Annotated in this window: 54 protein-coding genes (2 of these 54 only partly in view); 25 read left to right on the top strand and 29 right to left on the bottom strand. The window is 61.6% G+C overall.

What is annotated here, in order from left to right:
• On the top strand, positions 1–145 hold the 3' portion of the coding sequence (locus AC07OO_RS22755; protein WP_495084433.1) for a hypothetical protein. The gene continues 146 nt to the left of window position 1, outside the view; only the last 145 of its 291 coding nucleotides appear in the window; the start codon falls outside the window, past its left edge; it ends in the stop codon at positions 143–145.
• On the opposite strand, the gene pgeF is transcribed toward AC07OO_RS22755, so the two are convergent.
• Positions 77–874 (bottom strand): peptidoglycan editing factor PgeF, encoded by a 798-nt coding sequence (gene pgeF, locus AC07OO_RS22750; RefSeq protein ID WP_495084432.1) that lies wholly within the window; start codon positions 872–874, stop codon positions 77–79. The genes AC07OO_RS22755 and pgeF overlap by 69 nt on opposite strands.
• 30 nt (positions 875–904) lie before the next feature.
• Positions 905–2,221: a hypothetical protein gene (locus tag AC07OO_RS22745; protein WP_495084431.1), complete on the bottom strand. Its 1,317-nt coding sequence runs from the start codon at positions 2,219–2,221 to the stop codon at positions 905–907.
• Positions 2,222–2,406: 185 nt separating this feature from the next.
• On the opposite strand from AC07OO_RS22745, the gene AC07OO_RS22740 reads away from it, so the two are divergent.
• From AC07OO_RS22740 to AC07OO_RS22710, 7 genes are all read left to right on the top strand, one after another.
• The gene (locus AC07OO_RS22740; RefSeq protein ID WP_495084430.1) at positions 2,407–2,709 is read left to right on the top strand and encodes an antibiotic biosynthesis monooxygenase family protein; all 303 of its coding nucleotides are present in this window, start codon (positions 2,407–2,409) and stop codon (positions 2,707–2,709) included.
• A 76-nt stretch (positions 2,710–2,785) separates the two neighbouring features.
• Complete coding sequence (locus tag AC07OO_RS22735; protein WP_495084429.1) at positions 2,786–3,481, top strand: fumarylacetoacetate hydrolase family protein; 696 nt, start codon at positions 2,786–2,788, stop codon at positions 3,479–3,481.
• A gap of 5 nt (positions 3,482–3,486) precedes the next feature.
• Positions 3,487–4,311, top strand: a complete 825-nt coding sequence (locus AC07OO_RS22730; RefSeq protein WP_495084428.1) for a thioesterase family protein — start codon at positions 3,487–3,489, stop codon at positions 4,309–4,311.
• A gap of 69 nt (positions 4,312–4,380) precedes the next feature.
• Positions 4,381–4,899, top strand: coding sequence for a superoxide dismutase family protein (locus AC07OO_RS22725; RefSeq protein ID WP_495084427.1), 519 nt, complete (start codon positions 4,381–4,383; stop codon positions 4,897–4,899).
• 18 nt (positions 4,900–4,917) lie between these two features.
• On the top strand, positions 4,918–5,463 hold the full coding sequence (locus tag AC07OO_RS22720; RefSeq protein ID WP_495084426.1) for an NUDIX hydrolase: 546 nt from the start codon (positions 4,918–4,920) through the stop codon (positions 5,461–5,463).
• 3 nt (positions 5,464–5,466) lie between these two features.
• Positions 5,467–6,153, top strand: a complete 687-nt coding sequence (locus AC07OO_RS22715) for an EcsC family protein (RefSeq protein ID WP_495084425.1) — start codon at positions 5,467–5,469, stop codon at positions 6,151–6,153.
• Between the two features lie 231 nt (positions 6,154–6,384).
• On the top strand, positions 6,385–6,951 hold the full coding sequence (locus AC07OO_RS22710) for a thymidine kinase (RefSeq protein ID WP_495084424.1): 567 nt from the start codon (positions 6,385–6,387) through the stop codon (positions 6,949–6,951).
• Between the two features lie 120 nt (positions 6,952–7,071).
• Here AC07OO_RS22710 and AC07OO_RS22705 read toward each other — a convergent pair whose 3' ends face one another.
• The 3 genes from AC07OO_RS22705 to AC07OO_RS22695 form a co-directional block, all read right to left on the bottom strand.
• Positions 7,072–8,964: a propionate--CoA ligase gene (locus AC07OO_RS22705; protein ID WP_495084423.1), complete on the bottom strand. Its 1,893-nt coding sequence runs from the start codon at positions 8,962–8,964 to the stop codon at positions 7,072–7,074.
• 89 nt (positions 8,965–9,053) lie between these two features.
• Positions 9,054–9,668 carry an isochorismatase family protein gene (locus AC07OO_RS22700; protein ID WP_495084422.1) on the bottom strand — a complete coding sequence of 205 codons (615 nt, stop codon included), beginning with the start codon at positions 9,666–9,668 and terminating at the stop codon, positions 9,054–9,056.
• A gap of 60 nt (positions 9,669–9,728) precedes the next feature.
• Positions 9,729–9,980: a hypothetical protein gene (locus tag AC07OO_RS22695; protein WP_495084421.1), complete on the bottom strand. Its 252-nt coding sequence runs from the start codon at positions 9,978–9,980 to the stop codon at positions 9,729–9,731.
• Positions 9,981–10,039: 59 nt separating this feature from the next.
• Between AC07OO_RS22695 and AC07OO_RS22690 the strand changes: the two genes are divergently transcribed.
• A complete protein-coding gene (locus AC07OO_RS22690) occupies positions 10,040–10,585 on the top strand; it encodes a C40 family peptidase (protein ID WP_495084420.1) in 546 nt (181 codons plus the stop codon).
• 11 nt (positions 10,586–10,596) lie between these two features.
• Entirely contained in the window at positions 10,597–12,846 is a 2,250-nt protein-coding gene (locus AC07OO_RS22685; protein ID WP_495084419.1) for a TonB-dependent receptor plug domain-containing protein, read from the top strand.
• Between the two features lie 36 nt (positions 12,847–12,882).
• On the opposite strand, the gene AC07OO_RS22680 is transcribed toward AC07OO_RS22685, so the two are convergent.
• Positions 12,883–14,490: a thioredoxin family protein gene (locus AC07OO_RS22680; RefSeq protein ID WP_495084418.1), complete on the bottom strand. Its 1,608-nt coding sequence runs from the start codon at positions 14,488–14,490 to the stop codon at positions 12,883–12,885.
• A gap of 166 nt (positions 14,491–14,656) precedes the next feature.
• Here AC07OO_RS22680 and AC07OO_RS22675 point away from each other — a divergent pair, with 166 nt between their 5' ends.
• Positions 14,657–16,165 carry a Do family serine endopeptidase gene (locus AC07OO_RS22675; protein WP_495084417.1) on the top strand — a complete coding sequence of 503 codons (1,509 nt, stop codon included), beginning with the start codon at positions 14,657–14,659 and terminating at the stop codon, positions 16,163–16,165.
• Here AC07OO_RS22675 and metE read toward each other — a convergent pair.
• On the bottom strand, positions 16,162–18,462 hold the full coding sequence (metE, locus tag AC07OO_RS22670; protein WP_495084416.1) for a 5-methyltetrahydropteroyltriglutamate--homocysteine S-methyltransferase: 2,301 nt from the start codon (positions 18,460–18,462) through the stop codon (positions 16,162–16,164). The two genes, AC07OO_RS22675 and metE, sit on opposite strands and share 4 nt — an antisense overlap.
• Before the next feature lie 113 nt (positions 18,463–18,575).
• Between metE and AC07OO_RS22665 the strand changes: the two genes are divergently transcribed.
• The 4 genes from AC07OO_RS22665 (at position 18,576) to AC07OO_RS22650 (ending at position 22,932) form a co-directional block, all read left to right on the top strand.
• Positions 18,576–19,457 carry a LysR family transcriptional regulator gene (locus tag AC07OO_RS22665; RefSeq protein WP_495084415.1) on the top strand — a complete coding sequence of 294 codons (882 nt, stop codon included), beginning with the start codon at positions 18,576–18,578 and terminating at the stop codon, positions 19,455–19,457.
• 142 nt (positions 19,458–19,599) lie between these two features.
• Positions 19,600–21,813, top strand: a complete 2,214-nt coding sequence (locus tag AC07OO_RS22660; RefSeq protein ID WP_495084414.1) for a DNA/RNA non-specific endonuclease — start codon at positions 19,600–19,602, stop codon at positions 21,811–21,813.
• A gap of 87 nt (positions 21,814–21,900) precedes the next feature.
• Positions 21,901–22,383, top strand: a complete 483-nt coding sequence (locus tag AC07OO_RS22655; protein WP_495084413.1) for a VOC family protein — start codon at positions 21,901–21,903, stop codon at positions 22,381–22,383.
• Positions 22,384–22,386: 3 nt separating this feature from the next.
• Entirely contained in the window at positions 22,387–22,932 is a 546-nt protein-coding gene (locus AC07OO_RS22650) for a GNAT family N-acetyltransferase (protein WP_495084412.1), read from the top strand.
• An 85-nt stretch (positions 22,933–23,017) separates the two neighbouring features.
• On the opposite strand, the gene AC07OO_RS22645 is transcribed toward AC07OO_RS22650, so the two are convergent.
• The 3 genes from AC07OO_RS22645 to AC07OO_RS22635 form a co-directional block, all read right to left on the bottom strand.
• Complete coding sequence (locus AC07OO_RS22645; protein WP_495084411.1) at positions 23,018–23,248, bottom strand: hypothetical protein; 231 nt, start codon at positions 23,246–23,248, stop codon at positions 23,018–23,020.
• Between the two features lie 20 nt (positions 23,249–23,268).
• Positions 23,269–23,700: a VOC family protein gene (locus tag AC07OO_RS22640; protein ID WP_495084410.1), complete on the bottom strand. Its 432-nt coding sequence runs from the start codon at positions 23,698–23,700 to the stop codon at positions 23,269–23,271.
• A gap of 86 nt (positions 23,701–23,786) precedes the next feature.
• The gene (locus AC07OO_RS22635) at positions 23,787–24,002 is read right to left on the bottom strand and encodes a hypothetical protein (RefSeq protein WP_495084409.1); all 216 of its coding nucleotides are present in this window, start codon (positions 24,000–24,002) and stop codon (positions 23,787–23,789) included.
• A gap of 134 nt (positions 24,003–24,136) precedes the next feature.
• Here AC07OO_RS22635 and AC07OO_RS22630 point away from each other — a divergent pair, with 134 nt between their 5' ends.
• Positions 24,137–24,382, top strand: a complete 246-nt coding sequence (locus tag AC07OO_RS22630; protein ID WP_495084408.1) for a hypothetical protein — start codon at positions 24,137–24,139, stop codon at positions 24,380–24,382.
• A 24-nt stretch (positions 24,383–24,406) separates the two neighbouring features.
• On the opposite strand, the gene AC07OO_RS22625 is transcribed toward AC07OO_RS22630, so the two are convergent.
• The 3 genes from AC07OO_RS22625 to AC07OO_RS22615 are packed head-to-tail and all read right to left on the bottom strand — an operon-like array spanning position 24,407 to position 27,075.
• Complete coding sequence (locus tag AC07OO_RS22625) at positions 24,407–24,886, bottom strand: helix-turn-helix transcriptional regulator (RefSeq protein ID WP_495084407.1); 480 nt, start codon at positions 24,884–24,886, stop codon at positions 24,407–24,409.
• A gap of 51 nt (positions 24,887–24,937) precedes the next feature.
• The gene (locus AC07OO_RS22620) at positions 24,938–26,377 is read right to left on the bottom strand and encodes an NAD(P)-binding protein (protein WP_495084406.1); all 1,440 of its coding nucleotides are present in this window, start codon (positions 26,375–26,377) and stop codon (positions 24,938–24,940) included.
• A gap of 41 nt (positions 26,378–26,418) precedes the next feature.
• A complete protein-coding gene (locus tag AC07OO_RS22615) occupies positions 26,419–27,075 on the bottom strand; it encodes a TetR/AcrR family transcriptional regulator (RefSeq protein ID WP_495084405.1) in 657 nt (218 codons plus the stop codon).
• 86 nt (positions 27,076–27,161) lie between these two features.
• Between AC07OO_RS22615 and AC07OO_RS22610 the strand changes: the two genes are divergently transcribed.
• The 4 genes from AC07OO_RS22610 (at position 27,162) to AC07OO_RS22595 (ending at position 30,948) form a co-directional block, all read left to right on the top strand.
• A complete protein-coding gene (locus tag AC07OO_RS22610) occupies positions 27,162–28,250 on the top strand; it encodes a DUF2855 family protein (RefSeq protein ID WP_495084404.1) in 1,089 nt (362 codons plus the stop codon).
• Between the two features lie 153 nt (positions 28,251–28,403).
• Entirely contained in the window at positions 28,404–29,009 is a 606-nt protein-coding gene (locus AC07OO_RS22605) for a TetR/AcrR family transcriptional regulator (protein WP_495084403.1), read from the top strand.
• Between the two features lie 95 nt (positions 29,010–29,104).
• The gene (locus AC07OO_RS22600; RefSeq protein WP_495084402.1) at positions 29,105–29,950 is read left to right on the top strand and encodes an oxidoreductase; all 846 of its coding nucleotides are present in this window, start codon (positions 29,105–29,107) and stop codon (positions 29,948–29,950) included.
• Entirely contained in the window at positions 29,947–30,948 is a 1,002-nt protein-coding gene (locus AC07OO_RS22595; RefSeq protein ID WP_495084401.1) for an NADP-dependent oxidoreductase, read from the top strand. The genes AC07OO_RS22600 and AC07OO_RS22595 overlap by 4 nt, the downstream gene beginning before the upstream one ends.
• 49 nt (positions 30,949–30,997) lie before the next feature.
• Here AC07OO_RS22595 and AC07OO_RS22590 read toward each other — a convergent pair whose 3' ends face one another.
• The 3 genes from AC07OO_RS22590 to AC07OO_RS22580 form a co-directional block, all read right to left on the bottom strand.
• Positions 30,998–32,263, bottom strand: coding sequence for a type II toxin-antitoxin system HipA family toxin (locus tag AC07OO_RS22590; RefSeq protein ID WP_495084400.1), 1,266 nt, complete (start codon positions 32,261–32,263; stop codon positions 30,998–31,000).
• Between the two features lie 4 nt (positions 32,264–32,267).
• Entirely contained in the window at positions 32,268–32,489 is a 222-nt protein-coding gene (locus AC07OO_RS22585; RefSeq protein WP_495084399.1) for a helix-turn-helix transcriptional regulator, read from the bottom strand.
• A 92-nt stretch (positions 32,490–32,581) separates the two neighbouring features.
• A complete protein-coding gene (locus tag AC07OO_RS22580) occupies positions 32,582–33,205 on the bottom strand; it encodes a DUF2306 domain-containing protein (protein WP_495084398.1) in 624 nt (207 codons plus the stop codon).
• A gap of 96 nt (positions 33,206–33,301) precedes the next feature.
• Here AC07OO_RS22580 and AC07OO_RS22575 point away from each other — a divergent pair, with 96 nt between their 5' ends.
• The 3 genes from AC07OO_RS22575 (at position 33,302) to AC07OO_RS22565 (ending at position 38,561) form a co-directional block, all read left to right on the top strand.
• A complete protein-coding gene (locus AC07OO_RS22575) occupies positions 33,302–34,195 on the top strand; it encodes a LysR family transcriptional regulator (protein WP_495084397.1) in 894 nt (297 codons plus the stop codon).
• 218 nt (positions 34,196–34,413) lie between these two features.
• Complete coding sequence (locus AC07OO_RS22570; RefSeq protein ID WP_495084396.1) at positions 34,414–35,229, top strand: DUF6602 domain-containing protein; 816 nt, start codon at positions 34,414–34,416, stop codon at positions 35,227–35,229.
• Between the two features lie 17 nt (positions 35,230–35,246).
• Positions 35,247–38,561, top strand: a complete 3,315-nt coding sequence (locus AC07OO_RS22565; protein ID WP_495084395.1) for a P-loop NTPase — start codon at positions 35,247–35,249, stop codon at positions 38,559–38,561.
• A gap of 178 nt (positions 38,562–38,739) precedes the next feature.
• On the opposite strand, the gene mmsB is transcribed toward AC07OO_RS22565, so the two are convergent.
• From mmsB to AC07OO_RS22510, 11 genes are all read right to left on the bottom strand, one after another.
• Positions 38,740–39,651, bottom strand: coding sequence for a 3-hydroxyisobutyrate dehydrogenase (gene mmsB / locus AC07OO_RS22560; protein ID WP_495084394.1), 912 nt, complete (start codon positions 39,649–39,651; stop codon positions 38,740–38,742).
• A 32-nt stretch (positions 39,652–39,683) separates the two neighbouring features.
• Positions 39,684–40,796, bottom strand: coding sequence for an enoyl-CoA hydratase/isomerase family protein (locus AC07OO_RS22555; protein WP_495084393.1), 1,113 nt, complete (start codon positions 40,794–40,796; stop codon positions 39,684–39,686).
• A 10-nt stretch (positions 40,797–40,806) separates the two neighbouring features.
• On the bottom strand, positions 40,807–41,598 hold the full coding sequence (locus AC07OO_RS22550) for an enoyl-CoA hydratase (protein ID WP_495084392.1): 792 nt from the start codon (positions 41,596–41,598) through the stop codon (positions 40,807–40,809).
• Complete coding sequence (locus AC07OO_RS22545; RefSeq protein WP_495084391.1) at positions 41,595–42,755, bottom strand: acyl-CoA dehydrogenase family protein; 1,161 nt, start codon at positions 42,753–42,755, stop codon at positions 41,595–41,597. Before AC07OO_RS22545 ends, AC07OO_RS22550 begins: the two co-directional genes overlap by 4 nt.
• An 11-nt stretch (positions 42,756–42,766) precedes the next feature.
• Positions 42,767–44,293 (bottom strand): CoA-acylating methylmalonate-semialdehyde dehydrogenase, encoded by a 1,527-nt coding sequence (locus AC07OO_RS22540; RefSeq protein ID WP_495084390.1) that lies wholly within the window; start codon positions 44,291–44,293, stop codon positions 42,767–42,769.
• 84 nt (positions 44,294–44,377) lie between these two features.
• Entirely contained in the window at positions 44,378–45,247 is an 870-nt protein-coding gene (locus tag AC07OO_RS22535; protein WP_495084389.1) for an isocitrate lyase/PEP mutase family protein, read from the bottom strand.
• A gap of 27 nt (positions 45,248–45,274) precedes the next feature.
• Positions 45,275–46,489: a 2-methylaconitate cis-trans isomerase PrpF gene (gene prpF / locus AC07OO_RS22530; RefSeq protein WP_495084388.1), complete on the bottom strand. Its 1,215-nt coding sequence runs from the start codon at positions 46,487–46,489 to the stop codon at positions 45,275–45,277.
• Positions 46,490–46,511: 22 nt separating this feature from the next.
• On the bottom strand, positions 46,512–47,069 hold the full coding sequence (locus AC07OO_RS22525; protein ID WP_495084387.1) for a 2'-5' RNA ligase family protein: 558 nt from the start codon (positions 47,067–47,069) through the stop codon (positions 46,512–46,514).
• Between the two features lie 24 nt (positions 47,070–47,093).
• The gene (gene acnD / locus AC07OO_RS22520; protein WP_495084386.1) at positions 47,094–49,691 is read right to left on the bottom strand and encodes a Fe/S-dependent 2-methylisocitrate dehydratase AcnD; all 2,598 of its coding nucleotides are present in this window, start codon (positions 49,689–49,691) and stop codon (positions 47,094–47,096) included.
• A gap of 16 nt (positions 49,692–49,707) precedes the next feature.
• Entirely contained in the window at positions 49,708–50,877 is a 1,170-nt protein-coding gene (prpC, locus tag AC07OO_RS22515; RefSeq protein ID WP_495084385.1) for a bifunctional 2-methylcitrate synthase/citrate synthase, read from the bottom strand.
• Complete coding sequence (locus AC07OO_RS22510; RefSeq protein WP_495084384.1) at positions 50,874–51,272, bottom strand: acyl-CoA thioesterase; 399 nt, start codon at positions 51,270–51,272, stop codon at positions 50,874–50,876. Before AC07OO_RS22510 ends, prpC begins: the two co-directional genes overlap by 4 nt.
• 258 nt (positions 51,273–51,530) lie before the next feature.
• On the opposite strand from AC07OO_RS22510, the gene AC07OO_RS22505 reads away from it, so the two are divergent.
• Together AC07OO_RS22505 and AC07OO_RS22500 are read left to right on the top strand one after the other, a co-directional pair.
• Positions 51,531–52,961 (top strand): short-chain fatty acyl-CoA regulator family protein, encoded by a 1,431-nt coding sequence (locus tag AC07OO_RS22505; RefSeq protein WP_495084383.1) that lies wholly within the window; start codon positions 51,531–51,533, stop codon positions 52,959–52,961.
• Between the two features lie 30 nt (positions 52,962–52,991).
• Entirely contained in the window at positions 52,992–54,032 is a 1,041-nt protein-coding gene (locus AC07OO_RS22500) for a zinc-dependent alcohol dehydrogenase family protein (RefSeq protein WP_495084382.1), read from the top strand.
• Between the two features lie 36 nt (positions 54,033–54,068).
• Here AC07OO_RS22500 and AC07OO_RS22495 read toward each other — a convergent pair whose 3' ends face one another.
• The gene (locus AC07OO_RS22495) at positions 54,069–54,788 is read right to left on the bottom strand and encodes a hypothetical protein (RefSeq protein ID WP_495084381.1); all 720 of its coding nucleotides are present in this window, start codon (positions 54,786–54,788) and stop codon (positions 54,069–54,071) included.
• Between the two features lie 214 nt (positions 54,789–55,002).
• Positions 55,003–56,021, bottom strand: partial view of an acyltransferase family protein gene (locus AC07OO_RS22490; protein WP_495084380.1) — the 3' portion only. Its footprint extends 16 nt past the window's final position; only the last 1,019 of its 1,035 coding nucleotides appear in the window; the start codon falls outside the window, past its right edge; the stop codon is at positions 55,003–55,005.

Raw genomic sequence — 56,021 nt, 5'->3', positions numbered from 1 at the left:
GGGTGCGCCCGGTCGCAAACGCAAGATCCGGGCCCAGGAGGCGGCGGAATTGCAGGCTGCCAACCTCCATCAAACCTCACTCCAGCCAGATGCAGGCGGCCAGGCGACCGCTGACCCGGTCCCGCCGATGGGAAAAGAACCATGAAGGGTTGCTGACCGTACACCAGGGGGCACTGCCGTCGTTGCCAAACACCTGCGTCACGCCTTGGGCCGCCAATCGCTGACGGGCCAAAGCCGGCAGGTCCGCCAGCCATTTACCGCCGCCCCGCGGGTTGAAGCAAGCCATGGCTTGTGGGTCATTGGTGGTAAAGGCCTCTACCACGTCGGGGCCCACCTCAAAGGCGGTCGGGCCAATGCAAGGCCCCAGCCATGCTATCAACTCAGGAGCGCCTCGCTTAGATTCCACGGGGGCTAGCGGCCTAAATTGCTTAAGCACTTGCTCCAAAACACCCTCTCCAGCCTCGCCCGCCAGCCCACGCCAACCGGCATGCACGGCCGCCACCTGGGTCCCCTGCGCATCGCACAACAGCACGGGCAAGCAGTCCGCTACCATGATGGTGCAGGCCAGGCCACGCTGGCTGGTGTAGGCACCGTCAGCCGAAGCGCCGTCTGGCGTATCCCGATGCAGCGCAAGCATCTGCGTGCCATGCACCTGGTTCAGGAACACCGGTTTGACGCCAAGGGCATCCTGCAAGCGTTGGCGGTTGTGTGCAACCTTGTTGGCGTCGTCCCCCACATGCGTACCCAGGTTCAGACTGTCATAGGGCGGCGCAGATACTCCTCCATTGCGCGTGGTGCAAACGGCCCGAACATGGGCCGGTGTGGGCCAGTCGGGCTGCAGCCAGTCGGTGGCATTCAGGGATGAACGTGTCATGAGGACAAAAATAAAGCTGGATGGTTGGGGTTAGTTTTCCACCAGCATGTCATACCTTCGCCGTTCGATAGTCGCACGGTCCGCCAGACCAACCGCTTCACACAGATCAGGCAGATAGATGCGGCAGGGCTCGCGCTTGGCCAGCGCTGCATCCAACTGTTGCAGCAACGCCGCCGGACTCAAATCCGGCGGCGCGGCAATACGCCCTTTGACCACATACTGGGTTTCCTTCTCGGTGCCATGGCTATGGTCCAGGCGTTCATCGCGCCAGCAGGCGGCACACAGCACCTTGAAGTTTTCGGAATGGGAATACACCATGGCTTCCACGTGCAGGTCTTCCGTGGCGCTGGCCAGTTTTCCCTCGTCGTCCTGCGTTCCGGCAAAGTCGTAAAAATGGTAGTTGTTGCGCACGAGTGTCGCCAGATGCGGGAACACGGGGACCTGTCGCTCCCCATAGGTGTGGTAGGTGATCGGCGCACCATCAAACAGGACCACGTCGCCATAGTCCACTCCCAGATCCTGGACCAAGACGCTGCGAATGATCCCATGGCAAGGGCTCAGGCGCTCAATCCAGATCGTTTCTTCCAACCCAGGGTCATCGTTGTCTTTGTTGCGCTGGGACAGTGGGCGCTCGGCCAAACGGACTTTGCATTGCGCATATCGGCCGTCCGGTAAATCAAAACGGCCTATCTCTATCTTGTTGCCCATCTGCTTCCAGATACCCAAGGCTACATCCGCGACACCGGCGCCGGTTGCACAGATACCCGCGTTCCAGTGCATGGCCTCGGTAGGTTCTTCAGCAAACTTCTGAGCCAACTGGTTCTCAGCCATCCCTTCGGCAAAGCGGCCCCGGGTCTTCAAGAACAGGCCGTAGCTATAGTGGGCAAAGCTGCTGTCGGGTTGCAAGGCGACCAGTTGCCGCCCTGCACGGTCGGCCACGCCATCGTGCTGGCGCGCCATGACGCGCGCACATGTGAAAAGACCGGACCATAGCTGGTACTCCACTTCCGCATCCTCGTGGCTGTTCTCCACGGCCTGCAGCAGCGCGGCCAATACCGCATCGAAAAGCGGCTCTTCGGATGGCGCCAGATTCAGGAAATCGATATCACGGGCACGCTCGGTGGCGTCGCCCACCAGCCCCAAGAGCAACGGGTCTTGGGCATGGGCCGCGAATATTGCCCCAAGAATCTCAACGACCTGTTCAATCGAAAAGGCGTCTTCGTCAATCAAGCCCAACAGGCCCAGCGCCACTTCGCGCTGGTGCACCTGGGCCTCCAGCAAGGACTTCGCGATCTTCCACGCCTCCTCTTGGCGGCCTGCCTCGACCTGCGCGCGAAGACTGTTCAACGTCTTCTCCAATTGCTGCTTGGAGAATAGCCCTGCAAGAATTTTCTTCATCCAACCAAGTGTACTGAGGTGAGACCTGCCGCAACACCATCCCAATAGGCCAATTGTCACGCTCGGATAAACCAAGCCCGTTACTATTGACCCTCTGTACTGTGCAACCACTATCCGTAGCAAGGCCCACACCCATGATTCTCGAAATCGCCGACATCCGCATCCACCCCGGCCAGAACGCCGCATTTGAAGAAGCCATCCAGCGCGGACTCTCCACCGTGTTTGACAAGGTCAAGGGGGTGCAGGGCTTCTCGGTGAACCGCGGCATGGAGAGCCCCGAGCGCTACATATTGCAGATCCGTTGGGACACCTTGGAAGACCACACGGTGGGCTTTCGCCAGTCCGACGCCTTCACGCAATGGCGTGCCATTGTGGGACCGTTTTTTGCTGGCCCACCCAACGTGGAGCACTATGAATTGGTGACGCAATCGGCCTGAGCACCGACCATGGCATTACGCCTTTTCACCTAGCATTATTTTTTATTGTTACCACTTGCAACAGCAGCCAGCCACCATGTCCTACGTCTTCCCCCCACCCGCCACCGTCAGCCTGCCCGTGGTGGGTAGCAGCGACGCCTTCCCCGTACACCGCATCTACTGCGTGGGCCGCAACTATGTGGAGCACGCCCAGGAGATGGGCCACAGTGGGCGCGAGGCGCCGTTCTTCTTCATGAAGCCGGCCGACGCCGTATTGCTGGCTACACCCGGCAATACGGTGGCCATGCCCTACCCCAGCTTGACCGCCAACCTGCACCACGAGATCGAACTGGTGGTGGCCATTGGCGTGGGCGGCGCCAACATCAAGGCCGCCGATGCGGCCAAGCACATCTACGGCTATGCCGTGGGGCTGGACATGACGCGGCGCGACCTGCAAAACGACATGAAGAAGCAGGGCCGCCCCTGGTGCATTGGCAAGGGCTTTGACCACTCGGCGCCCATTGGCCCCATCACGCCCGCAGCCCAAGTGCCCAACATTGGCAACGCGGCCATCCACCTGCAGGTCAACGGCCAGGACCGCCAGCGTAGCAATATCGCCAAGCTGATCTGGAACATTGCCGAGACCATTGAACAACTGTCCGCCGCGTGGACGCTGCAGCCCGGCGACCTGATTTTTACCGGCACGCCCGAAGGCGTGGGCGCCGTGGTGCGCGGCGACACGCTGGTGGGCAGCATTGACGGCCTGCAAGGCATTGCGGTACGTATGGAGTAGGCCCCTTGTCTACGACGACAACAGTAGCCACTGCCCTGCCCGCCTTTGCCTACTCCCCGCTGGCTGAAGAGGGGCGCTACCAATCCACCGAGCTGACCCGCGGCCCCTGGCACCCCGACCACCAGCACGCAGGCCCGCCGATCGCGCTGGTCTGCGGCGCCTTTGAGGCGGCGGCCCAGGCGCACGGCCTGACGCACATCGCCCGCCTCACCGCCAACCTGATACGCCCCGTGCCGATTGGCGAGCTACAGGTGCAGGTTTCACCGGTCTATGTGGGGCGCAATGCCGGGCATTTCTCGGCACAACTGTTGGCCGATGGCAAAGAGGTGGGCATGTTCACCGCCCTGGCCCAGCGCGAAAACCCCATGGAACTGCCCAGCGCCATGCCCGGTCACCCACTTCCCCAAGCGCCCAAGCCACCAGAAACATCACCCGTGGTCCACTTTCCCTTCGCGGGGCGCCGCGTGGGCTATTCCGATCTGGTCGAGAACCGCGCGGCCCAGGGCGGCATGTTCAACGGCCCCTGCGCCATCTGGTTCCGCCTGCGCCACCCGCTGGAAGATGGCCGCGCACCCAGCCCCTACCAGCGCGTGGCCGTGGCGGCCGATTCGGGCAATGGCATCAGCGCCGTGCTGGACTATCAGCGCTACAGCTTCGTCAACTCCGATCTCAATATCAACCTGCTGCGCGCGCCCATTGGCGAGTGGGTTTGCCTGGACGCCCGCACCTGGTGGGGTAACAATGGCTGCGGATTGGCCGAATCAGCGTTGTACGATGAAGCAGGTTTGATTGGCCGCGCCACGCAGAGCTTGGCGGTCAAGCCGCGGTGAGGCCCCAACCTCGGCAGCTGTAGCATCCACATCTTCTAGACATACCAGTGACCCATAGGAATTTTTGACATGATCAAACTCAGCATCACCGTATTGGCCGCCCTTTTGGCTACAGCCTGCGCCACCACCGCGCCCAGCGGCCCCACCGCCACAGCCGCATTGACCCCCACCACCGGCAACACCGTCAGCGGCTCCGTGACCTTCACGCAGAAGGGCGACGCCGTGCTGGTGGCCGGCGAGGTGCGCGGCCTGGCGCCCAATACCGTGCATGGCTTTCACATCCATGAAAAAGGCGACTGCTCCAGTGGCGATGGCATGAGCACCGGCGGCCACTTCAACCCCACTGCACAGGCCCACGGCGCGCACGACCACAGCGCCCACCACGCCGGTGACCTGGCCAGCCTGAAGGCAGACGCCAATGGCGTAGCCAAGTTCAGCTACACATCCGCCACGATCACCGTGGGTGCAGGCGCAACCGATGTCATTGGCCATGGCCTGATCGTGCACCGCGACGCCGACGACTTCACGACCCAGCCCACCGGCAACTCCGGCCCGCGCGTGGCCTGCGCCGTCATCACCAAAGGCTGAATCTCGTTTCACATCGCCATGTTGCGCAGCCCCATCAAACATTGCAAACAATGCGGCACGGCCGTGGTCTACCGCCTGCCCGACGACGGTGACACGAAGGAGCGCGCCGTCTGCCCCGCCTGCAGCACCGTGCACTACGAGAACCCGCTGAACGTGGTGGGCACCGTGCCCCACTGGGGCGACAAGGTGCTGCTGTGCAAGCGCAATATCGAGCCGCGCTGGGGCAAGTGGACGCTGCCGGCCGGTTTCATGGAACTGAACGAAACCACGGCCGAGGGGGCCGCCCGCGAGACCGACGAAGAGGCCGGCGCCCAGATCGAGATGCAAGACCTGTTCACGCTGCTCAATGTGGTGCGTGTCGGCCAGGTCCACTTCTTCTACCGGGCTCGGCTGCTCAGCGAGGTGTTCAACCCCGGCACCGAGACGATTGAAGCCCGGCTCTTCACGGAAGACGAAATTCCTTGGGAGGAAATTGCCTTTCGCACCGTCAAGGAAACGCTGGAGCGCTACTTCGCCGACCGCAAGGCCGGGCACTACGGCATCCACCAAGTGGACATTGTGTAGGCCATGGCAAGCACCGGCGCCCCCAAGGACAAGGCATTGGCCGACGCTGTGCTGGAGCTGGTGTTGCATGTGCCCGCCAGCGCCGAGCCGGCGCAGGCCCACCCGGCCGAGCGGTCGCACGCCATTGCGCGCAAGGCGGCGCGCACGGCCAGCGTGGTATCGGGCTCTCTGTCCTTGCCGCCCGGCTTCATGGGATGGCTCACCGTCATCCCCGAGCTGATGGGCGTGTGGCGGCTACAGGCGCAAATGGTGTCCGACATTGCCGCGGTCTATGGCAAAACCCAGACACTGAGCCGCGAGCAGATGCTGTACTGCCTATTCCGCCACATGTCGGCCCAGGTGTTTCGCGATGTGGTGGTGCGCGTCGGCGAACGCTTTGTCGTCAAGCAGGCCTCGCTAAAGCTCTTGCAAAGCCTGGCCCAGCAGTTGGGCGTGCAAGTGTCCAAAGCCGTCATTGGCAAGAGCGCCTCGCGTTTTGTGCCGCTATTGGGTGCGGTCGGCGTGGGCGCTTATGCCTATTACGACACCTTGCAGGTGGCCAAGACCGCGGTTGAGCTGTTTGAGCGCGAGACCGTCGTCGACGCCGAGGACGAAGTCTGGGTCGACGTGGACGCCATCGACACCGAAGACCTGCAAGAAAGAAAGCCACCCCCTTCCGCCAAGAGCAGCAAGAGAAAAAAGACCAGCTAGCCGGCCATTGGCTACTGGATAGCGGGCTGGCTGATCGCCGCCACCTGGAGCCTGCAGGGGGGCCAGCGCCATCTGCACTTCGCGGCACAACCCGCCTTGGGGCGCAAACTGTTGGCGGGCCTGCTGGGCGGTGTTTTTGTGTCGCTGCTGATGCCCATGCTCTTTGTGCGGCTGCGTTTGGTATTACCATCGCCTGCCCCAATATCCGCGACCGCCTCCTGACGCCCTGCTATGGCCAAACTGTTTTTCCGCTACTCAGCCATGAACGCCGGTAAATCCACCGCGCTGCTGCAAATCGCCTACAACTACGAGGAGCAGGGCCAGCGCGTGCACCTGTTCACCGCTGGCATTGACGACCGCAGCGGCACCGGCTGCATTGCGTCCCGCCTGGGTCTGCAGCGCCAAGCTGATGTGTTTGACGAGCACACCGATTTCTTCGCCCTGCTGTCCGCCGAGGACAAGCTGGCTTGCGTACTGATTGATGAGTCGCAGTTCCTGTCGCCCGACCAGGTGCGCCAGTTGCACCGCCTGGCCAACATCAGCAATGTACCGGTCATTTGCTTTGGCCTGCGTTCGGACTTTCTGGGCAATGCCTTCCCCGGCTCGGCCCAGCTGCTGACCTTGGCCGACGACATCGAAGAAATCAAAACCATCTGCGCCTGCGGCCGCAAGGCGACGATGAACATCCGCATGGACGACAAGGGCCAGCGTGTGCACGCGGGGGCGCAGGTGGAAATTGGCGGGAATGAGCGTTACCAGCAGGTGTGCGCGCGGTGCTTTTATAAGGGCGAAGCCTGAAAGACGGCCCGTGATCTTAGTGCGTGCGCGGCTGGGCGCCGGTGCGCTCTGCTCCGTGTCCCCCGCCCGCTACGCGGGCTCCTCCTTTTACCTGCGCAGAACGCACCGGCGCCCAGCCGCTTAGGCTAACGCGTCACGTATCTGCTGCAGCGCTGCCGGGTCTTCCATCGTCGTCAGATCACCAGGGTCGCGCCCCTCGCATACCGCCTGGATCGCGCGGCGTAGCAGCTTGCCGCTGCGGGTCTTGGGCAATACGGTCACAAAGCGCACACGGGCCGGGCGCCCTACCGCTCCAATACTGTTGTCCACGACCTTCATGACCTCCGCCTCCAGCTTGGCGCGCGCGGCATCGTCTATCAGGGCGCTGGCGTCCTTGGCCACGGCAAAGGCCATGGCCACCTGGCCCTTGAGGCTGTCGGCGACACCCACCACGGCCACTTCGGACACATTGGGATGGCTGGAGATGCATTCCTCGATCTCGCGGGTGCCCAGACGGTGGCCGGCCACGTTGATGACGTCATCGGTGCGGCCCAGGATGAAGAAGTAACCATCCTTGTCGCGCACACCCCAGTCAAAGGTGTTGTAGACCATCTTGCTGGGAATGCTGCTCCAGTAGGTTTTGACAAAGCGGGCGTCGTCACGCCACACGGTCTGCATGCAACCGGGGGGCAGCGGGCCTTCGATGGCAACCACGCCCTTCTGGTCGGCACCGTTCAGTTCTTCACCGGTGTTCTCGTCCAGCAGCTTGACGTTGTAGCCATACATGGCTACGCCGGGGCTGCCAAACTTGCTGGGCGCCTTCTCCACGCCATTGGCGATGCTGAGGATGGGCCAGCCGGTCTCGGTCTGCCAGTAGTTGTCGATGATCGGCTTGCCCAAGCCTTGGCTGATCCACTGGGCGGTCGGCTCGTCCAGCGGCTCGCCGGCCAGGAACAGCGCGCGCAGGCTGGACAGGTCGTACTTCGTCAGCAGCGCCGGGTCTTGCTTCTTCAGCACGCGCACGGCCGTGGGGGCGCTGAACATGACCGTCACCCTGTACTTCTCGACCAGACTCCACCAGATGCCACCGTCGGGGCGTATCGGCAGGCCCTCATACATGATGGTCGCCATGCCTGCGATCAGCGGACCGTAGATGATGTAACTATGGCCCACGACCCAGCCGATGTCGCTGGTGGAGAAATAGGTCTCGCCCGCCTTGCCACAGAAGATGTGCTCCATGCTGGCCGCCAGTGCCACGGCATAACCACCGGTGTCGCGCTGCACACCCTTGGGTTTGCCGGTGGTGCCGCTGGTGTACAGCGTGTAGCTGGGGTGGGTGGCGTCCAGCCACACGCAGGGGACGACGGCATCCAAGTGTTTCTGCCGCATAGCCCTCCAGGAATGGTCACGTCCCGCTACCATTTCCATAGCAACCAACTGCCGGTCGGTCAGCAGCACGGCGCTCGGCTTGTGGCTGGACAGCGCAATCGCCTCGTCCAGCAGTGGCTTGTAGGGCACGACCTTGCCACCGCGGGAGCCGGCGTCTGCGCTGACGATGACGGTCGGACTGGCATCCTCAATGCGAGAGGCCAAAGAACCCGACGCAAAGCCGCCAAACACCACCGAGTGGATGGCGCCGATGCGGGCGCAAGCCAGCATCGCAAAGGCGGCCTCGGCCACCATCGGCATGTAGATCAGCACGCGGTCGCCCTGCTGTACACCCAGGTCCAGCAACGCGGCGGCCATGCGCTGCACCTCGGCATGCAGTTGGGCAAAGGTGTAGACCTGCTCGGTATTGGTTTCGGTGGAGACGGCGATCAGCGCGGCCTGGTCGGCCTGGGTGGCGAGGTGGCGATCCACCGCGTTATGGCACAGGTTGGTGGTGCCGCCGACAAACCAGCGCGCGAACGGCGGATTGCTGTAATCACAGATCTGTTGGGGCGGGGTCTGCCAGTCAATGCGCCGGGCTTGCTCGGCCCAAAAACCGTCGCGGTCATCGATGGAGCGGCGGTAGAAATCTGCGTAAGCGGTCATCATGGGCATCCCTTATGAATCCAAAATCTGAATTCATAATTATGGAGATGCAGCTTGCAGGCGCCTGACGCGCGCCCATGCTCCTCGCCTTATTTGATCAGGGCCTGAATGGCCTTGAAGTCCGGGTGCTCGGCACTGCGGATCCACTCAAAGGCCACCATCTCCGTCGTCACCAGTTCCGCACCGGCGCCAGCCAAGCGGTCAAACGCAGCATCGCGGTTGCGCTCGGTGCGCGAAGTGCAGGCGTCGGTAACGACCCAGACCTCGAATTCGTCTTCCAGCAGATCCAGGGCCGTCTGCAGCAGGCAGACATGGGCCTCACAGCCGGCCAGCACGATGGTGTCGCGTGGTTCGCTGCCGGGTGGCGGCTTTTGCAAATGCTTGGGCAGGCTGCGAGCATTGCCCTGCACCGGTTTGGGTGGCGGACGCAGCCATTCGCCCAGGCCCTCTTCCACTGCGCTGAACTGCATTTTGGACAGCACGCGGGCACCGGCTTGCTGCATCGCAGCAGCCAGTTCGGGCGCGCTGGCGCCCAGCTTGGACGGGTTTTGCTCGGTGGCGAACGTCGGCACGCGCAACAGTGCGGCCATCTGCGCCAGGCGCACGGCATTGGCCAGTGCTGCTGGGCCGTCCAAAAGCGCGGGTAGCAGGCGGTCCTGGTAATCCACCAGCACCAGTTGAGATTCTTCTAGGTCTAGCAACATGCTGCTGGATATCCGTTCAGTGAAAGTGTTGAAACCGCTGGCCGATTGCCAGGTTGGGGCTCAACGTGCCGCAGCGGCGTTGGCTGCCGTCTGCTCGTCCAGTGCCTTGCAGGATGGCGAGCACACGGCCTGGGACTTGCCCAACACCTTCTTGGTCGTCATCAGGGAACGGGCGCGGTGTTTACCGCACAGGAAGCACGACATGGTGGCGCCGCCAAACGACGCTGCTGCCATGAATGGAGAACCCGAAACTTTGGATTTGTACCGCAAGCCGTCCGGTAAAACGGTTGTCTTTGATTCTGCTTTTGCCATGAAATTACCCTCTAAAGCCTTGGCTTGACGCCGTGAACACCACGGGTTAAGCTCGTTTGATGCGAATTATCCTCGTTCTTGCATTCCTTTTCCTAGCCTTTAGTGCATACGCCAAACCCCAACCCAACCCAGATGACGTAAACCGGTTCCTGCTAGACCGAGGACTTTTAGGCCGAATCGGCGAAGTTGGCGACAAGATGGAGGCCAAAGCCTCCGAGTTAGTCACAAATGCTATGACTTTCTTGGGTGTCCCCTATCGCCGCGGTGGCACCAATGCCGATAGCGGATTTGATTGCAGCGGCTTCGTCCGTGCGATTTTTGAGCAAACCGCCGGCCTGGTCTTGCCCCGCAGAGCCCGCGAACAGGCCGCAGCCTCCGAAAAGATCGACCGTGCCGACCTGCAACCCGGTGACCTGGTTTTCTTCAACACCATGCGCCGCGCCTTCAGCCATGTGGGTATATATGTGGGCGAAGGCAAATTTATCCACTCCCCCAAACCTGGGGCCGAAGTTCGGGTTGAAAGCATGTCGGTGTCCTACTGGGCCCGCCGCTTTGACGGTGCCCGCCGCGTTCCCGTCGAATCTCTGGTGCCCGACACGCCCTGAGTCTGCCCGTGATGCGCCGCAGCATCGTCTTCATCGCCGCGGCCTGCAGCCTACCCGCCGCCCTGGCCCAAGTCAGCCCGGCGCCAGCGCCCGAAGCACCCAAATCCACAGAATCCCCAGCCAGCAAAGAGGCCAAACCGCCCGCCATGCTGAACCGCGTCGAGGTGGTCGGCCCTAGCGGCGAAAACGACCAGCGCCGCGCATCCACCGCTTCCAAAATCATCATCAACAAGGATGAGATTGAGCGTTTCGGTGATAGCTCCGTCAGCGAAGTGCTGAAACGCCTACCCGGCGTCACCTCGGGCGGGCGCCCCGGGCGCGGGGGCGACGTGCGCATGCGGGGCTTGGGCGGCGGCTACACCCAGTTGCTGGTCAATGGCGAGCGCATGCCGCCCGGCTTCTCACTGGACAACCTACCGCCCGAACAGGTGGAACGCATCGAGGTGCTGCGCGCCCCCACCGCCGAGTACGGCGCCCAGGCTGTGGCCGGCACTATCAATATCGTCCTGAAAGAGGCGCTGAAGAAGACGCTGAACGAACTCAAGCTGGGTGTGGGCGTGGAAGACAACAAGGTCTCGCCCAACGCGTCCTGGACCCGCAACGACAAGTACGGCGACAAGGTCTCCTACACGCTGACCCTTTCAGTCAACCGCAACGACAACCAGGACGACAGTGACGTCCGCACCCGTTGGTACGACCTGCCCACCGGCAACCGCGTGTTGGACCAACGCGAAACCGGCTTCACCGCCAACCGGCGCGAAGGTGTCAACTTGAACGGCCGCGTGCAGGTCGCCCTGGGCGACAACATAGGGTCGGTCTTGTTGACGCCCTTCATCGTACTGTCCCAGGGCGCCAGCACCACGCAAAGCCAGTTGGAGCAGGCACCCGGCGGCATCATCCCACCACCCTATGCCCGCTACACCAGCGACGGCGATGGCCGCTTCACACTGGTACGCACCAATACCCAATGGCAAAAGAACCTGGGTGACGGCATGAAAGCCGAGCTGCGCTACGGTGTGGGCAGCGGCAGCTTTGAGACCCACAGCCTGCGCAGGGAGTTTGACGCCAGCGGCCTGCAAACCCGCACCGTAGATGACCTGAGCAATACCCGCGAAGGCGGCTGGAACCTGACCGGCAAACTCTCGCAGCAATTGGAGAACGAACACAGCTTGGTCGGTGGCCTGGAATTGGAAAGCAATGCCCGCCGCCAAAGTCGCACCACACTGCAAAACGGCGTGCCCATATTGACCGAATTTGGCGACGATCTGCAAGCCTCCACTCTGCGCGTGGCCACCTATGCGCAAGATGAATGGAATCCCACTAAAACAATCTCCGCCTACGCCGGCCTGCGCTGGGAAGGCATAGAGACCCAAAGCGACAGCACAAGCTACCGGGTCAGCAACCAAAGCAGCGTGCTCACCCCTCTGCTGCACGCCACCTGGAAGCCCGACGAAAAAAGCCGTGACCAGTTCCGCAGCAGCCTGACACGCAGCTACAAGGCCGCATCGTTGAGCGAGTTGATCGCGCGACCTGCCATCTCGCAACGCTTCCCCACCGGCACCAATGAGGTGGGTAGCCCGGACCGGGCCGGCAATCCCAACCTGGCGCCCGAGTTGGCGCGCGGCTTTGAGATTGCCTACGAGCACTACTTGAGCAAAGGCGGCCTCGTCAGTGCCAACTACTTCTACCGCCGCATCAACGACCTCATCCGCAATGTGGTGGCGCTGGAAGATGTGAGCTGGTCCCCCAACAAGCGCTGGGTTTCACGCCCACAAAACGTGGGCAACGCCACAGCCCAGGGCATTGAACTGGAAGCCAAGTTCCGGCTGGATGAAGCCTGGGCAAACGCCCTGCCTGTCTCGCTGCGCACCAATGTGAGCTTCTTCGATTCCAACGTGGAGCAAGTGCCGGGCCCCAACAACCGGCTCGAAGGCCAGCCCCGGGGCACGGCCAATGTGGGGGCGGACTACAAACTGCGCGGACTGCCCATCAGCATGGGCGCCACCGTGAACTACACGCCGGCCTATGACCTGCAGTTGAGCGACATCCAAAGCAGCTCGGTGGGTGCCAAGGTGGTGACCGACGCATTTGTGGTCTGGTTCATCAACCTCAATGCACAGTTGCGTTTCAGTGCCAACAATATGCTGCCACGCGACTACTCCAGTATCGGCAGCACACTCAATGGCACACAACGCCAGGACAACGAAAGCGCCAACCCATCCCGCGTGCGATGGGGTGTGCGCCTTGAACTGAAGCTATAAAAAAAGAGCCGGCTATCTTGCCGGCTTTGTTGCGGGTCAGGCCTTTTTGGCGCCCTTGCCAAACACGCCTGAACAGGCTTCGCGTGCACTGTCTTTCTCGGGCAACTTGGCACACACGCTGTTCAACTGGGCCGTGAGCTTTTGCACCACGGGCGCATGCTTGCCGCCAGCGTTCCAGGCGGTCAGTTGCGCGCCCATCTTCTCCAGGCTACGGCGGTTGCGCTCGTAGAAGGTCTCGGGCGCGGCATCCAATTCGCCAATGACCTGTGTGGCAGCCTTCTCGATGCGTGCACTGTCTTGCGGTGCCATCTCGATCAGCTTCTGCACATAGCCACTACCCCATTGCAGGCGCGTGGCGGGGCCCATGGAACCCGCATAGGCCTTCTCGGCCCAATCCAGCGCACCGTCTTTATCCCCGCGCAGCTTGGCGTTAGATGCCAGCACCAGCATGTGGTAGTAGGCCGATACGGCCTTGGGCAGCTCGGCCTTCAGCATGGTGTCGGACGCATCGACCAGACCCACATCGCTCAGCAAATGGGCAGCCGAGGGAATGACGGCCTGGCGCTCGTACTTGTCGGTGCTGCCGGTATCGGCCTTGGTGGCCGCCGCTTGGGCCTGGGCCACGAGCTCAGGCGATAGATCCGGTTTGGCGCTCTTGGGCTTGTCCATCAGCGCCAGTGCCACCTTGGCCTGCACGGCGCCCAGTTGGTCGGCCTTGGACAACGTTGCATCTGCCGACAACTTGTCCAATGTGCTGTTCAGCGCCGTGACCAAGCCCGTACGTTCAGTGCTGCCTGTGGCGGTCAACACGGTGACGATGTCGTTGGCATAGTTGGTGAAGATGTCGGCGTTCTCACGTGCGCGGGGCGCATCGGCCAGGATTTTTTGCACCTGAGCCAAGGCCTGCGCCTTGTCCAGCGTGCTCGTCTTTTCCTGCGCGGCCATGGCCACGGCACGCAGCGTCAACCGTGCGTTTGCCTCTTCCTGGTTGGTCGGGCATTTCTGGGCGAGTTGTTGCACGGTAGAGGCCAGATCCTTCTTGGGCAACAACTGGGCTTCATCAATGTCCCACGCATAGTAGGCCAGCAGGCGCCAAGCGTCGGCACTCAGCGCTGGCGTGCCCGCGGCGGGGGTCAGCGCCGAGGCCAGTGTCTCCTTGATCGGCTGCGTGGAACTCATGCCCATCTTCAGGATTTGCATGTACTGCACGGCATCCACCTCACCGGGCAGGCGGGTCAGTTCGGTGCCATCGGGCTTGAACAAAATGGTGGTGGGGTATCCGCGCACCTTGAATTGCGTGCCCAGCTTTTGCGCACCGGGTGTGTCACCGTCCAGATAAACCGGGATGAATCCCTTGCTGCGCTCCACAAAGTCGGGCCGGTTGAACACCGTGGCCTTGATCTGGTTGCAGGGCGGGCACCAGACCGCGCCCCAGTATAGGAACACCGGCTTGTTGTCGGCCTTGGCCTTGGTGAAGATGGCATCCAGGCTGGCACCTTCGGGCTTGACCCAGTCGATAGTGGAATGGGCCGCAGCAACCGGTGCGGCGGGCTTGGGTGCGGGTGCCACCGCAGCCACTTCAGGGGCCTTGGAGCAGGCCATCAAGAGTGCAGGGATCGTGGCGAGCAATGCTAAACGTGTCATGGAGAGCAAACCCTTCAAAGCAGCAAAACTTTGGATTGTGCGCCAACTTCCAAGGCCCTACAGCCCGTGGTATCCCTGGCCCATTGCATGGCGCCGCTTTACCGGCTTTACTTGCAGTTCACCATCAGTTAACCGACGCGCCACTTGCGGCATACAAGATGCAGGCATGGAAAAACCCCAGCGCCCCACTTCCTTACGCCCCGTCCTGCACCTCAGAGCCATTGCCTTCGTGTGGCTGCTTGCCAGCGCCGGACTGCCCGTGCCCAGTTTTGCACAAAGCAGCACGCCGCCAGCCGTCGCGCCCACTGCGGTGGCCACGGCGCTGCCCGACATGACGGGCATAGCCGCCAAACTGTCGCCCAGCGTCGTCAACATCAGCGTGCGCGGTGTGCGCAAGGTGTCCACCACCGCACAAGCCACCAACCCCAGCGGTGATGGCGACAAGGGCTCGGCCGAAGACCAGGCCATGCGCGAATACCTGCGCCGCTTCCAGCAGCGCTTTGGCGAATTGCCCTCGCAACTGAATATGCCGGTACGCGGCGAAGGCTCGGGCTTTATCGTGCGCTCCGACGGGGTTGTCATGACCAATGCGCACGTGGTCAGCGATGCCGACGAGGTGGTTGTCAAACTGTCGGACCGCCGCGAATTCGTCGCCAAGGTCTTGGGCACCGACAAGCGCACCGACATCGCGGTGCTGAAAATCGACGCCAAAGACCTGCCCGCGGTTGCCGTTACCGCGTCCAAGCCCTTGCGCGTGGGCGAATGGGTGATGGCCATCGGCTCACCTTTCGGCTTTGAGAGCACCGTAACCGCCGGTGTCATCAGCGCCACTCGGCGCTCCCTGCCGGGCGATGGCACGGTGCCCTTCATACAAACCGATGCGGCCGTGAACCCGGGCAACTCGGGCGGACCGCTGATCAATATGCAGGGCGAGGTCATTGGCATCAACTCGCAAATCTTCTCCATGTCCGGCGGCTACCAGGGCGTGTCCTTTGCCATCCCCATGGACGTAGCGGTGCATATCCAGCAGCAAATACTGGCCACCGGCAAGGTGCGCCACGCCAAGATGGGCCTGGCCGTACAAGAGGTGGACCAGTTGCTGGCCGAGTCCTTCGGCCTGCCCAAGCCCACCGGTGCGCTGGTGTCGGACCTGACCAAAGGCGGCGCGGCAGACAAGGCCGGCCTGGACATCGGCGACATCGTGCTGATGGCCAACGGCCAGACCGTGGACGAGGCTGGCGTCTTCTCCATCATCGTGGGCCTGGCCCAGCCGGGCGACCGCTTGAAACTGACCGTTTGGCGCCGCGGCAAGCAACTGCCCATGCTGGTGACGATGGACGATGCCGAGGACAAGCTGGCCCATAAGGTATCTGACGCGGCCAGCAGCACCGCCATCAACCGCCTGGGCGTGAATCTGCGCCTGCAAAAACCGGACGAGTCGCGCGGCAGTGGCTCCTCCATCGGTCTGTTCATCGACAAGGTCAGCGGTGCCGCCGAGCGTGCGGGCGTGCAACCGGGTGACCTGCTGCTGGCCATCAACCAGGAGCCGGTACTGACCGTAGATCAGGCCAAAGCGATGGCCGACAGGGCCAACAAATCGCTGGCGCTGTTGATCATGCGCGACGGCGAGCGCATCTTCATCCCACTGCGCCTGCCTGCCCTGCCGACGATCTAGGCAGCCACGTGCTGCGCGCGAAGTTCCTTGGCCGCAGCCACCATATTCGTCAATGCCGGCACCACTTCAGTCCATTGGCGCGTCTTGAGCCCGCAATCGGGGTTGACCCACAGGCGATCGGCCGGGATACGCTGGGCGGCCTTTTGCATCAACTGCACCATCTGCTCCCGGGTGGGGATATTGGGCGAGTGGATGTCGTACACACCCGGCCCAATCTGGTTGGGGTAGTTGAAGTGGTCAAAGGCATCCAGCAACTCCATGTCGGACCGAGAGGTCTCGATGGTGATCACATCCGCATCCATGTCGGCAATGGAGGCAATGATGTCGTTGAACTCCGAATAGCACATGTGGGTGTGGATCTGCGTCGCGTCCCCCACACCATTGGCCGTTATGCGGAAGGATTCCACGGCCCAGTTCAGGTAATCTTGCCACTGCGTCTTGCGCAGCGGCAGCCCCTCGCGTAGCGCCGCCTCGTCGATCTGGATGACGCGCACGCCAGCCTTTTCCAGGTCCAACACCTCCTCGCGTATAGCCAGGGCCAATTGCTTGCACGATACCGACCGCGGCTGGTCATCGCGCACAAATGACCAGTTGAGAATCGTCACCGGCCCGGTCAGCATGCCTTTCATGGGTTTGTCCGTTTGCGCCTGGGCATAGCGTGTCCACTCCACCGTCATCGCCTGGGGGCGGGTGATGTCGCCAAACAAGATGGGCGGCTTCACGCAGCGCGATCCGTACGACTGCACCCAGCCAAACTGGCTGAAGGCATAGCCATCCAACTGCTCGCCAAAGTACTCCACCATGTCGTTGCGCTCGGCCTCGCCGTGCACCAGCACGTCCAGGCCCAGGGCTTCCTGCTCCTGCACACTGCGTTTGATCTCGGCCTGCATCGCAGCCTTGTAACCCACCTCACTGAGTTTGCCCAGTTTGAACTGGCTGCGCGCTTGGCGAATCTCCGCCGTCTGCGGGAAGGAACCTATGGTTGTCGTAGGAAACGCAGGCAGCTTCAGGTACGCAGCTTGCAAAGCAGCGCGCTGGGTATAGCCGCTCTGGCGCTGGCCCAGCTTGGCGTCAATCTGCGCAAGGGCCGCCTTGACAGCCGGGTTGTGCACCCGCGGTGACGCGCGGCGTGCGGCAATGGCGCGCTGGTTCTCCGCCAATGCGTCTTTGACTGCACTGCGACCCTCATTCAATGCGGTGGCCAAGACCTTCAGTTCGTCCAGCTTCTGCAAGGCATAGGCCAACCAGGATTTGACCTCAGCGTCCAACTTCTGCTCCTGACCCAGGTCCACCGGCACATGCAACAGCGAGCATGACGGTGCAATCCACAAAGCCCCGCCCCTTCTGGCAACGATGGGCTCTACCCAATCCAGCACCGCATTCAAATCGGTCTTCCAGATATTGCGGCCATTGATGACGCCCAGAGACAGTACTTTGTGCTGCGGCAACAGGTTGAGCAAGGGTTGGATCTCATCGCGCCCATTGATGGCATCCACATGCAGGCCCGCCACCGGCAGGTTGGCTGCCAGGTATTGGTTCTCTTGCAGCTGGCCAAAGTAGGTGGCCAACAAGATCTTCACTCGGCAGCTTTTCAACTGGTGGTAGGCCGTGTTGAAGGCGTGCTGCCAATCGGCATCCAGCTCGGTGACCAACAGCGGTTCGTCCACCTGCACCCACTCCACGCCTTGCGCGGCCAGTGTTTCGAGTAGCTCGGCATACACAGCCAGCAGGCGCGGCAGCAGCGCCAGCTTGTCGGAACCATCCTTGGCCTTGCCAATACCCAGATAGGTGACCGGCCCGATGATGACCGGCCTAGCCTTCACGCCTTGGGCCTTGGCCTCCGCCAGTTGCTCCAACAGGCGCGATGCGTCCAGCGCAAACGTGGTCTCAGCCGTGAACTCCGGCACGATGTAGTGGTAGTTGGTGTCGAACCATTTGGTCATCTCCCCCGCTGCCACACCACCGCAGCAGGCGCTGTGGTCCTCAGTGCCCTTGGCGGAGCGGCCGCGGGCCACGCGGAAATAGTTGTCCAGCACATCGCCATGGAAGCCCTGCACCCGCGCCGGCAGGTTGCCCAGCGTGAAGCTCATGTCCAGCACTTGGTCGTAGAAAGAGAAGTCACCCACCGGGGCCCAGTCCAGGCTAGCTTGTTGCTGCCAGTGGCGTTGGCGCAGTTGCACGCCCAAGGCCTTGAGTTCGCTGCGCGAGATTTCGCCTTTCCAATAGGACTCCTGCGCAAACTTGAGTTCGCGCTGCGCGCCGATGCGGGGAAAGCCGAGGTTGTGGGTAGAGATCATGGTGTCTTGCTTCTATCGTTCAGGTTGTCAAAGATGGCGCAAGGTTAAGGACAACAACCCATGAAGTAAAATGATCTTATTTCAACGATCAATCAATATTACTCATACATAGCATGATCGAAAGAATGCACCTGGCCATCGTCCGCGAGGTGGACAAACAAGGCTCTCTCACTGCCGCCGCCAGCGTGCTGTGCCTGACCCAATCCGCCCTGAGCCACACTGTGAAAAAGCTGGAGCAGCAAATGGGCACCCCCATCTGGCTGCGCGAGGGGCGCAGCCTGATCCCCACACAGGCCGGCCACTACCTGCTGAGCGTGGCCAACCGCGTGCTGCCGCAGTTGGAGATGGCCGAGGCCCGCATGCAGCAATACGCGCTGGGCGAGCGTGGCACGCTGCGCATCGGCATGGAGTGCCACCCCTGCTACCAATGGCTACTGAAAGTGGTGTCGCCCTATCTGGCCGCCTGGCCCGATGTGGAGGTGGACGTCAAACAGAAATTCCAGTTTGGCGGCATCGGCGCCCTGTTTGCGTATGAGATTGATCTGCTGGTCACGCCAGACCCACTCTACAAACCCGGCCTGCGCTTCGTGCCCGTGTTTGACTACGAACAGGTGCTGGTCGTCGGCCGCCAGCACCCACTGGCCAAGCGCCGGCATGTGAAGCCCGAACAACTGGCAGGTGAAGTGCTGATAACCTACCCCGTGCCTATGGACCGGCTGGATGTCTACAACCGCTTCCTGATGCCAGCCGGCATCATGCCCAAGCGCCACAAGACCATTGAGACCACCGACATCATGCTGCAGATGGTGGCCAGCGGCCGGGGCGTGGCCGCCCTGCCCCGCTGGCTGGTCAAAGAGTACGCCAGCAAGCTGCCGGTCGTGCCCGTACGCCTGGGGCCGGACGGCATAGACAAGCAGATCTTCCTGGGTGCGCGCGAGGCCGATGTCGACATCGACTACCTCAGCGCCTTTGTGGACTTGGCGCGACAGGCTTAGCCCCTGTAAATACCCGATTCATGGGATAGGAAGTCGCACGGCTTGCGAACATACTCCCCTGCGCTCAAGGCCCAGAAGCTTGGCGGACATCAAAACGTCATCCGGCGTTGGTACGCTGACCTGAAAAACAGGGAGGGATGCCATGGGAACCATCGCAGACAGAATCGCGCAAGCACGGCTGGGCATTGCCGTCGCAGCGGGCAAACGCTGGGCCGAGCGCCAAGCAGAGCGTGACCAGGGCCTGCGCAACATTGCGCTGAAAGGCCCCGGCTCCGCCGACACTCCCACGCGCAGGCAGGAGTGGACCCAGCGGCAGGCCAACAAGCAGCTGTCTGCACTACCGGCATCATCCGGACTATCCGGTCTGGGCTTGGAACGCATCATCGGCCCCACCGTCGATTGGGTTGCTTTCTCGCCCAGCCAAAGAGCGTTCGAATCCGCACGACCCGTGGCGCGCATTGTTACGCTGCCTGGGTCGGGCTATGAGCCGCAAGGCGTTGCTACCGGCTTCATGGTGTCAGATCGGCTCTTGCTGACCAACCACCATGTCTTTCCCACGCGGTCCGATTGCCGCGGCTTTGGCGTCAACTTCTTGTTCTGTGTCGACGAACGGGGCACAAACCAGGGCGTGTTGTTTGAGATCGATGCGGACGGCTTTTATACGTCCAACGAAACGTTGGACTACGCCTTGGTCAGCGTCAAACCCAAGGGCCTCAAGGGCGAGTCCATCCGTGACTATGGCACCGTCAAAATGATCGAGGCCACCGGCAAGATCCTGACCGGCTTCCCCGTCAACATCATCGAGCACCCCAACGGCGGCCCGCGCCAGTACGCCACATCCAACAACCGCCTGGTCGACATTCTGGCCACCGGCTTTCTGCACTACGAAACGGACACCGACAAGGGCTCCTCCGGCTCACCCGTGTTCAGTGACGACTGGGAACTGGTGGCCCTGCACCACAGTGGCGTCCCCCGCATGGCAGACGGCCATATCCTCAAGCGCGACCACACGCCGTGGGACCAGTTCAAGGACAGCGAGAACGACATCGACTGGATCGCCAACGAAGGCACCCGTGTCAGCACGCTGATTGCCGCCATGAAGCTCACACCCGGCTTGTCCGTCTCCGAGCGCGGCGAGTTGGACGCCCTGCTGGCGTCCACCAGCGACCCACTGGCTGCGCAAGAGAGCACCAAGCCGTCAGGACCACCGATTCCGCCAAACGACAACACCATCCGCATCCAGGGAGGAGCTCCAGCCATGAACAGCAACAACGTTTTCAACATCTCCGGCAACAACGTCATCCACATCTACACCACGGCGCCCACACCCGAAGCCGGCGCAACAAGTCCCGCCGTGCTATCCGTCGTGGCAAAAGCCCCGGCCGCTGTGGCCTTGGTGCAGGAGAAGGCCCTCGTCTTTGACCCAGACTACGCCAACCGGCCGGGATACGACAGCGAATTTCTGGGCACGGCGCTGGACATGCCAAGCTTTGACCCGGCCAAGAGCCCAGAGCTCTATCTGGTCAGCGACTACCAGGACTATGCAGACAACACCCGCAATGTCCCCGAAGTCGATGTGTCGGGCATGGACCCGCAGGACCCACTGGTCTTGCCCTACCACCACTACTCCCTGGTGATGAACAAGACCTACCGCATGTGCATGCTGACCGCATCCAACTGCGACTACCGCGAAGAGATGCGCCAAGACAACCGTCCCCGTGCCGAGTTTGGCGGGGAGAACTGGCGCATCGACCGGCGCGTGCCGACGGAGCTGCAATTGACCGACGCCGACGTCTACGGCCCGGCCGGCAACTTCGACCGCGGCCACATCGTGCGGCGCGAAGACAGTTGCTGGGGAGAACCCGGTCTGGACACCGAATACGCCAATTCCGATACCTACCACTGGACCAACTGCACCCCGCAGCACGAGCTCTTCAACCAAGAGCACCCCAAAGGCACCGAATACAAAGGCCTCGTCGGCATCTGGGGCCAGTTCGAAGGCGCCTTGCAAAAGGAGCTGGCCGCTGGCGGTGGCCAGGCCAGCATCTTCGCGGGCCCCGTGCTGAACCCCGCCCATATGCAAGTCAAAGACTTCGGCAAGGGCAACGTCTACTACCCGCTGAAGTTCTGGAAAGTGGTGGTGGTGCCGATGAGCACGGCCCGCAAGCCCAAGCTGGCCGCCTATGGCTACATCTTTGACCAATCACAGGCCATCAAGAAATTCGGCCTGGACATCAAAGAGGCACTCGCGCTGGGCACCTTCACCCGACAACGGACCAAGCTGCAAGATATCAGCGCCCTGACCGGCATCGTCTTCCCAGCGGGCTTGGTAGATGCGCCGTTCGGCACCAACTGACCGGTGACAGGCGCACAAGGGTGCGCTATCGCACTTACAAGGCCTGCTACCCTAGACTACTGTTTCTTCCCACAACTAGGAGACCCCATGGCCCGCAGCAAAAACATCATCTGCCTCTGGTACGACGGCACTGCCCTGGAAGCGGCGGAGTTCTATGCCAAGACATTCCCCGACAGCGCCGTCCACGCGGTGCACCGCTCACCCAGCGACTACCCGTCTGGCAAGGCGGGCGATGTGATCACGGTCGAATTCACCGTAGCCGGAATCCCCTGCATTGGCCTGAATGGCGGCCCGGCCTTCAAGCACAGCGAGGCCTTCTCCTTCCAGATCGCCACTGACAACCAGGAAGAAACCGACCGCCTGTGGAATGCCATCGTCGGCAACGGTGGCCAGGAGAGCCAGTGTGGCTGGTGCAAAGACAAATGGGGCCTGTCATGGCAGATCAGCCCCCGCGTACTGGTCGATGCGGTGTCGGGCTCCGACCCAGTCGCTGCCAAGCGTGCATTCCAAGCCATGATGCCCATGAAGAAGATCGACATCGCCACCATTGAAGCGGCTATACGCGGCTGACCCATGCCGCCAGCGAGACTCACCCTTGAGCCACCCAACGCAAAATTACGCGATTCCTACCGCACGCTAGTCGCCGAGTTTGTGGCCAACGGCGATGCGCTGGTCCCATTCACGCTGTCTTTTGACAACACCGACTTCGACGTCTTCCTGTCCAAGCTGTCCGACTGCGCCAACGGCGTTGGCGTACCCGCAGGCTTTGTGGCGCACTCCAGCTTCTGGCTGGTCCGTGATGGCACGGAAGTCGTGGGTGTATCCAACATACGCCACAGCCTGACACCGGCGCTGCTACGCGAAGGCGGCAACATAGGCTACGGCATCCGCCTTAGCGCGCGCCGCCAAGGCATGGGCAGTGCCATCTTGCGCCTGTCTTTGCTGCGCGCGGCTGAGCTAGGCTTGTTACGCGTGCTCCTGACCTGCGGTAAGCAGAATACAGCGTCCGCCGCCGTCATCATGCGCAACGGCGGCGTGCTGGAGTCCGAAGAATTCCTGCCAGACCGGGGCGAGGTGGTGCAGCGCTACTGGATAGACCCAATCGCCTCTGGCGGATAACACTTTCGTTGAATTGGTCTGTAGCCCTCGTCCTATAAGGCGATAGTGCTATCAGATACAGAGCAATCCAAGAACGCCCGCACTCTCAAGCCGCCCGCCACCGGCGCACATAAGGCAGCAAAAACAGATACAGTCCGCTGAGCCACAGCAAGGCCAGTGGCAGCAGCGGCGAATAGGTAATCCAGGCCGGGGGCTGCCCTTGGGACATGGCGACGAAATTGGCGGTGACCGTCAGGGTAAACACGACGGATATCCAACGGTGCGCCTGGCGGAACCAATGGCCAGCCGATGACGAGGAGGATGCGATAGTGGTCATGGGTCGTTCTCCGCTGTGCATCAACGCCGCGCCTGGATCATCTTCCAGCCGTTGCCGGCCGGGTCGCGAAAGCCCGCGTCCACCGTGCCGTAGCGGTCCACCGGCTCCTGCGTGAACTCCACGCCCTTGGCCCGCATGCGTTCGTAGGCGGCGCGGCAGTCGTCTACCTCCAGCACCAGGGACGGCATCGCCCCCTTGGCCACCATGGCGTGCAGCGTCTGCGCGGTGGCTTCGTCATGCACCGGAGCGCCGGGGCGCAGCAGCCCCAGTTGGAAGGTGGATTGGCCGGGGTATTGCACCGTCAGCCACCGGTAATCGCCGTTGCGCACATCGGTGTGCACCTTGAAGCCCAGCTTGTCCACATAAAACGCCAGCGCCTCGTCCTGGTCTCGCACATACACACTGGCTACCTGCACGCCGCCATTGCCTGATGCTGCTGCCTGGTTGTTCATTGAAATGCTCCCTATCAGTTCGTTGAAGAAGCCTCGTTTATATCGGTGGCCAGGCGGCGGCGCTTCTCCAAAACTGCGGTCTTGCGTCAGACCCCTTGTGCAGCAGGCTCTTCAAATAAGGGCAACTGCACAGCAGAACCCGCCAGCTCATCGTCCGCCGGGAGGGCGGCGACAAAGGTGCGGTGCAGGCCATCGCCACTGTCGCGCCGGCACGGCATCACCACCATGCCACGCGGTGCCGTCATCTCCGCCAAATCCGTCACCGCCACAGACTGCGCCCCGATACATACCATGCGTTTCATACTCTTCAATCCTTATGCATTCACTCAACAGTGCGCCAGATTAAGTGCACAACCCACCATGGCTCTGTGCGGCACCGCACAGCAGGCGCCACGCTGGCTTTGTAAATTGGGCTTCATGGCAACTGCTTAAAACCATGGCCTCACGCTTGCACGAACCCGATGTCCCACGCGACCCGCTGGACCAGATTTCGACCCAGATCAGCGTGCTGGTCGCGGCGATGCGGGCGCTGATACGCACCCACCCCCACCCGCAGATGCTGCGTTCGGAGTTCGACACCCTGATCGCACACACGCAGACGCGGCCACACTTTCTGCATGCGGATATGCAGCACAGAGGCCACCTGCGCAGGCTGGCCAAAGACCTCTTCGATGCCCAATAGCGCAGTGTCCTGGCTGGGGCTTTCTTACACCGCCTCTTTGCTGCCACCGGCCAGACTGCGGCGCTTTTTCTCCAGAACAGCGGTCTTGAGGTCGGGCCGGTGCGCCGCGCTGACAATGCAGGCCGGCACACTGCGCAACTCGGCAGCTGCCGCGCGGGCGCGCAGGCGCACGGTGCTGGGCGTCTCGCCGGTGATGTCGCGGAAGATGCGGCCAAAGGTGCCCAGGCTGCGCCAGCCGGTCTGGAAGGCGATATCGGTGATAGGCAGCTCGCTGTCGCGCAGCAGCGCCACCGCTCGTTCTATGCGCCGCGTCAGCAAGTAGCGGTGCGGCGGCACGCCAAACGCCTCTTTGAACGCGCGGGCAAAGTGCGCCTCCGACACATGGCTCACATCCGCCAGCCGCTGCACCGGCCAGTCCTCGTGCGAGGCGGCGTCCATGCGGTCCTTGGCGCGCAGCAGGCGGCGCAGTAGCTCGGGGCTTTGGGGATCTGGGAGTTTGCTCATGTTCGATTTCAGCTGGCAGGCTACACCAATAGCTGAAGTCTACGGGAGCTACTAAGCCGGCTTCAGCAACACCTTCAACTGGTTCACCGCATCCACCACACTGGCACCCAGGCGCTCCATCACCGCGATCTTTTCCTCTTCGTGCTCCTGCACGCTGTCCATCATCTTCGTGAAGCCATCCAGTCGGGCACGGACCAGCCATTGCGCGATGTCTGCGTCTTTGCCCCACAGGTAGCGGTTGGCCATGGTGGCGGCCTGCATGGTGAGCCAGGTGATGGGGGTGTCGGGCAGCGGGACCGGCTTGCACAGCTTGTTCTTGGCCGCTTCATCGGCGGCGTCGCGCAACTCCACATGGGCGATCAGCGCGGCGCTGAACGTGGGTTGAAACGCCTGGATGAATTGCAGTGTGATCGTCTGGCCCTGGAACACCGGCTTGGCGGGGCGCAGTTCGGCGGCACAGGCCGAGCAGTCCACGACGATGCGGTCGGCATCCATGGGCGCGGTGCCACGCTCCAGCACGATCTGGTGGGGCTCAATGCGGGTCACACGACCCAAGCGCACGATGTCCTTGATCTTGCGCAGCTCCTGCAGCTCCGCCTGCGACACCACGGCCGCGTGGTACATGCCGGGCTCCACATTCGGGTCCAGCCGCAGCAGCTGGCCACTGGCTTCCAGCTTTTGAAACAGCTCTGGCACGGATTGGGCCTGTGCGATGGACTCGAACTGGGTCGCCATGGCGCCAAAGGTGTGCACAAAGTGCTCATCGCTGGCCTGCACATTGGCGCGGTCCTGGAACCAGCTGTCGCGCGGCATGATCCAGCGGATGCGGTCCGCCGGCACCTGGTTGGCCAGCAGCCACAGACAGGCGTCGATGCCGGTCTTGCCCGCGCCCACCACCACATAACCAGACGGCGGGCGTTTCACCTTAGGCAGGTTGTTCAGCGGCATGCACTGCACGCCCTCTGCCACCGCATATTTGGGCGGGTGTGTGGAAGGCACGGCCGTATTCAACCAGGTGGTGTCCACCACCTTGCGGCGCACGCTGACCTGGGTTGTGGCGCCGCTCAGTAGGGAACGCATCACGTGCTGTGTGACATGTGTTTGGCCAGCGCTGGAGGGTTCGTGTTGCACTTCATAGTTCGACATCGGGAAATACCTCACACGTCCCGACGCGACCATTTCCTCCATCAGCGTCTCGTAATAGCCCAGTATCTCTGCGCTGGTGGCCCGCTCCGTCATGCCCTGGTTCAGCGGGTCGGTGTCGTAACCGCCATTGCCCAGCGTGCGCGAATTCACGCCGTAGTAGCTGGACGGCTGGTGCAGGCGCACAAACGGGTAAGCGTCATTCCAATGGCCGCCAGGCCCGTGGTGGCGGTCCACGATGGTCATCGTGGCGTTGCTCTCGTGAAAAATGGTGTCGGCAAAGGCCATGCCGACGGCGCCGCTGCCGACGATGAGGTAGTCTGATTCCAGTGTGTGGGGTGCGTGCATGATGAAGAGATTCCTGATGGGATGGGAAGAAAGAGAAAAGCTCAAGGCGCTTTCGAAGGTTTCGGCGCCTTGGCAGCCTTCGCGGGTTTCGCCATGCCCGCCGAGATGGTCTGCATGGCCTGCTCCAGCAGGGCATCACCGGCCAGCGCATCGCCCACATAACCAAACAGTTCCAGGCTGATGACGCCGTGCAGCGTGCTCCACAACACTTGCGCGGTGCGGCCCACACTGCCCAGCAGCGGGATGCCGGCATCGGCGCACCGCTGCACGCCCTGGCGCAGCACCAGGAACGAGCTCTTGCTCTTCTCCAGGCTTTGCTGTGAAGGTGTGAAGCCGGGCACGCAGCGGCTGAACATGATCTGGTAATAGGTGCTGTTGGCCACCGCGCTGCGGCGGTAGGCACGGCCCAGCTCCTTCACGTAGAGCGCAGGGTCGTCGCCCAACTCAACGGCTTCCAGGTCTTGTTGCAGCCGCGCAAAGCCTTCCAGGTACAGCTCGTTGAGGATGTCCTGCTTGTCTTTGAAGTAGGTGTACAGCACGATGGTGGAGGCGCCCACGCGCTCCGACAGCTTGCGCATCGACAGCGCATGCGGGCCCTCTTCCACCAGCAAGGCGCTGGCCTTGTCCAGAATGTTCTTGCGAACCAGCGTGCGTTCGGTGGTCTTGTGTGCGGCCCTTTGATCTTCGATGTCTGTCATGGTAGTGCTTGCGAATTACAGCGTTATGCTTAGAATAACACTGTTATATTTACTTGCCAACCCCCACTTACTTTCAGGAGCTCTCGATGGACATCACCACGTTTCAGGTGCGCAAAGACAATCTGCCGACCACCCGGCTCGTCACGGAACCGGCCGCCCCACTCGCCCCCGGCCAGGTGCGCGTGCGCATCGACAGCTTTGCCTTGACCGCCAACAACATCACCTACGCCGCGCTGGGCGACTTCATGCACTACTGGCAGTTCTACCCCACCCTGGATGCCGCCTGGGGCGTGATCCCGGTGTGGGGTTTCGCCACCGTGGAGCACAGCACACATGACGGCGTGCTTGAGGGTGAACGGCTGTATGGCTACTGGCCCATGGCATCCCACGCGGTGCTGACACCGGTCAAGGTGAACCCCGCCAGCTTTGTGGAAAGCGCAGCCAACCGCCAGACGCTGCACGGGCTCTACAACGTCTATATGCGCACCGCCAACGATCCGTTTTACAGCGCCAACACCGAAGACGTGCAGGCCCTGTTCCGCCCCCTGTTTGTCACCTCATTTGCCATCGATGACTTCCTGGCCGATAGCGACTTTTTTGGCGCCAAGACCATGCTGCTGTCCAGCGCGTCCAGCAAGACGGCCTATGGCACCGCACACCAACTCTCCAAGCGCGAAGGCATAGAAGTGATTGGCCTGACGTCCGAGCGCAACCGCGCCTTCTGCGAAAGCCTGGGCTGTTACCACCGCGTGGTGACGTATGAGAGCCTGTCCGACATCGCCGCGGACACGCCGTGTGTGTATGTCGACTTTGCCGGCAATGCCGACCTGCGCGCCCAGGTGCATGGCCGGTTCACCCAGCTGGCCTTCAGCAGTGCCATCGGCCTCACCCATGTCGACAAGCTGGCGCTGGCCAGCAGCAACCTGCCCGGCCCGGCACCGGTGCAGTTCTTTGCACCGGCCCAGATCAAGAAACGCCAGGCAGAACTGGGGCCGGCCGAATTCGGAGCGATGATGGTGAAGGCCTGGCTGCGCTTCTGCGCCCATGTCATGGCCGGCGCGCAGCCCTGGGTTCTGGTGGAACACCACCAGGGTGCGGCGGCGGTGCAAGGGCTGTATGGCCAGGTGCTGGCGGGACAGGGGGATGCGCGCACGGGGCACATTGCGTCCCTGTAAATCAAGGGGGCTCGCTGGCACGCAACGTGCCCCTCGCAAACGTGGCTCACATCCGCAAGCCGCTGCACCGGCCAGTCTGCGTGCGAGGCGGCGTCCATGCGGTCTGCAAATTTCAATCATCTCCCCTGCTTGCGCTAACCTTCAAATTTATGCATGATATACATCATGCGAAAGTCAATTGCTAACACCAGAGCCGAGGCCAAGGATGCCTCACATGAGCGCATCGTGACGGTGGCCGCTCGCGCAATCCGCCGCAGCGGCTACGGCGGCACTGGCGTCGCAGACATCATGAAAGAGGCTGGCCTGACCCATGGCGCCTTCTATGCCCACTTTGCGTCACGCGAAGCCATGTTGACCGAAGCTGCCGCACGGGCATGCGCAGAGTCTGCAGCACTCGCCGCAGATGCAGTCGCAAAAGTACCCCCGGGAAAGGCGCTGCAAACTATGCTTGCCGCCTATCTCTCCAAGGCCCATCTGGAGAACGCAGAGATGGGCTGCCCCTTGGCCGCGCTAGGCTCCGAAACCTCGCGCCAGGCCCCCGAGGTGCGCCGCGTGGCGACCCGGCATATCAAGGAAACGGTAGACCTGATTGCCCGCCAGTCGCCAGACTGGGGGCAGCCCGGCGCCCATGAGCGGGCCCTGGTCACCCTCTCTACGATGGTCGGCGCCCTGCTGTTGGCCCGCGCAGTCGACGAGCCGGACCTGGCCGATAGCCTGCTTGACGCTTCGCTCAAGCACCTGACCCCCGCCTCCCATTAAAGCCACCAATAAACACTTCCTATTCGTTCGACTTTTAATATGACGAGTGTCATGCGAAACAACCTAAACCCACCCAACACTGAAGGAGAAACGTGATGAACATCAACAGCAAGAGCCACAAGGTTGCCCTCGTTACAGGTGCCTCATCGGGCATCGGTCAAGCTACAGCAGAGCTGCTGGCAAAGGCTGGCTATAAGGTCTACGGAACGAGCCGCCGTGGTGGCGACGCAGGCGGGCGCGCGTTCGAGATGCTGTCCCTCGACGTGACCAGCGACGAATCCGTCGCCGCCGCCGTTCAGACGCTGATACGGCGAGAGGGGCACATTGATCTGCTCGTCAACAACGCCGGCTTCGGAGTCGCTCCCGCAGCTGCTGAAGAGAGCTCCATCGAACAGGCAAAGGCAATTTTCGACACGAACTTCTTTGGCATCCTGCGCATGACGCGCGCCGTCGTGCCGCACATGCGCAAGCAAGGCATGGGACGCATCATCAACATCGGCTCGGTGCTGGGCTTCTTGCCAATGCCGTATGGCGCACTGTATGCCGCAACCAAGCATGCGATCGAAGGCTACTCCGAGTCGCTGGACCATGAGCTGCGCACCTGGGGTATTCGCGTCTCCGTCATCGAGCCCGCATACACCAAGACCCCGTTCGACGCGAACTTCCTGGAACCCGACGCCAAGCTTGATGCGTACAGGGAAGTTCGCGCCGCCGTGAGCCAGCGCGTGAAGGAAGTGATGGCCACGGCCGACCTTCCAGGTGTCGTGGCGGGCGTCGCGCTGAAAGCTGCCAATGCCACGCACCCGAAGCTCCGATACACAGCGGGCGGGCTCGCAAGCCGCCTACGCCTGTTGCGCAGATTTGCACCTGCTGGCATGGTGGATGCCGGGATTCGCAAAGACTTGGGGCTCGACGTGGCACACGCCGTGACAACACCATGAAAGCATTTGTTTTAGAGCGCTATGCAAAGAACAGCACGTTGCGGTTGGCAGACATGCCGACGCCGGAACTGCGCGATGACGAGGTCCTGGTAGAGGTCCATGCGGCTGGCGTGAACCTGCTGGACAGCAAGATCAAGAGCGGAGAGTTCAAACTCATCCTGCCCTATCGACTACCCATCATCCTGGGGCACGACGTTGCGGGCGTTGTGGCCAAGATCGGATCGCGTGTCCGGAACTTCAAAGTAGGCGATGCGGTCTACGCGCGCGTCGACGACTTTCGCATCGGCACATTCGCCGAATTCGTTCCGGTCAAGGAGACGTCGCTTGCGCCCAAACCCAAAAACCTCACGATGGAGGAAGCCGCGTCCATCCCCCTGGTCGGCCTGACGGCCTGGCAGGCACTGGTTGAAAAAGCGCAACTGAAAAAAGGGCAAAAGGTTTTTATTCAGGCGGGCTCTGGCGGCGTTGGCACCTTCGCGATTCAACTGGCCAAGCACCTGGGCGCCACCGTCGCCACAACGACGAGCACCACCAACGTGGCGCTCGTGAAGGGCCTAGGCGCAGACGTAGTCGTCGACTACAAGACACAGGACTTCGCGGACGTTTTGCACGGCTACGACGTGGTGCTGAACAGCCAGGATGGCAAGACCCTCACAAAGTCTCTTGGGGTACTCCAACGCGGTGGAAAACTCATATCCATCTCCGGGCCACCCGATCCCGCATTTGCCGCAGAAATCGCCGTACCCGGTTTCGTGAAACTGGTCATCCGGCTGCTGAGCTCTGGCGTCAGACGCAAGGCGCGAGGCCTTGGCCTTGCCTACGCATTCCTGTTCATGAAGGCGAGCGGCAACCAACTGCGCGAGATCACCCGACTCATCGACGCGGGAGCCATCCGGCCCGTGGTGGACAAGGTCTTCCCGTTCGGGTCAACCAACGAGGCCTTGGCCTACGTCGAAGCAGGCCGCGCAAAGGGCAAGGTCGTCATCAAGATCAAGTGAGCCCGGCCTTTGCCCAGGCTGCGCCGCCCGCTACGTTCTGGGAATGCGCTCAAGCCGTCGTCTCGGTGAGGCGGCGAATGGTCAGGGCGCAGCGCTGGTCGATCAAAGTCACTATCTGGTCCAGGACTGCGTGGTGGTTTCCCACCGTCTCAAACGTGGCCAGCGTGGCGCGCGCCACGTCCGGCAGGCGCCTGGCAATGTCCAGAATGCGCTTCTTGACCTGCGCGGGCGACAAGGCGGAATCAACAGCGAATTGCTCCCAGTGGCGCGCCTGCACCTCGGAGAACTTGTATTTGCTACCGATCTTCATGGCCATTTTGTCGGTCAACTTGGGATAGACGGCGGTGCACAGCGCGTCATACAAAGGCGTGAGCACGGCGCCGGCCGGGGTGTACAGCAGCGAGAAGTTTTTGCCATGGGCGTCGTGGTTGCCAATCAGGGCATTGAACACCACATAGTCCAGTAGCTTGAGCGTGTGCGGTGCGCTGGGGCGGGTTGCGCTGCGCAGCAGCGCAAAGGCCTGGTCCAGGCTCGGACCACCTTCGTTTTGGTACTTGTGCTCGGAGACGATGCCCAACGCCTGGCAAAAATCCTCTTGGTGCAGGCGCAGGCCAGGCACACCCGCCAGTCGGTCATAGCGCTCTACCAGCAGGTAATGGCGCTGTTGCGCCCCTTCGGTGATGGCCTGGATCTGGCAGCGGGCCACATCCAGCTTGAGTACCCCCGCCAGCGCCATGCAATAGGCTTCGTTGAAGACACTGCCGTCCACCCCGGCAATCGGCGGCTTGAGGATATGCGTGCTGGGAGAGTCGTTCAGTGGCAAGCCGACACGCACACCACCGTCCGCATCCAGCACCACCGGCAACTTGTCTTGCGCCCCTGCGAGCGACAGGCGCAAGCCGTCGTCGCCGGCGCGCATGGGGCGCAGGGGCATTTCATCCAGCACCTGCAGCAGCTGGGCATGGTCCAGCCAACGCACGTCATGGGCGGCATCGAGCGCCCGGGGCGATTGGCCGGGCTCCAGCAAGGTGACGGCACCGGCGCACTCGCCACCCAGGCTGTCCAGCAGGGCATAGTCGTTTTGCGTGGAGACCTGCAGGGTCTTGGCAATCTGCTTGCGCTTGCCGCCTTCGGGCAACAGGCCGGCGAAAAATGGGCGGCTCGCGCGGTCGTCAAACGGCTCCGGCCGGATGGGCAGCGACTGCGACAACGCTGTGGTGGCACCCGCCGCATAGGCAAAACCCAGCCTGCCATCCACCTGCGAAAGGGTTCCAACATGTATGCCTGACAACCAGACTTCGAGATGGCGCGCCATGGTGTCAGACCCAGCCTTCTACCGCCAGGCTGCCGCCCAGCGCGTGCAACACTTTTAGCAGCGTCTCCAGGCGCACGGTAGGCTTGCCAGCCTCCAGCTCCACAATGAAGCGCACGCCCACGCCCGCAGCCAATGCCAATTGGGGTTGTGTCAAACCCAGCCTGTTGCGGGCGGCCAAAACGGCTGCGCCCAGGGCTGCGGGGGAGTTGGTGGGGGTGATAGGCATATGAATTTCCTGTTCGGGAAATTATTGCCAAGAATGGGCAGGAATGCAAGAAAATATCCCGATTGGGAAATTTATGCCTGTCACACGCTGATTTACGTCGAAATGACCCGAACGGGATATTTTGACACCCACTCCACCAACCCAAAGTTCAACACCCAAGCCGCACTCATCAGTACATCCCGCGGCAGCCCGGTTATCTCGCCAAACACAATCGCCACAGGCACAAACAAAATGACCTGCGTGCCCGCGCCCTGCCCCAGCGCATAGGCCCGGGCCATCATGGCCCGGTGCCGTGGGATGTTGCGGCCCAGAATGGCCGCAATGCCCTGCAGCAGAAAAGCCAGCATCAAGCAGCCCACCCCAACGCGCACCACCAGCAGCAAGCTGCCCTGCAGCGCCTGCGGTATGGGGTAGAACAGCGTCATCCACAAGCCTGTGAGCGCGGCCACCAAGCCGCTGAGCAGCGTCAGCCAGCCCGCCCTGCGGTGCCATACCGGCCGCCTGCTTCGCAAGCCCGTATCAAACTGGAACGCACCCAGCACGCAGTACAGGGCCACGCAAACAATGTGCAGCACCACGGGCAGCGGCGCACTGGAGAAACGCGCATCGCCCGGCGCAACCGACCCATGGGCCACGTGCAGCAGGCGCACGCCGCCAGCCACCAGGGGCACCACGCTCAGTGCCAGCAGCCAATACGGCAATTGTTTTGCTTTCAATGGTCCTCCTTGGTAAATGCATCGACGGCCTGCAGTCTATCCATGCAAGAATAAAAGCACATCGCCCACAAACCCACATCAGATATGCAAAAACGCATGAATCGCAAGACCGCCCTGCAGTTCGACTGGAACCGCGCCAAGGCCTTCCTGGCCACGGCAGAGGCAGGCTCGCTATCCGCAGCGGCGCGCACGCTGGGTGTGACCCAACCCACGCTGGGGCGCCAGGTGGCTGCGCTGGAGCAAGAGCTGGGCGTGCCGCTGTTTGAGCGCCGCGGCCGTGGCCTGGAGCTGACGCCCAACGGGCTGGCCTTGATGGACCATGTGCGCGCCATGGGCGAAGCGGCCAGCAGCCTATCGCTGGCGGCCAGCGGCCAATCGGAATCGATAGAGGGCAATGTGTGCATCAGCGCCAGCGAGGTCATGGCCGCATTCGCGCTGCCGGCCGTTTTGCGCAAGCTGCGCAAAGAGTTGCCCGATATCGACGTGACCCTGGTCGTGTCCAACAGCGCCAGCGACCTCAAGGGCCGCGAGGCCGATATCGCCGTGCGCCTGTTTGCGCCCACGCAAGCCGACCTTATCGCCAAGAAGATCGGCATGGTCAGCGGCCAGATGTATGCCACGCCCGCCTATCTGAAGAGCATTGGCAACCCCAGCAAACCCACAGAGTTTGGCCAGGCCAGTTTTATCGGCTTTGAAGACAACCACCAGTACCTCCATTTTCTGAAGGGCTGCGGCTTTGTGGATCTGACCGCGCGCAATTTCCCGCTGACGACCGACAACCGCATCGTGCAGTGGGAGCTGGTCAAGCAAGGGCTTGGCATAGGCGTCATGCAAGAGAGCGTGGGCGAAGCAGAGCGGACCGTGACACGCGCCCTGCCCCACCTGGACCGCGTGCCGGGCGAGATGTGGCTGGTGGCGCATAGTGAGCTGCGGACAAGCCGGCGGATTCGGAGTGTGTTTGATTTTTTGGCCAGAGAACTGACCTACTGACTGCGGGCTTGGAGCGTCATCACGAAAGCAAGCTCAACAACTAACACTCTGCATAGCTGACAGTACGAGGCGACGTCCACTCAGCTTTTACAACCTCATTAACTGGTAGTGGAGTTTCGACATTGGTGTTAGGCTTCATAACCAAACGGCAGGTTGATACTCAACAACCAAAACTTGACGTATGAGTAAATCTGCATATGTGACCACGAGGGAGGAGAATGAAGCCCGATGCAAGCTCGTTTTTAGAGTCTTGGAGCCAAGAACTTAGGTCCCAGGCAAATCGTGTTCGGAATCTCATCGGCGATGCTCATTGGCTGTCCGATGGGCATCACAAAGAGGAGCTTCTAAGAAGCTTTCTGGTCAGATACCTGCCGAAGGATTTGGAGGTAGCACGCGGATTCGTGAAGCCAGCAATTACGGGTTCAGTTTGCTCACCTGAGATTGACATACTCATCTCGCACCCGAAAAGTGCCATGCCGTACTTCTTTGAAGGCGGCATCCAGATCGTCCACCCCGATGCGGTGCTGGCACATCTTGAAGTCAAAAGTCATTTCACTTCGACAAACCTTGTTGACTCACTGGTAAACATAAGCCGAACCAAGCGAATTACCGCCTTTAACACTTCCGGGAAGCCCGCCTGGAGTGGAATTGTTTTCTACTTTTGCCCGGAGAGCCGAAGCCCTGAGAGCATCATGAAAACGCTGGAAAATTCCCTCAAAAATGCGGATGAAACTTTCCGAGAGAGATTACAAAGCGAAGGTGTTATGTACCAAAGCCTTGAGTTGCCAAACTGTATTGCAATCGAAGATTCGTACGTTCTATTTCTTGGCAAGAGTGCGAAGGTCGCGGACACCAACAAGCGAGCCATCGAAATTCGGCTCTTTTCTCGAGAGAGTCTTTGCCTGGCCTGTGCGTTAGCAGATATGTTTGGCGCAATCAGCGTTACCAGATCCAGAGGCGGGGTTGATGTGTTCAATGAATTCATAGACGCAGTTCAATTTCCCGTGCTTTTAAAGAAAACTGTTGACATCTAAAAAACCGAGCCAACTCGATGGAACACTTCAACCTCATCAGCATAGAAGAAGCATTTGATTTCACTAACAGATGGCCCGGCCTACTTCTTGGCCCGGGAGCAACAAGAGCAACAGGTGATCTCGCGACCATTGTTAGAAACGCTCTTTCGCGAGCGAAGATTGATGATCTCGTTGGACAGAATGCCACTGATGAGGATTTACGACTTGCGATGGATCGTGTAGATGGAGAGTTTCCATCGCAAGCACCGTTAATTCACCGCGAGATCATTAACGGTATTCAATCAATGAAGCCGTCGATGGATCTTGGGCACTTAGTTAAGGTTTCTTGGTCAGCCTGCATTTCAGCATCAGAAGACATGCTGTTTGAATCTGCGCTTCGAACGCACCTAGATGATCTTCCGACTTCGCGCAGCGCAACCATCATTGATCACCCATCCGTAGAGCCTCCCGACAGGACAATTCCTGTTTACAAATTAATGGGCAATGTCGCCGTATCGGAAGAAGAGCGAGGGGTGGTTCTTTCGAAATCTGAACTCCTCATGCGCAAGCAAATGTGGGGAGAAATTATTCGCACTTTGCCAGATCACATTCGAGAAGCTCCTTTGTTCATTCTGGGAGCATCGACATCACATGAAATTCTTCGTGACGTTTTGGGACTTCTACTTGGCATGAGGAGCCCTCGTATTACAAGGTTGATTTTCTTAAAAGACGATATTGCGCTTCAGGATGCAACCACGATCCGACTATGTAAGAGATTTAACACTCAACTGATTGACGGAACGTTGCGAGATATCTGCGCAAAGATTGCGTCAGAGAAGAGCGCTCTGCGATCTGAGATCAATGGAATAAAGTCTGTAGATCACGTCGAAGGAAATAAGCTCGCTGTTGAGTTTTCGTCAATTGTTTCTTTTGTCCCAAAAAGTATTGGCAATCAGATCACGCCGACGCAGGCTAGCTTGCCCATCCTGTCAGATGCATTATTCCGACCAAGTTCTGTGGATTGGGCCCCTTTCTTGGCCAATTTAGACTTTCGGCGGCGCGTTACGCCGTCGCTTGTATCCAAGGTTCAAGCCCTACTCAAAAGTGGCTCACCCTCAAAGCCCAACTATTTGATCGTGCATGGCGAGGCTGGCATCGGCAAAACGACAGCGCTAAAGAGGGTGGCGATTGAACTTGCAAATGCTGATATCCCAGTTATGTGGTGCAGGCGCGCAAATGGAAGTAGTTGGATTGCCCAGTACCGCGCACTTGCAGGGAAGTTTGCTGAGGCAGAGAAGGCCCAAGGTAGAACAAATGGAGATTTGGTCGTCATATGCGACGACGCTTGGGGCCTTCGATTGGACCCGACTGAACTAGTTGCATGCTTTGATCGAATAGCCCTAAACGTAGTGTTCGTTTTTGTCATTCGAAACTCGGAGGCAAATTCCGGAGATTTGCGTTTGGGCGGAACAAGCCTGATATCAGTCGATGATTTCGAGTTCCCATTTGATTTAGACGCCAATGAGTTGACAGATCTTGCGTCGATGCTTGTAAGGATCGGCGCGGCTAGCAATGCGGAAGCCGCGGAGAAAATAGTTAAACAACGACCATCTCAAAATGCCGACGATGTGTTGTGCAGCCTTTGGTATCTCCTACCAGAAACAAGATTGCAGCTTTCAGAGTCACTGCAGGACGAATACAGTCGTCTCGGTTCCGCTGACGAACGGATCGGACGTGTCGCTGCCGCTGCCGCTGCATCTAACGCGGCGATTGCAAAACGTGCCTATGAGTTTGTCACTGTCGGGAGCAATCTCGGGTTAGGGATTCCCGTAGAGGTTCTGGTGCAAGCGCTAGGTGTCAATTATGAAGAATGGCTTGACACAGTTCGCACCGGAAAGCCATTGTGGGGACTTCTATATGCAACCGAGAGTGCGGATCAAAACACAATCATTTATCACACTCGAAATCATGTTGTGACCCGCGTCTTGCTTTCGCTAGTGAACGGTGGCGTTGGGCATACTGGTGAAATGCGAGTACTGCGAGATCTCCTAAACGCTTGTTCAGTTGGATCGCTGGTTTACCGCAATTTCGTTGTTGAAGTGTTGGTCAAGGCTCGTGGCAAGTTAAAAGACTTCCTTGAGTATGAACAGGGTGTCGAACTTTTTGATATCGCTAGAAATGCGCTACCCCACGAAGATAGGATAGTTGAACATCACCGGGGTATCTGGATTCAAGATGTGGGTCGCAAAAATGTTGAGGCATATGCCCAGTTTCAACGTGCCCTCGACAGTGCGATTTATCCTGGGTCAGATAGAGATGCTCCCACGGAATATATTCATACTTCAATGGCTGCGACTGTACTGAAGCTAATTCAAATTGGAGAACAGGATTACGCAACGGGTACTGATCAAATAAAGTTTCATCTAAGAAAAGCCACGACTGCAAGCTTTTTCAATGCATATACATCGCACGTGTCGGCCGGACTTCTGTTCGACATGTCAAAACTCCCCAACGCAAGTGTAAAACCTGGTGGTTCATTTCAATTCATTGTTGATGCACTGCAGGAAATTGAAAAGGCCATGCAATCAATTGGTCCTCAAGGCAGGAGATCGCTTCGTTATGCAAAGTCCCTTGGTGTTCTTGGTGACCTACAGCGAAAGATACTGGGCTCAATTCCAAATGTAACGGAACTCAAAGCCTTGGCATCAAAGCTTTTCAATGAGGGCTCAACACAAGTTGGCTTTGAAGTAGTTGCCCGGCGGATGCTTGCTGACGCATCAGAGTCTGCAAAGGGAAGAGATTTCAATGAAGTAAATGAATATTTGAATGAGTGCATGAATGCAATCGAAGCCAAAGGAATGTATCCAACTTCAGGGCTTCTAATTTCACGAGTTGATTTGATGATCCGGTGGAAAATCCAAAACTTCAAACCTGTAAATTGGCAAGCTTTCTATGAGGACTTAGTCGACATACTCAATGACTCCAATTATCAAGATGACTTAGTGAAGCGTTTTTATCTCGGTGTCTCTGAGTTTCAGTTGGGACAAATTACAGAAGGCCATGCGACCTTTGCACTGATTCGTCGCGCCCAAGCTAGCGCCTTGCGGCCTCATGAGATACGAACGTACTTCCTAGATGGTGCAGGAAATCCGCGCCGTTTGCAGGGCACCGTGAAGAAGGCGAACGGAAATCCATATTTCGACGTACCCGAATTGAGTGATTCGTTTCCCCTTAAAGGGAACAGCCCAGTTGGATCAATCGGCACGACCTCACACGCGTATATAGGTTTTTCGCTAAATGGTCCTATCGCAGTATTCAGCAAACCGGAATCGACTGATTTCTTATTGGCGTAGAGACGCGCAAGTCCCAATCCAACTGAGAAACTCAGTGGCGCGTCACGATAGTGGTAGCGCCCTTGGTCATACAGATTCAACCGCAATCCCGTCCTGTTTGAAGTCTGCGAACGCGCCTTCGTCGTCGTTGGCGGCAAGGATTATTCGGGCGATAGTCACTCGCCCAGCATAGTTCATCCTAGGAAGTTGCCCCAGGCCTCAACCCCCTAACCACACTAGAAAAATCCAACCCCCCATTCCCCGCCAGGCTATGCGCCGCATACAAACTGCGCGCCAGCCCACCCAGCGGGGTAGCGGCCTGCACGGCGGTCGCGTTCTCTTGTGCCAGTCCCAAGTCCTTCAGCATCAGATCCGTGCCAAAGCCGCCTGCATAGTTCTTGGACGCAGGCGCAGTCTCCATCACACCCGGCACGGGGTTGTATTTCTCCAGCGCCCAGTTGCCGCCGGAGCTGCGGCGCATGATTTCGGACAGCACCTTGGGGTCCAGGCCGTTGGCCATGCCCAGGGCCAGCGCTTCGGATGTGCCCAACATCAATATGCCCAGCAGCATGTTGTTGCAGATCTTGGCGGTCTGGCCGGCGCCGGCGTCACCGGCGTGGAAGATGTTGTGGCCCATCTTCTCCAGCACGGGGCGTGCGCGCTCCAGGTCTGCGGCCGTGCCGCCCACCATGAAGGTCAGCGTGCCCGCCACCGCGCCGCCGGTGCCGCCGGACACGGGCGCGTCTATGCAGGCGATCTGCGCCTTGGCCGCGGCGTCTGCCACCTTGCGCGCGCTGGCGGCGGCGATGGTGCTGCTGTCAATGACCAGCGTGCCGGCGGGCAAGCGGCTCAGCAAACCGGGGCGTCCATTGCCGTTGCCCAGGTACAGTGCCTCCACATGGCGGCTGGCGGGCAGCATGGTGATGACCACATCCACACCGCGCACGGCGTCTTCTGCCGATGCGGCTGTGCGCAGGCCGCCCTCTTCACCCAGGCGCTTGCAGACTTCTTCCGACAGATCAAAGCCGGTGACGGTGTAGCCGGCTTTGTGCAGGTTCAGCGCCATGGGGCCGCCCATGTTGCCCAGGCCGATGAATGCGATTTTTTTCATAGTGTTCATGTCTCTTTCTTCTGTGGGGTTGGTTAGTTCAATGCCGACAGCGGATGCGGTGTGGCGGACCGGGCGTCAAAGTGCTCGGCTATCCACTCGGGGGTTACATGCTCCAGCGCCTCGGGCGTCCAGCGCGGCTTGCGGTCTTTGTCGATCAAGAGTGCGCGTATGCCTTCGGCAAAGTCGGGGTGGGCGCAGCAGCCGAGCGACGCACGGTATTCCAGGCGGAACACTTCGGCCAGAGACATGCGGTGCACACGCTTCCACATCTCATACGCCAGCGCGGCGGATGTGGGTGAGCCTTTGGCAAAGGTGGCTGCGGCGGTCAGCAGCCAGGCATCGTCGCTCTGCAGTGTGCGCAGGCGCTGGGCAATGTCCAGCAGGTCATCGCCCGCCACCAGGGCGTTGATGGTGTCAAAGTGCTGGCGCACTTTGGACTCTGCCACCGGGGGTGCAGCGTGGGCGGCCAGCAGTTTGGATACCTCTGCGCCTGCGTCGCACGGCAGGTCGTCCCACCGCGCTTCGCCCAGTGCGGCCAGCACGGCGGCGCGTTGGGCTGCGTCTATGTGCACATCCGCCAGGCCGCAGAAGATGGCGTCTGCAGCGTTCAGCGGCGCGCCGGTCAGCGCCAGGAACAGGCCCACGCGCCCGGGCATGCGGCGCAGGAACCAGCTGCCGCCCACATCGGGATACAAGCCAATGCTGATCTCCGGCATGGCCAGCTTGCTGGTGGCGGTGACCACGCGGTGCGATGCGCCCGCCATCAGCCCAATGCCGCCACCCATGACGATGCCGTGGCCCCAGCAGACTATCGGCTTGGGGTAGGTATGGATCAGATGGTCCAGCGCGTACTCTTGCGCGAAGAAGCCGTGGGCATAGGGGTTGGGCTCTGCCCCGTGCACGCGCATGGACTGGTAGAGCCCACGCAAATCACCCCCCGCGCAAAAGGCCTTGTCGCCCGCGGCCTGCAGCACCACGCCGACCACACCGGGGTCTTGCGCCCAGTCGTGCAGCATGGGGGTCAGCGCCTGCACCATGTCCAAAGACAAGGCGTTCAAACTGGTGGGTACGTTCAGCGTGGCGGTGCCGAAGCGGCGGCCGCAGGCGGTGGGGAATGTTTCGAACAGCACAACGTCATTGGTCATGGTGACACCCTCACGCATTGCGCCATACCGGCGCGCGCTTGGCCAAAAAGGCATTGACGCCTTCGCGCTGGTCTTGGGTGTCAAACAGGTCGACAAAGGCCTCACGCTCGGCCAGCAGCATGGCGGCGGGTGACTGGGTGCGTGCGCCGTGGATGAGTTGTTTGCAGGCGGCCACGCTGGTGGGGCTTTGCTTCTCCACACGCTGGGCCAGTGCCAGTGCGGCGGCCAGGGCCTGGCCCTGGGGCACCACCTCTTCCACCAGGCCTATGCGCAGCGCGGTGGCGGCGTTGATGCGCTCGCCACACAGCACCATACGCTTGGCCCAGGCCTCGCCCACCAGCCAGCTCAGCCACTGTGTGCCACCTGCACAGGGCAGCAGGCCGACGGACGCTTCGGGCAATGCCAGCTGGGCCTGCTCTTCTGCAATGCGCAGGTCGCAGGCCAGTGCGCATTCCAGCCCACCGCCCATGGCATAACCATTGATGGCGGCGATGGTCAGGCCACGGAAACCCGCCAGTGCTTCAAACGCCTCGCCAAAGCGCCGGGCCATGTCGCGGGCCACGGCCTTGTCGCCATCGGCAAACAGTTTCAGGTCCGCCCCGGCGGAGAAGAATTTCTCGCCCTGGCCGGTGACCACCAGGCTGTAGATCTCGCGGTTGGCATTCAGGTCAGCCACCAGGCGCTTCAGTGCGGCCAGGCTGGCTTGTGTCCAGGTGTTGGCGGGTGGGTTGGCCAGGGTCAGCACGGCGGTGTGGCCGCGCAGTTCCAGTTGCAGGCCTTCATATGTATTTGTTGTAGTCATCGGATGTCCTCAGTGGGGTTGATTTCCAGCATGCGGCGCGAGACGATCACGCGCATGATTTCGTTGGTGCCTTCCACGATCTGGTGCACACGCGCGTCGCGCAGCAGCCGCTCCAGCGGGTATTCGCGGGTGTAGCCATAACCGCCGTGGATTTGCAGCGCCTCGTTGCAGATGCGAAAACCGGCGTCGGTAGCAAACTGCTTGGCCATTGCGCAGTACACGCTGGCCTGGGGCAGGCCCTGGTCCAGGCGCGATGCCGCCATACGCACCATCTGCCGCGCGGCCACCAGCTCGGTGGCCATGTCGGACACCTTGAACTGCAGCGCCTGCAGGCTGCTGAGCTTGCGTTTGAACTGGCTGCGCTCGTGCATGTAGCGCGTGGCCGCGTCCAGCGCGCCCTGGGCCGCGCCCAGCGAGCAGGTCGCAATGTTGATGCGCCCGCCGTCCAGCCCGCGCATGGCGATCTTGAAGCCCTCGCCCTCCGCACCCAGCAGGTGGCTGGCCGGCACACGCACATCTTCGAAATGGATGGCGCGGGTGGGCTGGCTGTTCCAGCCCATCTTCTCCTCTTTGCGGCCAAAGCGTATGCCGGGGCTGTCTGCCCCCACCAGCAGGGCCGATATGCCCTCCGCGCCCGGGCCGCCGGTGCGGGCCATGACCACCAGCGCATCGGTAGCGCCCGCACCAGAGATGAAGGCCTTGCTGCCGTTGAGGATGTAGTCCTCCCCCTCGCGCCGGGCCGTGGTGCGCAGCGATGCCGCGTCGGACCCCGCGCCAGGCTCCGTCAGGCAGTAAGACGCCAAACCCTTGCCGCTGGCCAGCAGTGGCCCCCAGCGCACGGCCACCAGGGGGTGGGCAAACTGCGTGACCATCCAGGTGGCCATGTTGTGGATGGTCAAGAAGGCGGTGGTCGATGGGCAAGCCGCGGCCAGCTCTTCAAACACCAGCGTGGCGTCCAGCCGGGTCAGGCCCAGGCCGCCATAAGCCTCGGCCGCGTACAGGCCGCAAAAGCCCAGTTCGCCTGCGGCGGCCAGCGCCTCACGGGGGAAGACGCCCTCGGCATCCCAGTGCGCGGCGTGGGGTGCGAACTCACCCGCAGCAAACTCCCGCGCACTCTGCTGGAAGGCGCGCTGGTCTTCAGACAGTTCGAAGTTCATGGCCTTGGGTGTCAGCGCAGGCTGATGGTGGTGTTGACACCCGTCGATACGCTGCTGTCGTCAAACCAGCGCTCGGTAATCGTCTTGGTCTGTGTGTAGAACAGCACCACCTGCTTGCCATACGGCCCCAGGTCGCCCAGCTTGGACGCACGTGAGCCGGTGAACGAGAACAATGGCACCGGCACGGGGATGGGCACATTGATGCCAACCTGGCCCACGTCCACCTCTTCCTGGAACTTGCGCGCCGCAGCACCCGACTGGGTGAACAGCGCGGTGCCATTGCCATTGGGGTTGGAGTTGATCATGGCAATGGCGGCGTCCAGGCTGGGGGCGGATGCAATGCACAGCACGGGGCCAAACACCTCTTGCTCGTAGATGGACATGCCGGGCTTCACGCCCGAGAAGATGGTGGGGCCTACAAAATTGCCTTCGCGGGCCGAGCCGGTCAGTGGGGGCAGGCGGCCATCCAGCTCCAGCGTGGCGCCCTCTTCCACGCCACGGTGGATCATCGTCTCCACACGGTCCTTGGCGGCGCAGGAGATCAGTGGCCCGATATCGGTGCCGGCCAGTGCGCCATTGCCCACCACCAGGTTGCGGGTGCGGGCCACGAGCTCGGGTATCCAGGCCTGTGTTTCACCCACGAGGATGACGACGGACAAGGCCATGCAGCGCTGGCCAGCCGCGCCAAAGGCGGCACCCACCAGGTTGTTCAGCGTCTGCTCCTTGTGCGCGTCGGGCAGGATGATGGCGTGGTTCTTGGCGCCCATCATGCACTGCACACGTTTGCCGGTCTGGCCCGCGCGGTGGTACACATGGGTGCCCACGCGGGTGGAGCCGACAAATGACACGGCCTTGATGTCAGCATGGTCACAAATGGCGTTGACTACCTCCTCACCACCGTGCACCACGTTCAGCACGCCGGGGGGAATGCCAGCCTCTATCGCCAGCTCCACCAGGCGCATGGTGCTCATAGGGTCTTGCTCAGACGGCTTCAGCACAAAGGTGTTGCCGCAGGCGATGGCCATGGGGAACATCCACAGCGGGATCATGGCCGGGAAGTTGAACGGTGTGATGCCCGAACACACGCCCAGCGGCTGCTGCACGGTGTAGGTGTCGACACCCGTGGCCACGTTGTTGGCCAGCTCGCCCATCTGCAGGTTGCCGATGTTGGCAGCGTGCTCCACCACCTCCAGCCCGCGGAAGATGTCGCCTTCGGCATCGGGCAAGGTCTTGCCCTGCTCGGCGGTCAGGATGGCGGCAATGTCATTGATGTTGTCGCGGATCAGCTGCTGGTATTTGAGGAAGATGCGGGCGCGCACGCCGATGGGCGTGTGGCGCCAGGTCTTGAACGCGGCCTGGCCTGCGGCCACTGCGGCGTCCACCTCGGCCGCCGTGGCCATGGGCACGCGGGCCAGCACCTGCTGCGTGGCGGGGTTGACGATGTTGCGCCACTCGGTGGTCTGGGATTCGACGAACTGGCCGCCTATCAGCAGCTTGACGGTGGGGATGGTAGATGACGTGGTTGGGGTGGTTGGCATGTTTGTGATCTCCGGTTGGTTGTTAGATTGCTATGAATGTGATAGTGGCACTGTCATATCCGACGAGGGCTAGCGGCCGATTTGTCATATGCCTCCCCCGTACAGGCGCTCCAGCGCGTCGTAGAAGGGCTTGCCCACCAGGCGCTGCCGTTCGGCAAACGGGGTGACCAGGGTGGGGTCTTCGTCCAGGCGGCGTGTGTCGCGCAGCACGGTTAATGCCTTCTGCATGCCGGCCACCGCACCCTGCAGCGCCGCATTGGCATACAGCACGATGCCGTAACCCATGCCGCCCAGCTCTTCGGCGTTGAAGATGGGCGTCTTGCCGCCAATCACCATGTTCATCAGCTGCGGCTGGCGCAGGCGCTGTGGCAGTGCGCGTATCTGCTCGGCCGTGGTCACGGCTTCCACAAACAGGATGTCGGCACCGGCCTCGCCAAACAAGTGGGCGCGCTCAATGGCGGCCTCAAAGCCGTGCACGGCGCAGGCGTCGGTGCGGGCCATGATCAGCAGGTCCGCATCCTGGCGCGCATCAACAGCGGCCTTGATCTTGCTGACGGCCTCTTCGGTGGAGATGACCTCTTTGCCGTTGAAGTGGCCGCAGCGCTTGGGCGCCACCTGGTCTTCGAACTGGATGCAGTCCGCCCCTGCGCGCTCCAGCACGCGCACCGTGTGGCGCACGTTGAGCGCGTTGCCAAAGCCGGTGTCGGCGTCGACGATCAAGGGCACGTCCACCGCGTCGCGGATGCGGGCCGTGTGGTCGGCGATCTCGTGCAGACCCATGAAGGCCTGGTCCGGCATGCCGAACCACATATTGGTGACACCGGCGCCGGTGACGTAGATGGCTTCATAGCCCAGATCGGCCACCACCTTGGCGGATAAGGCGTTGAAAGCGCCCGGCACGATGACGCCACGGCGTGCGTCGGCCAAGGCCCGGAGGGTCTTGCGGGTTGACATGTTGGGTTCCTTAGGAGTTGTGGTGCGTCAGAACGCGTCGCCGGGCACGTGTACCCAGCCGCTCATCAGCACGCGGGCGCTGCGGCTCATCACCGCCTGGGTGACTGTCCAATGCCCATCGACAAACTCGGCCTCTGCGCCCACGCGCAAGGTGCCGGATGGGTGGCCAAAAACCACCGACTTCGGCACGGCGCTGCGCACGCCACCACCAGCCGCGATGTTGACCAGCGTGCCGGGTATGGCCGCTGCCGTGCCTATGGCCACGGCGGCCGTGCCCATCATGGCGTGGTGCAGCTTGCCCATAGAGAGCGCACGCACCAGCAGGTCCACATCTTGCGCGGCCACGGGTTTGCCGCTGGACGCGGTGTAGCTGGCAGGTGGGGCCACAAAGGCCACCTTGGGTGTGTGCTGGCGTGTGGCAGCCTCGGCCGCATCTGCAATCAGCCCCATGCGCAGTGCGCCAGCGGTGCGGATGGCTTCAAACTTGGCCAGCGCCTTGGCATCACCATTGATGGCGTCTTGCAGTTCGGTGCCGGTGTAGCCAATAGACGCGGCGTAGACAAAGATGGTGGGTATGCCGGCGTTGATCAGCGTGGCCTGCAGCGCGCCCAGGCCAGGCACGTCCAATACGTCCACCACATTGCCGGTGGGGAACATCGCACCGCCGCCCTCACCTCCGTCTTCGTCCGCAGCCGGGTCCATGAAGGCCAGCTGCACTTCTGCCGCGGGGAATGTCACGCCGTCCAGCTCAAAGTCACCCGTCTCCTGCACCGCGCCGTTGGTGATGGGCACTTGGGCAATGATGGTCTTGCCGATATTGACCTGCCAAATGCGCACGGTAGCCATGCCGTTGTGCGGGATGCGGCTGGCATCCACCAGGCCGTTGGTGATGGCAAACGGCCCCACAGCGGCGGACAGGTTGCCGCAGTTGCCGCTCCAGTCCACAAAGGGTTTGTCGATGGACACCTGGCCAAACAGGTAGTCCACATCGTGGTCGGGCCGGCTGCTGGGCGAGACGATGACCGCCTTGCTGGTGCTGGACGTGGCCGCGCCCATGCCGTCGATCTGCTTGCCATAGGGGTCGGGGCTGCCGATCACGCGCAAGAGCAGCGCATCGCGCACGGGGCCAGGTTGCTGCGCAGCAGATGGCAGGTCTTGCAGGCGGAAGAACACGCCCTTGCTGGTGCCGCCACGCATATAGGTGGCGGGGATTTTGGTTTGGGGTGGGTGGGAAGTTGTCATGTTTGGGCTCCCACCTTGCGCGTCACCAAAGGTTTAACTGACTCTCCATTCCAGGCGGTGCCGCGCGCAGTGGCCAGCGGGCGATGGGGTGGTAGCGCTGGTGATCGTTGTGAATCTCGACCAGCTGTACCTCGTCGATCCGCCAGGGGATAGGACGTATCGGCGTGCTGGCCAGCGGCACGTGCGCTCCGTAGCTGATGGTGACATGCGGGGTGTTCTTGCCCATGTCTTCTGTGCGCAAGGCTTTGCGGATGGCGGTCAGCGCAGCATCGAAGCCCGGTGGCCGCCCCTTCGGACGCAAAGCCCAGTGGATCGACCCGAAATTCTTCGCCTCGCCCCCCACGCTGTTCAGCGGCATCGTGAAGGCTGGCGCATCGATCTGCGAGCAGGACTTCGCGATGCGATCGCGTTGATCGCGCGTGCAGTCCAATTTGTGCGACAAGGACTGGTGCCACATGTGCGACGGAAAGATTTTTCCGGCCAATCGCTGCTCCAGGCCTTCTGTGGAAAGTGCTGTTTCCATGGCCAGCAGTACGTCGGCTGGCGGTTGCGCTATGACCAGAAGGGTGACCAAGTCCATAGCTGCGTATTTTGTAGCAAACCATCATGTTGTGCGTGCCTCCGCCAAAAAATCTTGGGCAAAGCGCTGCAGCACGCCGCCCGCCTCATAGATCGAAACCTCTTCTGCCGTGTCCAGCCTGCAGGTCATGGGCACCTCCACCCGCGCACCGTTCTTGCGCGTGATGGCCAGTGTCAGGTCGGTACGCGGCTTGCGCTCACCGACGACGTCGTAGGTCTCGGTGCCGTCCAGGCCCAGCGTCAAGCGGTTCGTGCCGGGCTTGAACTCCAGCGGCAGCACGCCCATGCCGATCAGGTTGGTGCGGTGGATGCGCTCAAAGCCCTCGGCCGCAATGGCCTCCACGCCCGCCAGGCGCACGCCCTTGGCGGCCCAGTCGCGCGATGACCCCTGGCCGTAATCGGCACCGGCGACGATGATGAGTGGCTGCTTGCGCTGCATATAGGTCTCTATGCCCTCCCACATGCGCACGACCTTGCCTTCGGGCTCGATGCGGGTCAGCGATCCCTTCTTCACCTTGCCATCGACCACGGCCATCTCGTTGACCAACTGCGGGTTGGCAAAGGTGGCGCGCTGCGCGGTCAGGTGGTCGCCGCGGTGGGTGGCGTAGGAGTTGAAGTCTTCCTCGGGCAGGCCCATCTTGTGCAAGTATTCACCGGCCGCGCTGTCCAGCAGGATGGCGTTGGAGGGCGACAAGTGGTCCGTGGTGATGTTGTCGGGCAGCACGGCCAGCGGGCGCAGGCCCTTGAGCGTGCGTTCACCGGCCAGCGCACCTTCCCAATACGGCGGGCGGCGGATATAGGTGCTCTGCACGCGCCAGTCGTACAGCGGGCTGATGGTCTCGTCGCTGGCCACACCAATCTTGAACATGGGGTCGTACACGCGGCGAAAGTGCTCCGGCTTCACGCTACTGGCCACGATGGCGTCCACCTCGGCGTCGCTGGGCCAGATGTCTTTTAGCGTCACGGGCTTGCCCTGTGCATCCGTGCCCAGCACATCCTTCTCGATATCGAACCGCACGGTTCCAGCAATGGCATAGGCCACCACCAGCGCGGGCGATGCCAGGAAGGCCTGCTTGGCATAAGGGTGGATACGACCGTCGAAATTGCGGTTGCCTGACAGCACCGCCGTGGCATACAGGTCGCGGTCTATCACCTCTTGCTGGATGGCAGGGTCCAGCGCGCCGCTCATGCCGTTGCAGGTAGTGCAGGCAAAGGCGACGATGCCAAAGCCCAACTGCTCCAGCTCGGTCAACAGGCCCGCTTCTTCCAGGTACAACTGCACGGCCTTGGAACCCGGCGCCAGTGAAGACTTGACCCATGGTTTGCGCGTAAGCCCACGCGCATTGGCGTTGCGCGCCAGCAGGCCGGCGGCGATCACGTTGCGCGGGTTGCTGGTGTTGGTGCAACTGGTGATGGCCGCGATGATGACTGCGCCGTCGGGCATCTGGCCCGGCAGGTTGGTCCACGGGGCGGCAATGCCGCGCGCTACCAGTTCGGATGTGGGCAGGCGTTTGTGCGGGTTGGATGGGCCGGCCATGTTGCGTACCACGGTGGACAAATCGAAACGCAGCACACGCTCGTATTCCGCCGTAGCCAGCGCGTCAGACCACAGGCCGGTCACCTTGGCATAGGTCTCGACCAGATGCACTTGCGCATCCTCACGCCCGGTCAGGCGCAGGTAGTCAATCGTCATCTGGTCGATGGAGAACATCGCAGCCGTGGCGCCAAACTCTGGCGTCATGTTGGAGATGGTGGCGCGGTCGCCCAGCGTCAGCGCGGCGGCACCGGGGCCATAAAACTCCAGGTAGGCACCGACCACCTTTTGCGCGCGCAAGAATTCTGTCAGCGCCAGCACGATGTCGGTGGCAGTGATGTTGGGCTGCGGCCTGCCGGTCAGCTCCACGCCAATGATGTCAGGCAGGCGCATCCACGACGCACGGCCCAGCATCACACTCTCGGCCTCCAGCCCGCCCACGCCAATGGCGATGACGCCCAGCGCGTCCACATGCGGTGTGTGGCTGTCGGTGCCGACCAGGGTGTCGGGGAATGCCACGCCATCCTTGGCATGCACCACGGGGCTCATGCGCTCCAGGTTGATCTGGTGCATGATGCCGTTGCCCGGCGGGATGACCTCTACATTCTTGAAGGCCTTTTTTGTCCATTCGATGAAGTGAAAACGGTCCTCGTTGCGGCGGTCTTCCACAGCGCGGTTCTTGGCAAAGGCATCGGGGTCAAAGCCGGCAAACTCCACGGCCAACGAATGGTCCACGATCAACTGGGTCTGCACCACGGGGTTGACCTGGGCCGGGTCGCCATCCATGTCGGCAATGGCGTCGCGCAGGCCGGCCAGGTCCACCAGCGCCGTCTGGCCCAGGATGTCGTGGCACACCACACGCGCGGGGAACCACGGAAAGTCCAGGTCGCGCTTGCGTTCAATCAGTTGGCGCAGCGACGCGGTCAGCGTGGCCGGGTCGCAGCGGCGCACCAGATTCTCCGCATGCACGCGGCATGTATAGGGCAAGCAGTCATAGGCGCCGGGGGTGATGGCGTCGACGGCCGCGCGGGCGTCGAAATAATCCAGCGCGGTGCCGGGCAGGTTCTTGCGGTAGGCAGTGTTGTTCATGGCGGGCGACGTCACATCAGCTCCGGTCCTGGATGGGCACGAACTTCAAATCCTCGGGGCCGGTGTAGTTGGCGCTGGGGCGGATGATCTTGTTGTCCTGCCGCTGCTCGATGATGTGTGCCGCCCAGCCGCTGGTGCGGGCAATGACAAAAAGCGGTGTGAACATGGCGGTGGGCACGCCCATCATGTGGTAGCTGACGGCGCTGAACCAGTCCAGGTTGGGGAACATTTTTTTCACCTCCCACATCACCGATTCCAGCCGCTCGGCGATGTCGAACATCTTGGTAGAGCCTGCTTCTTGCGACAGGCGCTGGGCCACACCCTTGATAACCACGTTGCGCGGGTCGCTGACGGTGTAGACCGGGTGGCCGAAGCCGATGACGACTTCCTTGGCGTCGACACGGCGGCGGATATCGGCCTCGGCCTGGTCGGGGTTGTCATACCGCTTCTGGATCTCAAACGCCACTTCGTTGGCGCCGCCGTGCTTGGGGCCGCGCAATGCGCCAATGGCGCCGGCAATGGCGGAGTGCATGTCGCTGCCCGTGCCGGCGATAACGCGGGCTGCGAAGGTGGATGCGTTGAACTCGTGCTCGGCATACAGGTTCAGCGAAGTGTGCATGGCACGCTCCCACGCGGCGCTGGGCTTGGTGCCGTGCAGCAAGTGCAAGAAATGCGCGCCGATCGAGTCGTCATCGGTCTCCAGTTCAATGCGCTTGCCCTGTGTGGACCAGTGGTACCAGTACAGCAGCATGGAACCCAGCGATGCCATCAACCGGTCGGCAATGTCACGCGCGCCGGGTGTGTTGTGGTCGTCTTTCTCCGAGAGCGTGCAGCCCAGGGCCGACACCCCTGTGCGCATCACGTCCATGGGGTGGGCGCCTGCGGGGATCTGCTCCAGCGCCTGCTTGACGCTGGCAGGCACGCCGCGCATGGCCTTGAGCTTGGCTTTGTACGCGGCCAGCTCGGCGCGGGTGGGCAGCTTGCCGTGAACCAGCAGGTGGGCTACTTCTTCAAATTCGCAGACCTCGGCAATGTCCAGAATGTCGTAGCCGCGGTAGTGCAGGTCGTTGCCCGTGCGGCCCACGGTGCACAGCGCGGTGTTGCCCGCGGTGACACCGGACAGGGCCACGGATTTCTTGGGCTTGAAAGCGGGTGCTTCCGTTGTTGTAGTTGTTATGGTGGTCATGCAAGGGTCTCCTGTTTCACATACGAGGCATCAATAGGCACGGGGCGTCCGGCGGCATCCACAGCCACCATCTCAAACACACCGTTGAGGACTTGTTCTGGTGCCGTGCCCAGCGCGTGGGCCAGCCCGGTCACACACACGGTCAAAGAGCTGCGGCCCACACGGCTGACCCATGCGCGCAGCGTGAGCACATGGCCGACCGGAATGGGCGACAAGAACTGCGCGCCGCTGACTGCGGCCACCACCACATCGCGCTGCGCAAAACCGCGCCCGGCCAGGAAGGCGGCCTTGGCCATGGACTGCAAGGCGTTGCCTGCGAACAGCGTGCCGTAGTGGTTGGCCTGCTCGGGGAAGACGATGTCTGTGAGCTCGACAGTGCTGGACGATGTGGTCATGGGTTCGCAATGTACGCACGATCAATGACTTGCGATAGGACTGAAATGGCGAGTTTTTGCGAATGCGAAACTGCAAGTTTGCAAACATTGCGAATTTCATAAGGTTGCATTTAACAGCTAGGCGTACAGAGTGATATGCAGCCATAATTCGCAAGAAATGCATTTGCAGTACTCTTTTCACAAACCAGAATTTGCGAAGGCTTGCAAATGTGATTAGGCAGTTTTGCAAATATTGCAAATTATCTTGAGCGACATGCCATGAAGAAGACTTTTATGGGTGTGCGGCTGCGCCGCCTGCGCGAGGAGCGCAACCTGAGCCAGATCGCGCTGGCGCACACGCTGGGTCTGTCGCCCAGCTATCTGAACCAGCTGGAGCAGAACCAGCGGCCGCTGACCGTGTCGGTGCTGTTGAAGATCAACCGGGCGCTGGGTCTGGACGTGCAGATGTTTTCGGAAGACGAAGAGGCACGCCTCATCACCGACCTGCGCGAGGCCTTTACGCAGGTGGCGGCACCCGACACCGTGTCGCTGGCCGAGGTGAAGGAGCTGGCGTCCGGCATGCCGGCCGTGGCCCGCACGATGATCCGCATGCACCAGAGGCACCGCGAAGCCCTGGAGCAACTGGAAAGCATGGCCGCACTGTTTGGCGACGATGACCGCGGCAGCCTCAGCAGCGCCAACCCCATGCCGTATGAGGAAGTGCGCGACTTTTTCACCGAGCGCAACAACTACATTGCAGAGCTGGACACGGCCGCTGAACAAATGGTGCTGGACTGGAAGCTGGAGCCCGGCGCCATGGGCGCTGGCCTGGCGCAGCGGCTGTATGAAAAGCATGGCGTGCGTGTGGTCAAGGGTGATGCACAGACGGAAGCAGCGGCACAACGCGTGTATGACCACGCATCGCGCACGCTGCAGCTGTCACCCGCGCTGGAGCCCGGCCAGGCCGCGTTCCAGATGGCAACGCAGATTGCGTTTCTGGAGATGGACGGTGTGCTGCAAACCCTGGCACAGCAGGGTCAGTTCAGCACCGACGCCGTGCGCGCGCTGGCACGCATTGGCCTGGCCAATTACTTCGCAGGCGCCCTGCTCTTGCCTTATGGCCCGTTTCTGCAAGCGGCCGAGAGCCTGCGTTATGACATTGACCACCTGGGCCGGCGCTTTGGCGTGGGGTTTGAGACGGTGTGCCACCGACTCAGTACCTTGCAACGCAACGGTGCACGCGGCGTGCCCTTCTTCTTCATCCGCGTGGACCGGGCGGGCAATATCTCCAAGCGGCAATCGGCCACGCACTTCCACTTCTCCAAAGTGGGCGGCACCTGCCCGCTGTGGAATGTGTACGAGGCGTTTGCCCAGCCCGGCAAGATCCTGACGCAGCTCGCGCAGATGACCGACGGCCGCGCCTACCTGTGGATGGCGCGCACGGTGTCGGGCGGGTACGGCGGTTATGGATCGCCGGGGCGTGTGTTCTCCATCGGCCTGGGCTGTGACCTGCAGTATGCGGACCGGCTGGTGTATTCCAAAGGGCTGGATTTGCAGGACGCCCAAGCCTGGACGCCCATTGGCATGGGCTGCAAAGTGTGTGAGCGCGAGGCCTGCCCGCAGCGCGCATTCCCCTTCTTCGGCCGCAGCCTGGACGTCAACGAGAACCGGCGCACGCAGATTCCGTATGCGGTGGCCAAGGCAAAATAGGCCTGTTGCTCAAGCAAAAAAGGGAGACCCATGAAAGCCGTAGTCTATGAAGCCTTCTCAACCCCACCCCAACTAAAAACGGTGCCAGACCCCACACCCGAGGCGCATGGCGTGGTCGTCAAGGTGCAGGCGACGGGCGTCTGCCGCAGCGATTGGCACGGCTGGGTGGGGCACGATGCCGACATCGTGCTCCCCCATGTTCCTGGGCATGAGTTGGCTGGGATTGTGGAAGCGGTCGGCAAAGACGTGACCCAATGGCGGGTAGGCGATCGGGTTACCGTTCCGTTTGTGGGTGGATGCGGCGCCTGCCCGGAGTGCCACTCCGGTAACCAGCAAGTGTGTGAAAAGCAGTTTCAACCCGGCTTCACCCACTGGGGGTCGTTCGCAGAATACGTCTCCATTCACAAGGCCGACCTCAACCTGGTGGCCTTGCCCGAGACGCTGGACTTTGCCACCGCAGCCAGCCTGGGATGCCGCTTTGTGACATCGTTTCGCGCCGTCGTAGACCAGGGTAAAACGTCCGCCGGCCAATGGGTCGCGGTACATGGCTGCGGCGGTGTGGGCCTGTCGGCCATCATGATTGCCAATGCGGTGGGTGCCAATGCCATCGCCATCGACATCTCCGATGAAAAGCTCGCCATGGCGCGGGCCATGGGGGCGGTTGCCACCGTGAATGCAACCAAAGTTGCCAACGTGGTGGAGGCCGTAGCCGAGATCACAAAAGGCGGCGCCCACGTTTCTTTGGATGCACTGGGCCACCCCACCACTTGCTTCAATTCGATCAGCAACCTGCGAAGGCGCGGCAAGCACATCCAGGTGGGACTCATGCTGGCGGAGAACAGTACGCCGGCCATACCCATGAGCAAGGTCATTGCCCATGAGCTTGAAATCTTAGGAAGCCACGGCATGCAGGCGCACCGCTACGGCGCCATGCTGGACATGGTGCAAACGGGCAAGCTGGCGCCCGAAAAACTTATCGGCAAAAGGATCAACCTGGAGCAGTCAATCGACGCGCTGATGAATATGGACAAATTCGAAGTCGCGGGCGTAACCGTGGTGACCGAGTTCTAAAGCGCAGCACCCTCGGGTGCCGCCCATCCCCAATAACTAATTCAGCGACCCCGCCAATTCGCGCAATGCCTGGCGTGGGTTGTTTTCGATGATGTCCCCGTGCGACACCACAATGCGCTTCAGTGATGGCATGGCGGCCCACTCTAGCAATTGCAGCCGCAAGGCGGCCTTGTCGCCCACCACCTTCATCCTAACCACGGAGGGGATATGCGGCCCGTCCCCTGCGAAGCCGCCAAGCCGCAGCAGCCAGCCACCAAAGCCCTTGGCGCCGTGGATGTTGGCCACCACGTCATTGAGGATCAGCGTGCAGCCTTCGCCCGAGCGCGACAGGAGCGCGGCCTCGTGGCCCCGCGTGCCGGGTACGACCATGAACTCCAATTCGGGGTCTTGGAAATTCGGGGCCATCGTGTCCACCGCGACCACTTCTTCGACCTTGGCGCGGGCGCCGGGCGGCGCGACGACCTGCATGCTGGGGTAGCGGTCCCTCCAGATCTTGGCGTCCAGGCGATGCGTATCGCTAGGTACGATCAGAAATGCCGGACGGCCCCAGGCCTCCAACGCCGTCATCTCGTCTTCGTCCAGCGCAATGGCGCTATAAATGACCAGGCGTGCGCCGTGCAGCCGAACCACCGTCATGCGCCGCGGCAGGTCCACCAGCGGCATGTGGATGTCTCCAGTGACAGTCAAAATGTTGCTGCCGACACGGATAGGCTGCCGGTGGGGCAGCACCTGCCAGTGTTGTAGTGGGGCGCCCATACCTAGTCCTTGGCTGCGCCACACGAGATGAACCAGGGCGTGCCGAACCGGTCGGTCAGCATGGCGTCGGTGCCGGTGCCGTCGAAAAACAGGTAGCTGTCGAGCTGGAACATAGGGGTTCTCCTTTCAAGAAACCCCACCCTAAGCTGGGCCTGGCGCGTGGTCTGTACGCTGCCACGCATATCCGGCAGCCATGCAGCCACCGGGTATGCGGTCAGGCCGGTATGCGCAGGGCCGACAACGGCCGTTCGACCAGACGTTCAAACAGTATGGAGATCACCACGCACACGGCCCAGGTGGCCGCAGCAAACCAGAGCGCAGCGCCGGGGGCCGTCCATGCAAAGCGTGTCCATAGCACGTTGGCCAGCAGCACGATTGCAAAGTGGGTCAGAAACAAGGCATACGAGCTTCGGCTCAGCATCCGCAGCACCCTGAACGCCAGGGACCGCAGTGCGGGCTTCTGGTGCGCATCGTGGCCCAGGTGCCAGCGCGCCACGCCCAAACCCAGTGCCACGACCAAGGCCAGCGCTATACGCAGCCTGAAGTCCCACACCAGTGCGGCGGCACCGGCAGCGGCCAGCAAGGCCAAGAGCTTGCCCGCATGGCGCGAGTGGCCGGCCCACCAAGCGAAGGCACCCATGCCATAGGAGCCAAAGAAGTACAGCGCCCAGATATCGCCCTTCTGGTGCAGGTTGAAGAAAAACAGCGAGCCCAACATGGCCAACGCCACCAACCACTTGGCGCCGCGTCCACCCACCCACAGCAGGACCGCCATCGCCGCAAAGAGCTGAAAATCGATGGCCACGTACCAGACACCGCTGGACAGCGACTCATAGCCCAGGATGTCGAACAAGAGTGCAAAGTGCGCCAGCAGTGCAAACGGGCTGGGCGCCGCGGGGATGAAATCCGCATGCAACCAATGCCGCGCCACGGCGCTGCACGCGGTCACCAGCAGCAGGGCCACGCCAAACGGCAGCACCAGGCGCACATAGCGCTGCGCCACACTGCGCCACGGCCACTTACGCTGGAAGTAGCCGTGCGGGGCCAGCGTGCCAGCCGCCAGGTAACCGCCAATTACCAGGAACACCTGCACCGCCATGCGCGCGTATTCGAAGAACCAATCCGTCAGCATGGGAAAGGCATGCTCCAGCGCATCGGACAAAGGGCCATATGCGGTGAAGTGGTGGAGAACGATGAGGTGCGATGCCAGCACCTTGGCGGCATCGATATGTG

Source organism: Rhodoferax sp. GW821-FHT07G04 (genome assembly GCF_059418585.1).
This window is presented reverse-complemented; position numbering and strand designations above follow the sequence as displayed.

What these genes read in the sequence shown, in the direction of transcription:
- pgeF (WP_495084432.1), bottom strand. Translation starts at nt 874, where the DNA reads ATGACACGTTCATCCCTGAATGCCACCGACTGGCTGCAGCCCGACTGG.
- AC07OO_RS22740 (WP_495084430.1), top strand. Translation starts at nt 2,407, where the DNA reads ATGATTCTCGAAATCGCCGACATCCGCATCCACCCCGGCCAGAACGCC.
- AC07OO_RS22735 (WP_495084429.1), top strand. Translation starts at nt 2,786, where the DNA reads ATGTCCTACGTCTTCCCCCCACCCGCCACCGTCAGCCTGCCCGTGGTG.
- AC07OO_RS22725 (WP_495084427.1), top strand. Translation starts at nt 4,381, where the DNA reads ATGATCAAACTCAGCATCACCGTATTGGCCGCCCTTTTGGCTACAGCC.
- AC07OO_RS22720 (WP_495084426.1), top strand. Translation starts at nt 4,918, where the DNA reads ATGTTGCGCAGCCCCATCAAACATTGCAAACAATGCGGCACGGCCGTG.
- AC07OO_RS22715 (WP_495084425.1), top strand. Translation starts at nt 5,467, where the DNA reads ATGGCAAGCACCGGCGCCCCCAAGGACAAGGCATTGGCCGACGCTGTG.
- AC07OO_RS22710 (WP_495084424.1), top strand. Translation starts at nt 6,385, where the DNA reads ATGGCCAAACTGTTTTTCCGCTACTCAGCCATGAACGCCGGTAAATCC.
- AC07OO_RS22705 (WP_495084423.1), bottom strand. Translation starts at nt 8,964, where the DNA reads ATGACCGCTTACGCAGATTTCTACCGCCGCTCCATCGATGACCGCGAC.
- AC07OO_RS22700 (WP_495084422.1), bottom strand. Translation starts at nt 9,668, where the DNA reads ATGTTGCTAGACCTAGAAGAATCTCAACTGGTGCTGGTGGATTACCAG.
- AC07OO_RS22695 (WP_495084421.1), bottom strand. Translation starts at nt 9,980, where the DNA reads ATGGCAAAAGCAGAATCAAAGACAACCGTTTTACCGGACGGCTTGCGG.
- AC07OO_RS22690 (WP_495084420.1), top strand. Translation starts at nt 10,040, where the DNA reads ATGCGAATTATCCTCGTTCTTGCATTCCTTTTCCTAGCCTTTAGTGCA.
- AC07OO_RS22685 (WP_495084419.1), top strand. Translation starts at nt 10,597, where the DNA reads ATGCGCCGCAGCATCGTCTTCATCGCCGCGGCCTGCAGCCTACCCGCC.
- AC07OO_RS22680 (WP_495084418.1), bottom strand. Translation starts at nt 14,490, where the DNA reads ATGACACGTTTAGCATTGCTCGCCACGATCCCTGCACTCTTGATGGCC.
- AC07OO_RS22675 (WP_495084417.1), top strand. Translation starts at nt 14,657, where the DNA reads ATGGAAAAACCCCAGCGCCCCACTTCCTTACGCCCCGTCCTGCACCTC.
- metE (WP_495084416.1), bottom strand. Translation starts at nt 18,462, where the DNA reads ATGATCTCTACCCACAACCTCGGCTTTCCCCGCATCGGCGCGCAGCGC.
- AC07OO_RS22665 (WP_495084415.1), top strand. Translation starts at nt 18,576, where the DNA reads ATGATCGAAAGAATGCACCTGGCCATCGTCCGCGAGGTGGACAAACAA.
- AC07OO_RS22660 (WP_495084414.1), top strand. Translation starts at nt 19,600, where the DNA reads ATGGGAACCATCGCAGACAGAATCGCGCAAGCACGGCTGGGCATTGCC.
- AC07OO_RS22655 (WP_495084413.1), top strand. Translation starts at nt 21,901, where the DNA reads ATGGCCCGCAGCAAAAACATCATCTGCCTCTGGTACGACGGCACTGCC.
- AC07OO_RS22650 (WP_495084412.1), top strand. Translation starts at nt 22,387, where the DNA reads ATGCCGCCAGCGAGACTCACCCTTGAGCCACCCAACGCAAAATTACGC.
- AC07OO_RS22645 (WP_495084411.1), bottom strand. Translation starts at nt 23,248, where the DNA reads ATGACCACTATCGCATCCTCCTCGTCATCGGCTGGCCATTGGTTCCGC.
- AC07OO_RS22640 (WP_495084410.1), bottom strand. Translation starts at nt 23,700, where the DNA reads ATGAACAACCAGGCAGCAGCATCAGGCAATGGCGGCGTGCAGGTAGCC.
- AC07OO_RS22635 (WP_495084409.1), bottom strand. Translation starts at nt 24,002, where the DNA reads ATGAAACGCATGGTATGTATCGGGGCGCAGTCTGTGGCGGTGACGGAT.
- AC07OO_RS22630 (WP_495084408.1), top strand. Translation starts at nt 24,137, where the DNA reads ATGGCCTCACGCTTGCACGAACCCGATGTCCCACGCGACCCGCTGGAC.
- AC07OO_RS22625 (WP_495084407.1), bottom strand. Translation starts at nt 24,886, where the DNA reads ATGAGCAAACTCCCAGATCCCCAAAGCCCCGAGCTACTGCGCCGCCTG.
- AC07OO_RS22620 (WP_495084406.1), bottom strand. Translation starts at nt 26,377, where the DNA reads ATGCACGCACCCCACACACTGGAATCAGACTACCTCATCGTCGGCAGC.
- AC07OO_RS22615 (WP_495084405.1), bottom strand. Translation starts at nt 27,075, where the DNA reads ATGACAGACATCGAAGATCAAAGGGCCGCACACAAGACCACCGAACGC.
- AC07OO_RS22610 (WP_495084404.1), top strand. Translation starts at nt 27,162, where the DNA reads ATGGACATCACCACGTTTCAGGTGCGCAAAGACAATCTGCCGACCACC.
- AC07OO_RS22605 (WP_495084403.1), top strand. Translation starts at nt 28,404, where the DNA reads ATGATATACATCATGCGAAAGTCAATTGCTAACACCAGAGCCGAGGCC.
- AC07OO_RS22600 (WP_495084402.1), top strand. Translation starts at nt 29,105, where the DNA reads ATGAACATCAACAGCAAGAGCCACAAGGTTGCCCTCGTTACAGGTGCC.
- AC07OO_RS22595 (WP_495084401.1), top strand. Translation starts at nt 29,947, where the DNA reads ATGAAAGCATTTGTTTTAGAGCGCTATGCAAAGAACAGCACGTTGCGG.
- AC07OO_RS22590 (WP_495084400.1), bottom strand. Translation starts at nt 32,263, where the DNA reads ATGGCGCGCCATCTCGAAGTCTGGTTGTCAGGCATACATGTTGGAACC.
- AC07OO_RS22585 (WP_495084399.1), bottom strand. Translation starts at nt 32,489, where the DNA reads ATGCCTATCACCCCCACCAACTCCCCCGCAGCCCTGGGCGCAGCCGTT.
- AC07OO_RS22575 (WP_495084397.1), top strand. Translation starts at nt 33,302, where the DNA reads ATGAATCGCAAGACCGCCCTGCAGTTCGACTGGAACCGCGCCAAGGCC.
- AC07OO_RS22570 (WP_495084396.1), top strand. Translation starts at nt 34,414, where the DNA reads ATGAAGCCCGATGCAAGCTCGTTTTTAGAGTCTTGGAGCCAAGAACTT.
- AC07OO_RS22565 (WP_495084395.1), top strand. Translation starts at nt 35,247, where the DNA reads ATGGAACACTTCAACCTCATCAGCATAGAAGAAGCATTTGATTTCACT.
- mmsB (WP_495084394.1), bottom strand. Translation starts at nt 39,651, where the DNA reads ATGAAAAAAATCGCATTCATCGGCCTGGGCAACATGGGCGGCCCCATG.
- AC07OO_RS22555 (WP_495084393.1), bottom strand. Translation starts at nt 40,796, where the DNA reads ATGACCAATGACGTTGTGCTGTTCGAAACATTCCCCACCGCCTGCGGC.
- AC07OO_RS22550 (WP_495084392.1), bottom strand. Translation starts at nt 41,598, where the DNA reads ATGACTACAACAAATACATATGAAGGCCTGCAACTGGAACTGCGCGGC.
- AC07OO_RS22545 (WP_495084391.1), bottom strand. Translation starts at nt 42,755, where the DNA reads ATGAACTTCGAACTGTCTGAAGACCAGCGCGCCTTCCAGCAGAGTGCG.
- AC07OO_RS22540 (WP_495084390.1), bottom strand. Translation starts at nt 44,293, where the DNA reads ATGCCAACCACCCCAACCACGTCATCTACCATCCCCACCGTCAAGCTG.
- AC07OO_RS22535 (WP_495084389.1), bottom strand. Translation starts at nt 45,247, where the DNA reads ATGTCAACCCGCAAGACCCTCCGGGCCTTGGCCGACGCACGCCGTGGC.
- prpF (WP_495084388.1), bottom strand. Translation starts at nt 46,489, where the DNA reads ATGACAACTTCCCACCCACCCCAAACCAAAATCCCCGCCACCTATATG.
- AC07OO_RS22525 (WP_495084387.1), bottom strand. Translation starts at nt 47,069, where the DNA reads ATGGACTTGGTCACCCTTCTGGTCATAGCGCAACCGCCAGCCGACGTA.
- acnD (WP_495084386.1), bottom strand. Translation starts at nt 49,691, where the DNA reads ATGAACAACACTGCCTACCGCAAGAACCTGCCCGGCACCGCGCTGGAT.
- prpC (WP_495084385.1), bottom strand. Translation starts at nt 50,877, where the DNA reads ATGACCACCATAACAACTACAACAACGGAAGCACCCGCTTTCAAGCCC.
- AC07OO_RS22510 (WP_495084384.1), bottom strand. Translation starts at nt 51,272, where the DNA reads ATGACCACATCGTCCAGCACTGTCGAGCTCACAGACATCGTCTTCCCC.
- AC07OO_RS22505 (WP_495084383.1), top strand. Translation starts at nt 51,531, where the DNA reads ATGAAGAAGACTTTTATGGGTGTGCGGCTGCGCCGCCTGCGCGAGGAG.
- AC07OO_RS22500 (WP_495084382.1), top strand. Translation starts at nt 52,992, where the DNA reads ATGAAAGCCGTAGTCTATGAAGCCTTCTCAACCCCACCCCAACTAAAA.
- AC07OO_RS22495 (WP_495084381.1), bottom strand. Translation starts at nt 54,788, where the DNA reads ATGGGCGCCCCACTACAACACTGGCAGGTGCTGCCCCACCGGCAGCCT.